Below are 57,671 nucleotides of genomic sequence, written 5' to 3' on the forward strand. Positions count from 1 at the left end.
AATTTACCAATCATAAAATAAGCGATAAAGTAGGTTGCCACCGCAAACACGACACAAGTCAGCACGAAGTTGATAATGTCCTGTACCAAACCTGCTTTTATAGACAACGGCAATCGGGTCAGCAACTCAATCATACCAAACGAATGTAAACGCAAATGTATAATGTCTGCCATTCCGAACGCAATCCCGGTAAGAATAGCATAAACGACATACAGCAAAGGCGCCACAAACATAAACATAAATTCCAGCGGCTCTGTTACCCCGGTCAAAAAGACAGCTGCGGCGGCTGAAAAAATCATCGACTTGTATTTTCCACGCTTATCTTTGTCTACACGACGATACATAGCCACCGCCAGTCCCATGAGAATTCCCGCTCCGCCGATCATCTGCCCCACCTTAAAGCGAGCAGGTGTCACGCCTTCCAGCAATTTATTATAAGCTGCCGGATCGGTGCCATGAAGCACACTCAGGTCACTGGCCCAAGCCAGCCATAGAGGGTCTTGCCCGGCAACAACGCTTCCCGCTCCGGAACCCGTGAGTGTCGTGTAAACGCCACCAAGTTGAGTATAGTTAATAGGAACAGTCAGCATATGATGAAGTCCAAAGGGAATTAACAGTCTTTCCAGTGTACCATAGACAAATGGAGCTACAAAAGGAGCCGACTCTCCCGAAGTCGCCAGCCAAACGCCGAACTGGTTAATTCCCCCCTGAACAAATGGCCAAATGGCAGACATGATCAAGCTAACGATGACAGACCATAAAATCACGACAAAAGGAACAAAACGCTTGCCGTTAAAAAAGGCTAAAGCGTCCGGCAGCTTGCGGTAATTGTAGTACTTGTTAAATACCACTGCCCCGATGAATCCGGAAATGATACCAACAAACACGCCCATATTCAGTGCAGGTGCGCCCAAAATAGACGTGAAATAACCACTGACCGGAATGGTTGCACCAAAGAGAGTCTGGGTGGTTGCCCCCTCCTGTGTCAGCATCTTCGAGGACACGCCCAAAATCGTCCCTGTTGAAATATTGATGAGGATAAAAGCAATCAAGGCAGCAAAAGCCCCACCTGCCCGTTCCTTAGCCCAAGAGCCACCAATCGCCACAGCAAACAGAATGTGCAAATTATTAATAATACCCCAACCCAGATTCTCCATGACTCCGCCGACAGTTAACCAGAAATGGATATCGCCAGCCAACATCGCCACTACTTTACCCAGCGAAATCATAATCCCCGCTGCTGGCATGACGGCGACAACCACAAGCAGTGCTTTCCCAAGCTTTTGCCAAAAATCAAATGATAGAAGTTTTTTCATGCTCCTTCAATCTCCATCCCTTATAGTATGTACAGCGTTGTTCGTACCCTATATACATTATGCAATCGGTTGCACGATTATTATAATGATATCGCTTTCTATTGGCAATACCCTAATTTGTAAATATCTTCGCTAATGGCGACATGTTACTCGGAAAAAGTCGCGAATTTGTTGATTTTCGAGCAATATCGTATGATAGAACATAATATTTCCTGCTTGAGATAGCAAAAGGAGACGAAGACGATGGCAGTAACCATCAAAGATGTCGCAAAGCGTGCCAATGTTGCTACTTCCACCGTATCCCGTGTCATTCAAGACAGCCCAAAAATTAGCGAGGCCACCAAGGCACGTGTCCGCAGGGAAATGAAGGCGCTTGGCTATGAGCCCAATTATTCAGCCCAAAGCCTGGCAAATCGTGTCACACAGTCGATTGGCATTATTATGCCTGAATCGGATGTGGCGATCTTTCAAAATCCGTTCTTTCCGGAGAGCCTTCGCGGTATTAGCGAATGGGTAAATGAGCACAACTATACACTGTCGATTGTCACTGGGAAAACAAGCGATGAATTGCTATCCCGCGTAAAGCTGATGACGCGGACAGGACGTGTTGACGGCTACATTGTCCTGTACTCCAAGCAAGAAGATAGCATCGTGGAGTATTTTCATAAAGAAAAAATACCTTATACCGTCATCGGCAAGCCTCAGCAATTTGTCAGTGAAACCACCCATGTAGACAATGATAATTACCAGGCTGCCAAGGATGTGGTCACTTATTTGACGGGACTGAATCATCGGCACATCGCCTATGTTGGCGGAGATCATGAGCGTATCGTAAATATCGAAAGACTCCGAGGCTATCAGGATGCGCTGCGAGAGGCAAGCTTGCCTCTACCGGACGAATATGTGGTTAGGGAGCCCTTTAGTCTGGAGGATATGCGGGCATTATTGCAGGTTTCGCCGCCGCCCACCGCCATGATCGTGAACGACGACCTGGTAGCCATGGCAGTACAGAAAATGCTTTCTCAGCTCGGCGTGTCCATGCCGGAGCAGCTATCCATGGTGAGCTTTAATAATTTGATGCTGGCTGAGCTGATGAGCCCCTCACTTACTTCAGTGGATATTGACATCTTCACTTTGGGTTATCAGGCTGCCAAAAACCTGATCGAGAAAATCGAGGACCCCAAGGAATTGACCAAACACATTATTGTTCCCCACCGAATCGTAGAACGCGAATCGTGCCGCGTACTGCTATCCTCCGAGGAATAAACCAAAGCTGATTTTATGGACATCCATAAAATCAGTTTTTTTGCGTTGACAGGGCAAACGGTTGCACTATATACTGAACTCGCTCATATATTGGTTTCGTTAAAACAACGATCTCATTTCCGAGAGGGGTACGCAATCATGGTTTATAACCGATTATTTGACGTAGATAACTGGAAGCTGACAACTCACACTCTACATACCACACACATGCGATTACAGGAAAGCATAATGTCCATAGGCAACGGATACATGGGCATGCGCGGCAATTTTGAAGAGGCTTATTCAGGTGATCATCATCAGGGGACTTACATCTCCGGTGTCTGGTTCCCCGACAAGACCAAGGTCGGATGGTGGAAAAATGGCTACCCTGAATATTTTGGCAAGGTCATCAATGCGATGAATTTTATCGGCATCGGTCTGATCGTGGGCCAGCAGGAGGTAGATTTATTTACCGCGCACGTCAGTGATTTTGTGCAGGAGCTGGACATGAAGCAGGGTATCCTGCGGCGGGCCTGTACCGTGAACGGTCAGGTTCGTATCACTACAGAGCGTTTTCTAAGCATTACCACTCGCGAGCTATGCCTGATTGATTACCAAGCAGCGAATATAAGTGAACAACCTCTAACGATTGAGCTTGTCCCCTATCTGGACGGCAATACGAAAAATGAGGACACCAACTATGGTGAGGTTTTCTGGCTGGAGGAGGCGCGCGAGGTTCAAGAGGAATTCATCAGCCTCTCCACAACAACGATAGACAATCCCTTTGGTGTTCCGCGCTTTACCGTAAACGCTACCATGGGCATTGTGACCGAGGGACAGGAGATGCAAACGACAGAGGAGGGCTTTTTGTATGCGGCACGGCACTATCAATATATCGTCGCTCCCGGTGACAGCATCCAGCTGCAAAAGATTGTGGCCGTTACCACCTCACGTGACATGGAGAAGGACGCACTGATCCCACAAGCTGAACGCATTGCCGTGGAAGCTGTGAACAAGGGCTACGCAGCACTCAAGCAAGAGCATATCGCAGCTTGGGATAGACGTTGGGATAAAGCAGATGTTGAAATCGAGGGAGACGCGGAGGCTCAGCAAGGAATACGCTTCAACATTTTCCAGCTATTCTCTACGTACTACGGTGAAGATTCACGTCTGAATATCGGGCCGAAGGGCTTTACGGGTGAAAAATATGGCGGTGCCACCTATTGGGACACGGAAGCATACGCCGTACCTATGTACCTGGCGCTTGCCGATCCCGGCGTGACCCGAAATCTGCTGCTGTACCGCTATCATCAACTGGAGGGCGCGAAGCATAACGCGGCCCAGCAAGGGCTTCGGGGGGCATTGTATCCCATGGTCACCTTTACGGGTGTGGAATGCCATAACGAATGGGAAATTACCTTTGAGGAAATTCACCGTAACGGGGCCATTGCCTATGCCATTTACAATTACACCAACTATACGGGCGACTCGTCCTATCTTCACCAGTACGGCATAGATGTACTGGTCGAAATTAGCCGCTTCTGGGCTGACCGGGTTCATTTTTCCAAAAGCCGTCAGCAGTATATGATCCACGGGGTTACCGGGCCGAACGAATATGAAAATAACGTCAATAACAACTGGTATACCAATACGTTGGCTGCATGGGTTCTAAAATATACGTTATCCGTCTTGCCTCAGATTTCGACAGAGAAGCTGAAGCATCTGGCGGTTACAACGGATGAGCTTGGGCATTGGCAGGATATCATCGACCGCATGTATTATCCCTATGATGAGGAACGAGGGGTCTTCGTACAGCACGATACCTTTTTGGATAAGGATTTGCAGCCTGTATCCTCCCTTGATCCCAGCAACCTGCCACTCAATCAGAAATGGTCATGGGATAAAATCCTGCGTTCCTGCTTCATTAAGCAGGCAGATGTGCTGCAAGGGCTGTACTTCTTCGGCGACCAGTTCACACTGGAGGAAAAAGCACGCAATTTTGCATTTTATGAGCCGATGACCGTCCATGAATCCAGTCTGTCTCCATCCATTCATGCCGTGCTGGCCGCTGAGCTCAAAATGGAGGAAAAAGCGGTCGAGATGTACAAACGGACGGCACGTCTGGACCTCGATAACTATAACAACGATACCGAAGACGGACTTCATATCACTTCGATGACAGGAAGCTGGCTGGCGATTGTGCAGGGCTTTGCCGGAATGAGAACGTATCGTGAAACGCTGAGCTTTTCCCCTTTCCTGCCGCAGGGCTGGAGCAAATATACGTTTAAAATCAATTATCGCGGTCGCTTGCTAAGTATTCTCGTACAGGAAAATGAAGTAATCATTACATTGCTGGACGGAGAACCCTTGACGCTGGAGCTGTATGGACAGCCGACACACATAACCAATGGACAGCCGTTAATGACGAACAGTGTTTCATAATCTGGGCAGATAGGGGGAAAAGCAAATGAAGGCAGTGATTTTTGACTTGGACGGCGTGATTACAGATACCGCCGAATATCATTTTCAGGCATGGGAAAGCTTGGCGGCGGCGTTAGGCATTCCTTTTGATCGGGAATTTAATGAGCAGCTAAAAGGAATTAGCCGTACAGAATCGCTCGACAAAATACTGGCGCGCGGCAATCTGTCCGATGCGTATTCAGACGAAGATAAGCGAGAGCTGGCCACACGAAAAAATACGGAGTACCAGCGGCTCATCTCGGCTTTAACTCCCTCGGACGTTCTTCCAGGCATTAAAGCACTTCTGGCAGAGCTCCAGGACGCGCGGATCGGCATAGCGCTGGCCTCTGCAAGCAAAAATGCAGCGTTTATACTGGAGCGGCTGGAGCTGACGCGCTATTTTGACAGCGTTGTGGATGTCACCGCCATCCGGCATGGCAAACCAGACCCGGAAATTTTCCTCACCGGAGCCGCCAATCTGGGCGTTCAGCCTGCCAACTGTATCGGCATAGAGGACGCACAGGCGGGCATTCAGGCAATCAAGGGTGCCGGAATGTTCGCGGTTGGTGTAGGGACACCCTCGCAAATGCAGGGTGCGGATGTTGTGGTGGCCACTACAGCCGAGCTGTCCTTAAACATGCTGGAGGATCATTTTTACGAGTTCAAAAAATGACTCCACTCCTCACCTTCCTATGTATTACCAGCGACGAACACCATTTGGTGTTCGTTTTTGCTTGTCTATACTCAAATGAGGAAATAAGTCCATAGACTTTTACATTATCCCATGGATATTTATCATGTTTTTACACATATTACATGTATGCATATTTAAGCTTTTGAAGGAGGTCAATCATGGAAAGATCATTCGAGGCGAAATTAGATCATCTAAAAAAGACCCTGGATCATCTTCCTGATGTCGTCTTCAAAAAAATGAATGTGGGACAAACGGGAATTCATGTAGCTATGGTCTATCTCTCCGGCATTGCGGATACACGTATGCTTAACGAACAAATCGTTAAGCCGCTCATTTCAACTGGAATCCGTGAAGGCCGCCCCCAGGTTAATCTGGAAACACTGAGAGAAGAATTGGTACAGCAGACGGCTTTTACAATAAATGCGAAAGAAGGAACAGATCTTGAGGCGTGCGTGATTGAAGTGTTATCAGGAAATACTTGTCTGCTGATCGAAGGAAACGATGAGATTTTTGTTACTTACACAGGCAGATTCCCTTCGCGAAGTGTTGAGGAACCAAGCACCGAGACTTTGGTGAGAGGGCCGAGAGAAGGCTTTATCGAGGATTTGGAAAGCAACCTGGCAATGATAAGACGGCACATCAAAGATCCCACTTTCAAAATTGATAAATTAAGGATAGGAAGAAGATCCTCTCGAAAATTAGCGATCTTGTACATATCGGATATCGCAAATCCGGAGCTGGTTCAGGAAGTTAAAGGAAGAATCGAAACGATTGATGTGGACGATGCTTCCGACACCGGAATTATTGAGCAATGGATCGAGGAAAATCCATGGACTTCGGCATAAGGGGGAATCCAGATGGGAAGCAGTAAGTTTCCTGTTCAAGCAAGGGCAAGCTCCCTCCTCAATAAAGCATAAGATAATAAGATGTACTCAAGCCTTCTTACGTTATAGCGTAAGGGGCTTTTTACTTTAAATCCCCTGCTTCCTCCATCTCAATTTACATTCGTGAACTGTTATAATGGAAGAGTTAAGCTAAACTACCATCGAAACGACTATTTCTCTCTTAGGAGACTAATGCATATGAAACCAACCTATCTTATGGATGATATACAATGGCAACAGCTTATCCAAAACGTAGCTGACCATTTTAATGATGTAACGATCAAACGAGGCTTTCAATATTTTAAGCAAGGAAGGGTAAAAGAATTCGTGATGCCTGATGCTGATCATATCGCAGCTGTCGTGGATGGAAGCGAGCTCTACGAAGTGGATCTCCACTTGAGCGCTTTTGCTGCCAGCGGATGCACGTGCCCAGTTCACACCAACTGCAAGCATATGATCGCCGCACTGCTGAATTACGCGAATGAACAGGAACGTTCCGTACATGCGTTGGTGAACGCCCGTTCAGCGGGCTTTACCCGGTTGGCTGCAAAAGCTGACACACGCACCACAGCTCCTTCCCGGTCAAGCCTGTCACCCGATCGCAAGGAAGCAACCAGGAACGTACTCAGTAAAACAGCCAGCCGGATACCGGATATGCCCATTTCAGAGTGGCATGATCTGTTCGATCAGTGCATCGCACTCAATCCTGTGAATACACAGAATTCTCAATATGTCCAAAGCGCCCTAGCCTCAATCTATGCCGTGAAGCCACCGCTTTCACCCGACATGCAGCAGTTATATGGACTGCACGCTCATCTGCGTGTGCTGGAAAAGCTGGTGCCTCAATCCCCGATGGCGGGCTACCCCACCCATTCCTATATGGGGTATTACACGCAAATCGCCGCAGATGAGCTAAAAGAAGCGATCGAGCGTGATTTTGAGAGCCCGCTTGCACTAACCGGCGAACCGAAGCAAGAAGCCCGTATGTCAGAGACCTTGGCCTATTTGCGTCAAAAAATGCTGACAGAATCGCGTAACGGTACTTACTTTTCTGACGCGTATTATTGGTTTTGGCTACGCTGGATGCGCCCCGAACGGCCAAACTCCAGCATATATGCAGAGGAATTACAGCATTTACAGGCGGCTGAAGAGGAACTAGGTACAACTTTGGCACGGCTTCCCTGGATGCTGGCCCAAAGCTGGATGCACGTGTACCAGTCACAGGATACTGCGGCTTGGACGATGCTCCAAGCGGCTGAACAGGCTTTTCCATTGAAAATCGCTTCGAACCAGCTGCTTTTATTCTTACACGCGCTCCGTGAAGCTGAAGATTGGTCTCGGCTCAAGGATGGACTGCGGCATATCGGTCCCTTGCTTCATAGTCATCGGGACGATCATTTGCAAGATTATATGCATGATTGGAATCAGGTATTGCAGCACCTTCCAGAAGCCGAACCGGAAATGTGGGACACGCTAGTCGGCATGCTTCCTTTTGCCGGTGGGATATATGAGGAAACCCTGCTTGCCCATGAAAAATGGCGGCAATGGATCGATTATCAGCTGAGCATACGCAGCGAGCCGTTGAGTTTTCGCGTCAGCGTTTTGCAGCCCATTGAAAAGAACGCGCCGGAGCTGCTGCTCCCCTTCTACCATCAAGCGGTAGAGCGATATGTACTGGAAAAAAACAGAGCCAGCTATAAAGCGGCGGTCAAGCTATTGAAGCGGCTGTCCAAGCTATACAAGAAAATAAAGCAAGAGCCACGCTGGGAGCTATTTTTCACCAACTTCACCGGCCGCCATAGCCGCCTTCGGGCGCTGCAGGAGGAATTGCGGAAAGGGAAATTGTTATCATGAGCCAATATACCGAAACGATCACGATACACATCCGATTAACTACTTATGGAGACGCCCTGATCTATGGCGATTCTTCCATGAACTATAGCATTTCCGGCCAAATCCTAAAGCAGCGTTTGTTCGCTTGGCATGAGGCTTCCTTTTATGGTACCGAGTTGGAGGTTCAACACGTTCAGGACACCGATATTATCCTCCTCCCCTCGGAGCAAGTGATTCCCTTTTTGGCGGAGCGCGAGCTGCTGGAGCATATCGAATGGATCTGGGATGAGGTCCATGCCCCTTGGCTTCGGTCCATCCCTCTGCTTGCCCATTGCATTGAGGCGAAAGCCTACGTGCCCAGCTTCACGGCATTTCAGGCAGGGAAGCTGCAATGGATTTGGGATGCGGAATCGCTGGAATCGGTGGGAGCATTGGGCGTACCAGAGGCTTCGGCAGTCGAATTAACGCCGGAGAGCGCCCAACTAGCAGAGCTTGCCCAGCTTCTCAGCAGCTTGGAAATAGACGAGCGCGAAGGAGTGGCAGCGGCGTTCTCAGCCGCCGTGTTCCAGCGCTGGTACGGCACCGAAGCGGAAGCCGCCGACTTGCGAAGAGAGTATCCAATCCTCTTCGCTCCCAGCCGCTCGGTGGCTGCGGGTCTGGATGCACGGGCATGGCTGATTGCCATCGGCTGGAAAGCCGATAGCGCGCCATTTCGGCCGCTTCTGCAACTGCTGGAGCCGGCACCCGAGAACGACGAATCGTCCTGGCAGCTCAAGCTTGTGTTGCAGGACAAGCAGGACACGACGCTGCTGGTGCCTGTACAGCTTGCCCACGATGGGTACGCATCCGGCTCATGGCCCGATGCGTGGACGCCGCATGTGCGTGAGCGCTCAGCCGGATGGCTGGAACGCCTAACCGCCATTTTGCCTGCCGGGCAACGTGCCGGCAGCCGCCATGATGTGCTGGATCACCCGCTCACCGATGAAGCGGCGTGGCAATTCCTGACGACCGACAGCCAGCGTCTGCTGGAGGGCGGCTGGCAGGTGCTGTTGCCGGCTTGGTGGGAGGCAGCCACCCGCAAGAAGCCGAAGCTGCGGGCCAAGGTTCGCCCAGGCGAAGGCGCGGGACCGGGCGCCAAGGGTAGTTCGCTGTTCGGACTGGACTCGATTGTCCAGTTCGACTGGCGTGTTGCCATTGGCGATGCCGATCTAAGCGAGTCCGAGTTCGCCGAGCTCGTGGCCCGCAACGAGCGCTTGGTGCGCTTCCGGGGGCAGTGGATCGCGCTCGACCCCGCGCTGCTTGCGCAGATTCGCCGGGCGATGGCCGGGATCGACAGCACTCAGGGATTGTCCTTTCAGGACATCCTGCAGCTGCACCTGCTCGGCAATGCCGAAGAGCCTGAAGGCGACGCCTCAGGCGAGCAGCCAGAAGACGCAGCACGCTTCCGGCTGGAGGTCGAGCTGAACGCGCATCTGCTGAAGCTGATCAGCCAGCTTGGACGGCAGTCGGAGTGGCCTGCACTCGACGCGCCGGACGGGCTGCAAGCCGAGCTGCGAACCTATCAGCGGGACGGCTACGCGTGGCTTGCCTTTTTGCGGCGCTTTGGACTGGGCGCCTGCTTGGCGGATGACATGGGACTAGGCAAAACAGTGCAGTTTATCGCCTATTTGCTGCATTTGCAGGAGATTGCCATAGAGACGGGCGTCCGCTCTAGTTCCCTTCTGATTTGCCCGACTTCGGTACTAGGCAACTGGCAGAAGGAGCTCAGCCGATTCGCCCCTTCCTTGAAGGTCCTGCTGCACTATGGAAGCAAGCGGGATCAGGGAGAGTTGTTCCGCGAAGAAGCCCGGCAAGCCGATGTTGTCTTGACTTCCTTTGCGACCGCAACCCTCGATCAGGAGCTGCTCCAAGGCATGACCTGGGATTCGATTTGCCTGGATGAAGCGCAAAACATTAAAAATGCACAAACCAAGCAATCCACAGCCGTTCGCAGCTTCCCTGCACGTCATCGTATAGCACTGACCGGGACACCTATTGAGAATCGGCTGTCTGAGCTGTGGTCCATTTATGATTTTATCAATCCCGGCTATCTGGGTAGCTCACGCGCCTTTAGCAATCGGTTCATGAATGCTATTGAGAAAGAACATAACGAGCAGCGAACGATGGATTTGCAAAAGCTGGTTCAGCCTTTCATGCTGCGGCGCAAGAAAAAGGACCCGGCTATACAGCTTGATTTGCCTGACAAAAATGAGATGAAAACCTACATTCACCTCACCTCCGAGCAGGGAGCGCTCTATGACCAGATTGTCAAAGAGCTGATGGAACGGATGCAGAAGCTGGAGGGCATTGAGCGAAAAGGAGCCATTTTATCCGCTCTTACCCAGCTAAAGCAGCTTTGTGATCACCCTGTCCTTTTGACCAAGGAAGCGGCTCTGAATGTCGCTACCTCCGGGTATAGCCCGTCCGAGCTTGAAGTGCTTATCAGTCGTTCATCCAAGCTTGAGCGTATTCTGTCCATGGTTAAAGAGCTGCGGGCAGAAGGGGAGCGCTGCCTGATTTTCACGCAATATATTGGCATGGGACGGATGCTCCAGCAGGTACTCGCTCAAGAATTGCAAGAGCCGGTGCTCTACCTGAACGGCAGCACGTCCAAAACCGCGCGCGACCGGATGATTGAGCAATTCCAATCTCATACGCTGCCGCCTGAAGAGCAGCCATCTGTATTTATTTTGTCACTCAAGGCTGGCGGTGTGGGGCTGAATCTGACAGCGGCCAACCACGTCTTTCACTTCGACCGCTGGTGGAATCCGGCAGTCGAAAATCAGGCCACAGACCGCGCCTACCGGATGGGACAAACGAAGGACGTACAGGTGCACAAATTCATCTCGCTGGGTACGCTGGAGGAACGTATTGACGAAATGCTGGAGAGCAAGCAGCAGCTTAGCGACCAGATCATTTCCAGCACCGAGGGCTGGATTACCGAGCTGTCGACAGACGCATTAAAAGAACTCTTCACGCTGCGGCGCGATTGGGCATGATGAGGTCCCCAGTCGAACTATAATCTACATGGAGTGCCACTGCGCAGGCGTATGGTGCTTCCCATCGCTTGTCCAGCACCATTCCACCTGCTCCGTTTTCATGCATTTTGAGTTCGATATACACCTATTTTTTAATAAGTAGTTTATAGCACATTCCAAAACTCCTTTGTATGCATCTACTATCTCATCACAACAAAGGAGTTGATTTGAAGTGGCCATTCGTCCTCCACAAACGCTGAAATCTACGGGCAGAAAGGTTCCTGCTTCGAGATATCGCAATGTGAGTCCTACGCAAACCTTCCGTCGATTTACGGTTATCTGGGCTAACAATAATGGTGTCCCTTTTAACACGAGCGGATTTTTTGCTACACTCCGGCGTCTAGATGGAAGCTTTGTGCAAGCTGCAGGTTTCGACAGTTTTGGTACTGCCCGATTCAGCAGAGTCCGCACACCTACGAACCAGCCTTATATTCTGCGCACCTTTAGAGACGATGGAACGTTATTCCGGGTTAGATCGGTACCTGCTGGCGTATCCTCGTTTGTTGTTATCGGTTAAGAATGTACCGAACGCAGCCTAAATGGAGCTAACCCAAAAACAGCCAGGAACAGAGTATATCTGTCCTGGCTGCTTCTTCGTGAATCAGGATTTTGCAAAATCCTCAAATACTTATTCGGAATCATCTACCACTTGGGCATCTTTCGAAACGGCTGTTTTGTAAACTGTTTTGAGCCAATTATCATTCGACCAGTTCAGCTTGCCTGCACCCGCTCCATCCTTGGCCTGCAATTGGGCAACCAGGTTTTCAGGATCATCGGCTGTGTAGCTGTATGGCAATGTTGTGAATCCATTCCAAGAGAAGGCCTTGGCCTTCGCAGGATACGGAGCTAACGGGCTATTCGCATCGTCACTGCCTCCTCTGAACACGGTGCCGTTATCCGAGAGGATGACGTCCTCTGCTTTAATTTTGCCTGTGTAATCGGCTTTGTCTGCATCCTTTTGGTTATTACGAACAGGAGAAAATACATCAATTAAATACGATTTTTCAAGCAGTACCGCGCCATTTTCCGTTGAAATTGCACCGTTACCTACTACGTCAAAATGGTATCCTTTTGCAGCAATTGCTTTGGCCATGTCAGGTGTAATTCTTTTTTTGGCTCTGGCCAATCCGGCATCATCCATAACGATGTTATATACATGAGCATTACCACCACGCAGACGAGGCATACGATCCTGAATATCCAGGTAGTAATTATGATGCAGCGTTACTTCCAAATCTGCATTGTCGCCAGCCATTTCCGTAGCACCAATCAAATGCGCTTTCTTTTGTCCTGCTGCAATATCAATGATATCTTCTTTACTCATGCCTACTGCACTGCTTCTCAGATAAGCGTACATAGGATAGGAAGATTTGTCTGCTTCCATGGCGTTGACCTGTTGGGTCACCCAGCTGTTGGAGCTGCGGTCGTCTCCTTTGAACAAAGACCAGGAAATCGTAACTCCGTTACTGCCTTTTTTCACATCTACCAAACCATCATAGGCTTTGTTAAATGTACAATGGTCGATCCACACCTTGGAGCTTGCACCTTCGACGGTAATATAATCCCAGTCGTTCTTGTCATAGTTGCCTTTGGTTGCTTCATCCCACTCCCAAAGCTCGTCAAATTCGAGGTTGCGGAAAATCAAATTGGAGCTTCTTTTGATAACAAAGCCAGCATGTTTGATTTTAGCGCCGTTTGCCGAGAAAATCGTGATTCCATTCAAGTTTTCAAGATAGACTTTGCTCACACCTGTCTTCTTTAGGACAGGGTGTGTCTGTACAGGGTTGTTGGCACTAAAAGGCATTACCTTGGCAGCACTAGGAATTTCATTCCAGCCGAGGTCGAGATCGTTCATAATCTCAATAACCTTGACTTTGGTTCCTTTCTTCAGTGCTTCGTTGAGATCTACAGCGTTGTAGACCTTTTTGTAATTAGCATCGGTTTCCGCAATGTTTCCACCGCCTGTATTACCATACGAGAAGCCGGCCAAATTATAGTTGTTTTTGGAGGTTGCGTTGTTATCCACACCAGGAGTTGGCTGATCTTTGCCTGGTACCGGGTTCACAGGTGATGTACCTGTATCCCCTTCCGAGGAGGCACCGGAAACGATCACATTATCGAATTGAGCAGTTGTCTTGGAGGTTACCAAACCAATAGCTCCCGCAGTAAGGCTGGAATCTGTTGCGGACAACTCCGGTTTATCATTGACGTACATCTTTATTTCCGAACCGGACAGTTCCAGCTTTACTCTGTACCAGGTATGGGTGTCCAGTTTGTAATTCTTGTTAGTAGCCAGTGTCTTCATGGAACCGTTTACCTTTTTACGAATTTCGAGAGCTCCGCCCTTCTTGTTGTACAACGAAGCCGCATAGAAGTTATCGGCATCTGTGTATCTGCCTGCGATATATACCCGGTTGGAGCCATTAAAATCATCTACATACACATCTGCTTGCACACTATAATTCGTCCATGAGGCATTACCTTTAACGGAGTGGCTTTCACTTCGACTAGATTGTTGGTATGTAAAGCCATTTCCATCCTTGACAACAGACCAATTCCCCGAGCCTACTGTCCAGCCTTGAGCCTCACCTTGTTCAAAATTATCACTCACCTGTAAATTACCATCTGCATACGCATGACCTAGTAACGGCAACGATAAAGACAGCGCCAACGAACCGCTCAACATTACACTTGCACATTTTTTCAACAAACCTGGCTTCATGTAACAGCCTCCTTTTTTAAATAAATTAATGAATACCTAAACAACTGTAGCACCATCCATGCCACATCATGACATGTCCAAGCACTACCTCCAATAATTATAGACATATAATAAAATATTAAAATATGCCTAATTAATTATCTTTTGTCTTAAATTCTCTATTAATTTTCGTTCTTTTTCGCGAACACACCAAATGCTCTTTCATAAAATCACAAAAATCGCTATTTTTTTATTTTCGAATAAGACATAAGGTTGTCATATTGAGAGTGGTACATATAAAAAGGTGAGTATCATAAATACAATGTAAAGGAGCGATCAGATGTCCAGCTACCAGTACGTTTCCAAAACGGAGTTAAAAGAAGCCATCCATACCTCCTACTTGTTGTTAGACAGTGAATTCGAGGAGATAGACGAGGATCAAAAGGATATTCGGATTCCCGAGGTAGATAAAACCCCCGCAGAAATGATTGCCTACCAGCTCGGATGGCTTCAGCTTGTCATGTCATGGGACAGAGACGAAAAGGAAGGAAACACTGTCATCATGCCTGCACCAAATTATAAATGGAATAGACTAGGCGAGCTTTACCAATCCTTTTACAAAACCTACTCCCACCATTCTTTACGTGAATTGCGCCAGCTATTTAAGCTAACCGAACAAAGGTGGCTGGATTGGATTGACACACTCGGTCATGAAGAACTCTTCATACAGGGCGTTCACAAGTGGACTGGCAGTAATCCGAACTGGCCCGTGGCCAGATGGATTCATATCAACTCTGTGGCACCTTTTAAAACATTCAGGGCCAAGATACGAAAATGGAAGAAATACAAAGCTCAACATTGATGAAAAAAAGTGTGCATTGTGCTACAATACTTGAGTTGTATCGGGATACATTTAGGGAAGGGTAAGTGAAACGCCATGCTTATTATTGGTATTGCCGGCGGTACAGGTTCCGGTAAATCGACGGTAGCACGCGCTGTCGTTGAACGTCTGGGATCTAATAAAGTGACTTTTATATCTCAGGATAACTACTATAAAGACCATTCACATCTGAGCTATGACGAACGTGCTTTGGTCAATTATGATCATCCGTTTGCCTTTGACAACGACTTGCTTATCGAGCATCTGCAATGTCTAAAAAAAGGACAAGCGACGCAAGCGCCAGTGTATGACTTTTCGGTTCATGCCCGTTCCACTAACGAAACAGTAGAGCTTCTGCCGAATCATATCGTTATGCTGGAGGGTCTGCACGTGCTGTCTGACGAAAAGCTCCGTAGCCTGCTCGACATTAAGGTATTTGTGGATACTGACCCTGATGTGCGTATTCTTCGTCGGGTTCTTCGAGATATTGAGGAGCGCGGCCGCACCATCCATTCGATCCACGATCACTATTTGACTACGGTTAAGCCTATGCACGAGGCATTTATTGAGCCTTCCAAGAAATACGCGGACCTGATCCTTCCTGAGGGAGGACATAATGAGGTTGGTATTCAACTGCTATCTATTTTGACGGAAAAATATTTGGCAGGGGATCGGACATGGGGTACGGTTTAGGGTAATCCCGGTTTGTTCAGGCTGTCGAGATCTTCTCGATGGCCTTTTTGTCGTTTTATATGCCATTGGAACTAATTTTTTTTGGATTCCCGTGTGGTTTATGTTAGCATGTAAAGATTAAATGCTTTATATTTGAATTAAGTTGGAAGCGTTGCCAATCGTATGCCTCAAATGATATAACATCCGCGTTAATGCGGTCTTTTTTGAATAGGTATAATTACGGAGAGTGCTGCCATGAATGAGCTATGCAACATTTTGATTGTAGATGATGAGATTTTGGTCCGGCAAGGAATCAAGCACCATTTATCGTGGGAAAAATACGGATTTCGGATTGTAGGCGAAGCCTCCAACGGGAAAGAAGCGCTGGAGCTGATTGAATCCTTGCGTCCTCATATTGTCGTCACGGATATCGTGATGCCGATCATGGACGGTGAGGAGCTGACCCGAATAGTCAAACAGAACTATCCGGATATCGAGGTTATTGTGCTCAGCAGCTACGGCGAGTTTAATTACGTACGATCCACCTTTCAGCAAGGGGTTGCTGATTATATTTTAAAGCCCAAGCTGGACACGGATGAGCTGCTGCAAGTGCTCCAGCGGACAGCTCACAAAATCCCAACCATTCAATATCAGGCAGATGCTGGAGATAATCAAATTACGATGGATCATGTGATCGAAAAGCTCATTTCCGGCTATAGCATAGAATATGACGCTGAATTGCTAAAGCAGGCATTTCCATATGCCCGTTTTGCGCTTATAGGTATAGAGCAACCAGCTCAACAGGGTACAGGCCGCTCCTACTCTGCCTCAGACCTATTTTCCAGGCTTACGGATCGAGTGACATCTGCCTGTGAACAAATTGTACTCCGACCCTTACCGTCTGATGCTCATACGGCCGTTTTTTTAGCCAATCTTGATCCGCGGGAGGCAGACTCCTGGATGACTGCGGTCAGGGAAGTGGCCCAGGAGACGAAGCAAGTCGATCCACAGATAGGTTGGGCGGTCAGCCACCTGTTTGATGATTTTAATCGATTTAGCGAGGTTTATCAGGATGAGCTGCCGAAGCTGCTCAGCTGTCGCTTTTATTTCCCGGAAACAGCGCTGCTGATGGAAGACGAGCTCCCCCAGCCTGTACAAGTGGACAGCACATTTAACTTGAAGCAATTCACGGAGGAGATGAAGCGCGAGCATTTTGATACGGCTTTTCGGGATTTGAGATCCTATGTAGCAGCCATGTCCCGCAACTATAACTCTACCGCTTTTGAGTTTAAATCGCTGCTCGGGAACATCGTATTCAACATTACGATTTTACTTGGGAATCAGGGGTATGATATGAAAGAGCTAGATGCAGCAAAATATTCCTACTTCAAAATGATTAACGACGCGTCTCACGTACATGAAGCAGTACGATTGCTGGAGACCTTTTTAGAGGAAGCGAACAGGCAGATCATGGCCAAAACGCAGCAAGGCAGCAGCGCAAGCATGAAAAAACTGCTGGCATATATTGAGGAACACCATGCTGAAACGCTCAATTTGACGACACTTGGACAATATTTTCATTTTAATCCGTCCTATTTGTCCAGTTATTTTACAACCCATCATACAGAGGGTTTCAGTGAGTATCTGAACAAGATTCGAGTGGAGAAAGCCGCTGAGCTGCTGCGGTCGGGTACCATGCCCATTTCCGATATTAGCAGCACTGTCGGCTATTCGGACCCTAGCTATTTTACCAAAGTGTTCAAAAAAGTGACGGGGTACTCACCCAGTCAATACCGCCGGGAGTATCTCCATTAGAGAGCAAGCGCATATCTGCAGCAGAAAAGAGCTTAAATATGAAAAGGTATATTCATAAAATCAAATATCAGGGTCTGTTCTTCAAAATATTTGTCGTTATGGTGGTCAGCATCACTGCGGTGTCGTTGCTGACCTCTTTGGTGACGATACGAATGTCTGAACGACTCTTTGCCGAGACATTCAGTATTACGAATGCCAAGGTACTCAGTCAGATTCAGTCCAGCTTTGAGTCCTTCAATGACTCAATTGTGAATGCCGTAACCCATGCCTCGGAAAACGGAACGGTCAAAAGCTACCTGACTGGCGGCCAATCCGACTCCATTAACTCGGCACGCATCTACTTTGGTATGGCACAGCAGATGAAGCAGATTAAATCAAATGTCGACGCCTATGATGTCAGTGTAGCCGTAACCGGTATGAATGGCCGCAGCTTTTATTCTGACTCGTCCTACTGGCCGGTAACTGCGGAGGAGCTCAAAAACAGTTTCATTACAGCCCGAAGCGCGGCACAGCCGACACAGCTTATGTATCAATTGGATACGGATCTATTGCGTCAGCAAATGAATAATAATACCGGACAGAAACCGACACCTTATATTATCGCCTCGAAGGCATTTATGGAGCGAACCAGCGGCACTTTATATGGCATGATCTACATTGCCATTCGCGAGCCGGAATTTCGCCGCTTCTATAACAACTTCACAAGCAACGGCAATGATGTGCTTATTTTGGACAAGTCTGGGCTCATCGTGTCGAGCAACCGTCAGGACTTAATCGGACAACACTCCCGTGAGCTGCTGGGCTATGCGACAACAATCAATGAGCAAGGGCTAAATTACATGAATGCGAACGTGATGAACAAGGATAGTATCCTCCTTTCCAACTATATCCCTTCGTATGATTTTTATCTGGTTAACATGATCGACAGACAAACTGCGATTGGGCAGATTATTGACGTCAAATCCGTTGTATTCATCTGCATTGCTATCGTGTTGATCGCTTTGCTGATTGTTTTTCTGATTTCCCGTCGCCTGGTTCGTTCACTGACTCGGCTGGTCAAGCAAATGTCGACGGTCCGCGAGAAAAATTTTGATAACTATCTCCCGGTGACGGGCAGCTATGAGGTCAGACAGTTGAGTCATGCCTACAATTACATGCTGGATGAGCTGAATGACTATATTCGCAAGCTGCTGGAGACGCAAAAAGAACAACGAAACGCAGAGCTTGCTGCGCTACAACGGCAGATCAATCCGCATTTTCTGTACAACACACTGGCTTCGATCAAAATGCTGGTGCTCAAAGGAAACAAGGAAACCGCCGCCGAGACGATCAACGCACTCATTTCCCTACTGCAAAATACAATCAGTAACGTAAGCGAGACGATCACGATTGAGCAGGAAATGGCCAACATGCAAAACTATGTGTTCATTAATCATGTGCGATATGGGCAGCGGGTACAGGTGAATTATTTTGTATCACCGGATTGTCTGGAATACCATGTGCCCAAGCTGATTATTCAGCCTTTTATCGAAAATTCTTTTTTCCATGCGTTTAATGAGAAAAATGCAGGTCACATCTATATATTGGTGTCCAAAACAGAGGATACATTGATCTGCGAGGTGGTAGACGATGGAGACGGTATGGATTTGGACGGGCATACGGCAAAGGACGGACTGCCCAATCCTAAGAGCAAGCGCCAATTGTTCACTGGCATCGGCATCCAGAATGTACACAACCGCATTACCCTTCTGTATGGAGAAGAGTATGGCGTGACCATCTCCAGCAAAAAAGGCGAAGGCACCAAAGTGAAAATGACACTGCCATTGATCGTAAAACCCGCCCCTCCTATCTTATAAAAAATATAGGCTGAACTTAAGACAAAGAAGGTGGAACAAGAACGGAGTGGGCGGAATGGTGCTGTACAAGCGTAGCGGTCGCCTTTGTATCCAGATTTCAACCTTATATAATTTGAATAAAGAAATCTGGATACAACAGCGATGCGAAGCACCATCCGACCGCGTAGTGGCGCTTCGTGTATAACTTTAGTTCAACCTAAAAAAAGTACCTAAATCCAAGGAAAGTGCAAATGTAAGCGGTGCCTTTTTTGATAAATGATAATAATAAGACAAATCCGTATAAAGATATTCCTAACTGCGAGCAAAGCAAGGATGATACACTAGATTCACAAACAAGGTAACCGCTTTCAATAAGTTTTAAATGATTAGCACGTATAAAAAAAGAGTAGGGGTTGAACAAAATGAAAAAAGTGTCTTTCCTTTTGCTGATCGCAAGCTTGATCTTGCTGTCTGCGTGTTCCAGCAATTCTGAGAAAGCAGCTACGACCACAGATTCAGGCAAAAAAGAAATTACCGTCTGGGCTTGGGACCCGAACTTCAATATCGCGGCCCTGAAACTGGCAAAAGATCGCTATGTTGCCAAACATCCTGATGTAAACGTAAACATTGTTGAATATGCTCAAAATGATATCGTACAAAAAATGAATGCCGGTCTTAACTCCGGTTCTACCAAAGGATTGCCTAACGTGGTCCTGATCGAGGATTACCGGGCACAAAACTTCCTGCAAGCTTATCCGGATTCTTTCCATGATATGAGCAGCTCGATCAAGGCATCCGACTTTGCTGATTATAAAATCGGACCAACCAGCTACAATGGCAAGCAGTATGGTGTTCCATTCGACTCCGGTGTTATGGGTTTGTATGTAAGAACAGACTATCTGGAGCAAGCTGGCTACAAAGTAGCTGACCTGACCAATATTGATTGGGACAAATTCATTGAAATTGGTAAAGCCGTAAAACAAAAAACAGGTAAAGAAATGCTTACTCAAGATCCGAACGACCTCGGTCTAATCCGTGGTATGATCCAATCCGCAGGTTCATGGTACCTGAAAGAAGACGGTAAAACACCAAACCTGGCAGGTAATCCTGCTCTGAAAGAAGCGCTCTTGACGTACAAATCCTTGTTCGACGCAAATATTGTTAAAATGAATGCCGACTGGAGTCAATTCCTGGCAGCCTTCAATAGCGGTGCAGTTGCTTCCGTACCTACGGGTAACTGGATTACGCCTTCGATCAAAGCAGAAGCTTCACAATCAGGTAAATGGGCCGTTGTTCCTTTCCCTAAATTAAAAAATGTACCTGAATCCGTGAATGCTTCCAGCCTCGGCGGCAGCTCCTGGTATGTCCTCAACTCGGACGGTCAAGATACAGCTGCTGATTTCCTGAAAGAAACCTTCGGCTCAGACCAAGAGCTGTATCAAGATATGCTAAGCAAAATCGGAATTGTCGGTTCATTAAATGCAGCTTCCAGCGGTAAAGCTTATGACGTGGCAGATCCATACTTCGGTGGCGACAAAGTCTTCAAGAAATTCGCAGACTGGACCAAACAAGTTCCAAAAGTCAATTATGGCCTGCACACTTATGCCATTGAGGATATCATGACCGTTGAAATTCAAAACTATCTGAACGGCAAAGATGTAGACGCAGTTCTGAAAGATGCTCAAGGACAAGCAGAAGCACAGCTTAAATAAGACAGTCCATCTAGCCAAGGCTAAACAATAAAACGATAAGCACTTAAAACCTTGGGCTTGCGAGTTCAAGGTTTTAATGCTGCATAGGGAGTTGATATGGTTATGAAGACAGCCGCACCTAAAATGACTACAACACGTCTCAAAGCAGGTATGACAGGATGGTTGTTCATATCCATCGCAGTGATCATGATTGCAGCCTTTTATTTCTACCCGATGATTCAGGCACTTATCTTGTCCTTCAAGACAGGTACAGGTTCTAATCTCACCTTCAACGGCATTGATAACTACAAGCGTCTGTTCACCGATAAAATGTTTATAACTGCTGTGAAGAATACATTTATCTATTTAATTTTCCAGGTACCTTTGATGGTTATTCTGGCACTGTTCATTTCGGTATTGCTGAATGATAAAAATCTGAAATTCAAGGGCTTTTTCCGCACAGCCATCTTCTTGCCTTGTATTACATCACTGGTAGCCTATTCCGTTGTGTTCAAATATCTGTTCTCGGCTGACGGTCTGGTAAATTCCTTATTGCTGAATCTGCACGTGATTGGCACGCCGATCCAATGGATTACAGACCCCTTCTGGGCCAAAGTCACGATTATTATCGCGATCACATGGCGCTGGACTGGCTACAATATGATCTTTTACCTGTCCGGTCTCCAGAATATTGACAGCTCCATCTATGAAGCAGCCCGAATTGACGGTGCTTCTCCGATCCGGCAGTTTTTCAGCATTACCGTTCCACTGCTTAAACCGATTATCCTGTTCACCTCGATTACATCGACCATAGGCACACTCCAGCTCTTTGATGAAATTATGAATATTACCAAGGGTGGACCGGGTAACGCGACATCTTCTATTTCGCAATATATTTACAACCTGTCCTTCAAGTATTCATCCGACTTTGGTTATGCGGCGACCGTATCCTACTCCATCGTCATTATGATCATTACCTTGTCGATTATCCAGTTCAAAGTGGCAGGTGAGAAAAAATGATGAAAACGAAAAGATTGTTTACGTATGCGTTTCTGATCATTGTGTCATTCGTTTCCATTTTCCCGTTCCTGTGGATGCTATCCAGCTCCACCAACCTGTCGGTCGATGTGACGAAAGGCAAGCTTCTGCCCGGCTCTCATCTAATGGATAACATGCACAGCCTGCTAGAAAAGGTGGATATCGTGACGGCGCTAAGTAATTCGGCCAAAATCTCCATTTCTACTACACTGCTGGCTATGCTGATTGCATCCCTGGCCGGCTATGGTTTTGAAATTTACAGAAGTAAAGCGAAAGACGTTGTCTTCAATATCCTGCTGATGTCGATGATGATTCCGTTTGCGGCAATCATGATTCCGCTCTACCGGATGTTCGGCAGTGTTTCTAATGTCATTCCCTGGATCGGTATTGATACCCTTTCATCTGTCGTCATCCCAACCGTAACTACGGCGTTCCTGATCTTCTTTTTCCGTCAAAGCACCAAGATGTTTCCGAAGGATCTGCTGGAAGCAGGTCGTATGGATGGATTGTCCGAGCTGGGTCTGTTCTTCCGAGTATACATGCCTACGATGAAAACAACCTATGCCGCTGCCGCAATCATCACGTTCATGTCGAGCTGGAACAACTACCTTTGGCCTCTGATCGTGCTGCAAACGCCGGAGAACCAAACCATCCCGCTGTTGATCTCGAATCTGGGTTCCAGTTATTCACCTGATTACGGTGTAATCATGATCGCTATCGTCCTGTCCACATTGCCGACTGCACTGGTATTCTTCTTGATGCAGAAGCATTTTGTCGCAGGTATGGTGGGCTCGGTCAAATAACGGGTTGCTGGAAAATATCTTCATTTCATTTTAAAAATAAGGAGTGTTCGCCTTGACCATCCATACCCCTAGTCTGGACTGGCTCACCGATGTGACCAAGTTCGCGGTAAATCGGCTGCCAGCCTATTCCGATCATAAATATTACGCCACACTTCAGGAAGCGGAGCACCAGGCCGATATGGCCTGGCGCCATAGCCTGACTGGAAGCTGGAAGTTCAACTATGCAGCAAATCCAGCCAGTCGGCCGGTGGAATTCTATGCTCCCGAGTTTGAGTATGGCGGCTGGAGCGATATTCAGGTACCGGGTCACATTCAGACACAAGGCTTCGGCCAAATGCAGTACGTGAATACGATGTATCCGTGGGATGGACATTCGGACGTTCGCCCACCGCATATTCCTGAGGATCACAACCCGGTAGGGAGCTATATTAAAAGCTTTGTTTTGCCGGAAAATTTGGCTTTCGACGCGCAGCCTGTGTTTATTTCTTTTCAGGGTGTCGAGTCGGCTTTTTATGTATGGTTAAACGGTCATTTTGTCGGCTACAGCGAGGATAGCTTTACACCGTCTGATTTTGAACTGACCCCGTTCCTGCAAGCCGGCGAAAACAAGCTGGCGGTAGAGGTATATCAAAGAAGTACAGGAGCGTGGCTGGAGGATCAGGACTTCTGGCGTTTTTCTGGCATTTTCAGAGACGTATATCTGTACACGATCCCTCGTGTTCACGTACGTGACCTGCATGTGAAGGCCGATTTGGATGCCTCCTACACCCAGGGCCTGCTGGAGCTGGAGCTGACCTTGGAAAAAGCAGTAGCAGCCTATGCAGCCGTCGATGTCAAAGATGCTGCGGGCCAAATTGTAGCTTCTTTGAAGGCGGATTTTACAGATGGCAAGGCTTCTCTGTCGGCAACACTGGATCAAGTCCAGTGCTGGAGCGCGGAAAAACCTTATTTGTACACGGTGTTCATCCAAATTTATGAGGCTAATGGATCGCTCGTAGAGGTCATTCCGCAAAAGATCGGCTTCCGCAGATTCGAGATGATCAACAAGGTCATGCATCTGAACGGCAAACGGATCGTCTTCAAGGGTGTGAACCGACATGAATTTAACGCCCGCACCGGGCGTGCGATTTCTCGTGAAGATATGCTGTGGGATATCCGAACGCTCAAGCAGAACAATATGAACGCGGTCCGTACCTCTCATTATCCGAATCAGACCCTGTGGTATGAGCTGTGTGATGAGTACGGGGTATATGTGATTGACGAAATGAATCTGGAGACACATGGCTCCTGGCAGAAACTTGGCGCAGTTGAGCCTTCCTGGAATATCCCCGCCAATCTGCCCGAGTGGCAGGATATCGTCATGGATCGTGCCATTTCCATGCTGGAACGGGATAAAAACCATCCGTCCATTCTGATCTGGTCCTGCGGCAATGAATCGTATGCTGGTGAAGTGCTGCGCAATGTAGCCAACTATTTCCGAGCTGCCGACCCAAGCCGTCTGGTGCACTACGAAGGCGTGTTCCACAACCGCACGTACGATGATACCAGCGATATGGAGAGCCGAATGTACGCCAAGCCCGCAGATATCGAGCAGTATCTGAACAACAATCCGCAAAAGCCGTATATCAGCTGCGAGTATATGCACGCGATGGGTAATTCCGTAGGCGGTATGCACAAATATACCGAGCTGGAGCACAAATACGAGCTGTATCAGGGCGGTTTTATTTGGGATTACATTGATCAGGCGGTCATGAAAAAAGATCGCTACGGACGCGAGTACCTCGCGATCGGCGGCGACTTTGACGACCGGGCAACAGACTATGGCTTCTGTACGGACGGAATTGTCTATGCGGACCGGAAGGTTTCACCGAAGATGCAGGAGGTCAAATTCCTGTACCAGAATCTAAAGCTCACTCCTGATCGGGGCGGCGTGGCCATTCGCAACGAGAACCTGTTTGAGGGAACGAGCGACTACGAGCTTGTATACTGTCTGCTGCATGAAGGCCGGGAAATCGCACGAAATGCCATTCATGTGGATGTAGCGGCTCAGACAGAAGCCTATATTCCACTGACGTTCCCGAGTACGGACGGGAAGCCCGGGGAATATGTCATTCACACGGCGCTTGTTTTGAAGGAAGCTACGCTTTGGGCTGAGGCCGGGCATGAAGTAGCCTTCGGACAGCATATTTTCATCGTGGAAGATCCAAATCCACTGAAAGCCCCTATAGGCGGAACCCTGCGATTGGTGCATGGCGATGTGAACATCGGCGTTCACGGCACAGATTTCAGTATCATGTTCTCCAAAGGAGCAGGCAGCCTGACCTCGCTGCGTTACGCCGGGCGTGAGATGATCGCTATGCCTCCGGCTCCATTGTTCTGGCGTGCAACTACAGACAATGATCGGGGAACCGCACTGGGCTTTGAAGCTGGTGGCTGGTTTGCTGCCAGCCTGACGCGTAGATGTGTAGGCATCGAAGTCACGGAAGAACAAACAGACCGTGTGACCGTTACATTCCGCTACACGCTAAGCATTCATGCAGACGTACAGATAACGGTAGCCTATACCGTCTTTGGCGATGGCAGTCTGAACGTAAAATCCACCTATGAAGGCGTATCAGGACTACCTAATCTGCCGATCTTTGCCCTTTCGTTCAAGGTTCCGGCGGATTACCGCCATCTGGACTGGTACGCAATGGGACCGGATGAGAATTACATCGACCGTGCCTTCGGCGCAAGACTCGGCATATTCCGCAACGAAGCTGCGGATAACGTATCCGGGTATGTCGTGCCACAGGAATCCGGTAACCGTACAGGCGTACGCCGTGTCGATATTACCGACGATTCTCAGCGAGGCATTCGCATTACTGCACCGGCAACCGCGCCTGTGGAATGCAACATTTCACCGTATACGGCATTTGAACTGGAAAGTGCATACCATCAGTATGAGCTGCCAAACGTCTACTACACCGTCGTCACCGTAGCCGGCAAGCAAATGGGCGTAGGTGGCGACGACAGCTGGGGGGCCCCCGTACATGAGGAATACCAAATTTCAGCCGCTCAAAAGCTGGAGTTTGAATTTACTGTGCAACGGGTGTAAATAAGCTCACCGTATATATATTCAAGATAAGCCTGATGCAACAAGCTAAGCCCTCCCGATGCTTCTCATGAGAGAAGCATCGGGAGGGCTTTATACATTCGATTAGCTGGTAGCCAGATTGACATACGTTCGCGTGAAATCAAGGTTTTGCAAATCTTTTTTATCCATGAAAAATTCCAAATATCCTGCGTCCCACCAGCACATGCCGACCTCGTCCAAAGAAGAAACGGAGAGCAGAACGTGCCAATCTTCTGAAGCCTTGTCGTGCTTTTCCCGGTTCGTCTGGTATTCTTGCAGCTGAGGCAGCACTTCAGATCGTAAATGCTCCGCGTACTCTGTACTTCCCCTGTGCATGGCCTGCTCGACTTCCTTATGGATCTGGCTCTCACTCTTATGCCAGTTAAACAGAAGACCCTCCAGCCCGTTTCGGCACAGATAGGCATCCCGCCGGGTGTTCCCGGCAAAAGACTGATGCTGCCCCCACACCGTATCACTATGCTCGCATAAAAGCTCATAAAGCTCCTCATGCTCATCTAATAGAATATCTGCCGTCTCACTCTCCGACGGCACCGTCAAGATCGGCTGAAAAGAAATTGCACAAGATGTGAAATCCCTGTCCTCGGCACATACTTCAACCTTCCCAGTCGGTGGCAAGGTTTTCTTCAAAGCGCTGCTGTCACCGTTATAGTAAAAGATTTTATGGTCAATATCATAGGCGGGCTCATCCACTCCAAGGAAAAAATAAAGGATTCCCTGCTCGGGCAACCCCTTGAATGGAGAAAAAGGCATTTCGCCCAAATTGATTTGAGCAATAAACGTATAATATTCCCCGTCTGAATCACACGGCCACTCGATCGAGGGTGGCAAATCCGGGTAGCCAGCGATTCGGCTATTGCCAATACGCTCATAGTTCTCTTCATGTTCGATATGAAATTGTATTGCAGCCCCAGCCTCTCGATAGATCACTTCTTTTAATTGCTCATCCAGTGCATGGTCTTCCAATATTCGAGTCAGTTCATTCTTTAGTGGTGGTTGTAGCATCTCGCTTGCCCCTTTTTATCAGTGTATTATGTATTGATTGCTCTCATTTAATCTCTTAAATCAGATTATCAAATTACAGTCTGATAAGCCATGCCTCCCGTGAAGCGGAATAGACTAAACATTGTTCATAAATGTTTGATGATAGGCATTCCGGTACTGCGAAGGAGTCATATGGACTCTCTTTTTGAACAAGCGCATAAAATACTTCTCATCCGTGTATCCCGCTTCTTCCGCAACCTGCTTAATGCTCATATCTGTACGGGAAATCAACTCCTTGGCTTTGTTAATCCGAATACTGTGAATGAACTCCAAGGGACGCATGCCTGTGTTTTGCTTGAACAAACGAGATATATAATCCTTGTTGTAATTGAATTTCCTGGCTAAATCCGTCACTGTCAGCGGTTCTTCGGCATGAATCCGGGTCCACTCGATAATCTTGTTAAAACTCACATTCCCCCTGTGGGCTGACAGGACTATTGATCAGACGACCAAGAGCCAGCTCAGATATTTCAATCAACAACAAGGTCAACAAATAATTCGCACTGTGATACGTGAGATAATGTGAGTTGGCTACATGCAAAATTTGATTGACGATAATCTGAATCCGATCCCCGTTGTCTACCTGTACACATTGTGGTAAATAGATATCCCGCACCATGCCATGACGCTGCAAAAGCCCCTCCATAGCCTGGATTTCCTGCTTCATTTCCTCGTTAGATAATACATTCGAGGTTGCAGGAACGTCGAAATGAAACCAATAAAATTTAACCCCCGGCAACGATTCCCGGTATCCTCCATGGGTACGTCCAGGATAAAGCAGTACAATATCGCCTTCCCCGATCTCAAAATGCTCCTGATCCTCTCGTATATATACTTTCTCATGGACACCAAGGATCAGCTCAAAGTTCTCGATAGAACGGTTCATATGCTTCCAGGGCACCTCGGAAATAAACTCGCCTGCTGAGATAAACTGAAGGGGGGCGTCCACATTTACTTTCAGATAAGTCATGTTATCGCCTCTTTAGGTTCATGTTCGGATTTGTCCACCTATTGTATGGTTAAGCTACTGACATACCGCGATTGCAATGCTAATGTAGTGGAGAAATATACACCTTTATCTTAGCTAAGGAGCGATGACTTTGAAAGCAAAAGCTTTTGACTTGCATAAAGTAAGCATTGATTCCGGTCCACCTTACCATGCGATGGAACTGAATGCGGCCTATCTGCTCAGTTTGGAACCTGACCGCCTATTATCGCGGTTTCGTGAATATGCGGGACTAGAGCCCAAAGCGCCTCATTATGAGGGCTGGGAAGCACGCGGTATCAGCGGACATACGCTCGGTCACTACCTGTCCGGCTGCTCGCTGATGTTTGCCTCCACAGGCGACGAAAGACTGCTTGAACGAGTAAACTATGTCATCGACGAGTTGGAAATATGCCAAAATAGTCATGGAAACGGATACATTTCCGGTATTCCACGCGGGAAAGAGCTGTTCGAGGAAGTAAAGGCTGGAGATATACGCTCTCAAGGCTTTGATCTGAACGGAGGTTGGGTGCCGCTATATACCATGCATAAACTGTTTGCGGGCTTGCGCGATGCCCATCTGCTGGCGCATCACCCCAAGGCTCTACCCATGGAAATCAAACTCGGCGACTGGCTGGAGGACATATTCCGAGGGCTGGATGATGAGCAGATGCAGCGGGTTCTGCATTGCGAATTTGGCGGCATGAACGAGGTGCTGACCGACCTAGCGGAGCATTCCGGGGAAGAGCGCTTCTTGAAGCTGGCGGAACGCTTTTATCATGGAGAGGTGCTGAATGACCTCGCAGACAGCCGGGATACGCTGGCAGGACGGCATGCCAATACACAGATTCCCAAAATTATTGGCGCTGCACGGCAATATGAAATGACAGGCAAACCGCACTATGCAGACCTTTCCCGCTTTTTCTGGAATCGGGTTGTTCACAAGCATTCCTACGTGATCGGCGGCAACAGCTATAATGAGCATTTTGGTGAACCGGGTAAGCTGAATGACCGTTTGGGTGAAGGCACCTGCGAGACCTGCAACACCTACAACATGCTGAAATTAACGAGACATATGTTCGAATGGGACGCATACGCAGCCTATGCCGACTACTATGAACGAGCGATGTTCAATCATATTTTGGCTTCACAGCAGCCTGTCGATGGCCGTGTGTGCTATTTTGTATCACTGGAAATGGGTGGACACAAGTCCTTCAATTCTCAATATGAGGATTTCACATGCTGTGTCGGGTCCGGGATGGAAAGCCACTCCATGTACGGCACTGCCATCTATTTTCACACGCCACAAACAATCTATGTCAACCAGTATGTTGCTTCTACCGTAACGTGGGACGACATGGATGTACAGCTCAAGCAAGAAACTCTCTTTCCGCAAACTGGACGGGGAACGCTGCGCGTCATCAGCAAGCAGCCCAAGTCCTTCACATTGAAGCTGAGATGCCCGTATTGGGCGGAACAAGGCATGATGATTAAAATCAACGGGGAAGCGTTCACCGCCGAGGCTTGTCCCACCAGCTACGTGGTGATCGAACGGGAATGGAAGGACGGAGATACGATCGAGTATGACATCCCTATGACCGTGAGAGTCGAGGAAATGCCGGATAATCCGCGCCGGGTTGCTTTTATGTACGGCCCACTTGTGCTGGCTGGAGACCTTGGCCCTGTCGCGCAGGAGTCCAACGCGGAGCGCCTGCTGGCGTCTGTTCTGATCGGATCGGCAGGTTCGTTGACCTCGAAGCTGGTTCCTGACGAGAATGAACCTAATGTATTCCGTATGGACGACTTAGGCTACGTCGGTGACCTACAGCTTCGTCCGTTTTATCAAATATATGATCGTTCCTACACCGTCTATTGGGATCTCTTTTCCAAGGAAGAATGGGCGTCAACAGAAGCGGAATACCGTACCGCATTGGCGTACCAGCTGGAGCTGGAACGACGTACTGTGGATGCTGTGCAGCCTGCAGAAATGCAGCCTGAACGGGATCATTCCTTTACGGGGGAACATGTAAGTCTGGGGTCCATCTATAACCGCAAATATCGCGATACATGGCCTGGGGGCTGGTTCTCTTTTGTGTTGAAGGTCCTCCCGGATGAGACAGTCCAATTAGCGGTGACTTATCTGAAGGACTCGAGCCGCTCCAACAGCTCTCATCACGACTTTGACATCACCGCAGATGGTCAGATGTTAGGAGAAGGCAAGCTGGAGTCGGAGGAAATGAATAAATTTGAAACGTTCGTCTATGAGCTTCCTCAGTCCGTGACGAGCCAAAAGAATGAAGCTACGATTCGATTTACAGCTCACCCGCAAGGCAAGGTGGCGAAAGTCGCCGGATTGCGAGTGATCAGACGTTGAAATAAACGCTGAGATTATCGTTGCTGGACCTGACGCTTAAAACATTGAGGCTGCCAGCCAATCCAGGCAGCCTCCTAATCGTTCAGTAAATGGATCATTTTCTGCACCGTATCATTCTCTTCCAGAGGGCGATAAACGGTTAGCCTCAGTTCGGGGGCATCGTAAACTCGGAAAGTGATATGTTCCATAACCAAGGTTCCAACGCGCGGATGATTGATCTTTTTCTTGCCGGTTGGCGTACCCAAAATATCATAGCGCGGCCACCATTGTCTGAAATCAAGACTGATCTCCATTAACTCAGCGACCAGATCCTTAAACCAGCCTTCCCCTACAAAAGGAGTGCTGGTTAACCGGAATTGCGCCAAAAGCCGTTTTGCATGGCTTTCCCAATCCCCGATTAGGTTCCGGTAAGCGGGCGAAGCAAAACATCGCCAAATCGCGTTTCGCTCTTTTTTATCCATCTTTTCAAAATCCCCAAATACTCGCTCACCCGCTTTATTCCAAAGCAATATATCCCACCGCTGATCCGTCACATAAGCCGGACATCTCTCATATTCATTTATGAAGTTTTGCACGATCGGAATAAGGCTTGCCTCGATTGAAGCCGTTTGTTCTACCGGCAGCTGCCCGAGAGCCAGCTTGTACAAATGGTTCCTTTCTTCGGCATTAAGCTGCATGACCGTTACGAGACGTTCAAGCACCTGGGTAGAAGCTTGTATATTTTTCCCTTGCTCCAGCCATGTATACCAGGTAAGACCGATGCCTGCAATCTGCGCCAACTCTTCTCTGCGCAGGCCTTTGACTTTCCGTCTAGCCCCTATGGGCAATCCGAATAGTTCGGGAGTAAGTTTGGAACGCCTCGATTTTAAAAACTTCCCTAACTCCTTGCGTTTCTCTTCCTGATCGCTCATGTCAACTTCCTTTCGTTAAAACCATTACTTTTAATACTATGATAAGCACGATTCTATTCATAGTATGGTATCTGTATTAATCTTACAACTGTAGCCGATTTGAAGTAAAGGAGTGATTGTTTTGAAAAGTAACGTCAGACCCGGGCTTACCAGAGGTCTAATTGCGCTCATGGCGGCAGCCTGCGGATTTGCCGTAGCGAACGTCTATTTGAACCAGACGCTTCTGGTCGATATAACCGAAACATTCGGGGCGACTGAAGCCGCGGTGGCGATCGTGACGACACTCACCCAGGTTGGTTATGCCCTAGGGAACCTTATACTCGTGCCGCTGGGAGACATTTTTGAAAGACGTCGATTGATTCTTGCCTTGTTAGGTGTGACAAGCCTGTCACTGGTGTCAGCGGCTCTCTCCGGCTCAATTACATGGTTGATTGTCAGTAATTTCTGTCTTGGCTTTACCACGGTGATTCCACAAATTATCGTTCCTTTGGCCGCAGAAATGGCGGATGAACGTAATCGCGGAAAAGTGCTAGGGACGGTAGCCATCGGATTGGTCTGCGGCATACTAGGAGCCAGATTTGTCAGTGGCCTGGTAGATAGCTTCTGGGGATGGAGAAGCATGTACTGGATTTCGTTCGGATGCACTCTTCTGCTCGCCTTACTGATTCGACTTCGCTTTCCAGTAAGCAAAGGAACGACCTCGTTGCCTTATCGCGGACTTCTTCTTTCCCTGGGACCTCTATTTATTAAAGAAGGTGTGCTTCGGCGTGCTTGTTTAAGTCAGGGAATGATTTTTGGATCCTTTAGCGTTTTTTTTACGACAATAGGATTTATGCTGCAAGCGCCCCCTCACTCTTATAGCAGCGCTGTCGTCGGTCTGGTCGGTCTGGTAGGAGTCGGCGGTGCGATCGCTACACCCTTAATCGGAAGGGTCATCGATAAGAAGGGGGCCTCTTTCGCCAACAAAATGTGTATGCTTGTAGTTCTGATCTCCTTCCTGATCGCTGTGCCAGCGGGACACTGGCTACCAGCTTTGATCTTGGCCGCATTTTTGTTGACAGTCGGTACACAGGCAAACCAGGTGGCCTGTCAGGCCAACATCTTCAACCTCTCCGCTTCCGCGCGAAGCCGATTGAACGGGCTTTATATGGTTTGCACCTTCCTGGGGGGAGCATTAGGATCCTATTTGGGGGTATGGGCTTGGAGCCGTTGGCACTGGATGGGTGTGTGCATTTGCGGCATGGTTATGATTTCGGTCGGATTGAGCACTGCTCTGGGAAACAAAAAATGGCGGGAACAACCGCAAACGATAAGTTCATAAAGAAGGGGATGGAACTATCATGACATTTGTTGATGAAAACTACAAAAAAGGAATGGAGGTTTTGTCCAAAATCGATGGCGAAAATTACAAGGCCATCGTGGACAGCTTCCAGGATTCCGTAGCGCCGGATCTGGGGAGATTGGCCGTAGAATTTAACTATGGGCAAATTTTTTCCCGCCCTGGCCTGGATTTGAAATCACGCCTTCTTGCCACCGTGGCTGGCCTTACAGCCATGGGAAATACGCAGCAGCTGAAATTTTACATCAACGGCGCGTTAAATGTAGGGTGGAGCGAGGATGAGATCATCGAATGCATGATGCAAATGATCATCTACGCGGGTTTTCCAGCAGGTTTAAACACGATACTTACCGTCGCAGCAGAAGTATTTGAAGAAAGAAAACTCAAGTCGGAATAACCCGTTAAGCAGACGCTCCTTTTGAGCTGTCTGCTTTTTCCGCTTACCGCCTGTATAACTTCGAATCATCGTTGCTACTTCATGTTCACTTCACATCATGTTCATTTCACGGAAGCTGTCTCTAATCTTGCGCAGCTCTTGCTGTGCCCGGCCGTATCGGGAAGCGTACGTCCAAGCAAGCACTTGATGATAGTGTGAAGGTGTTTCAATCGTGGTCACGTTATACATAATTGGAGTGTCTTCCACTTCTCCTTTAAGGGTAAATTCGATGGCAGGATATCCATTCACCACGATGTCAGAAGCCCTCCCCGATTCCGGGTTGGTAAGCTCCGATTCTATATGATCTTGAATGATCTGTTTATACTCTTGAAGAGTCATACTGCTGTCAAAATCGTCTTTCGGTTCAGACAATACAATCAAATATCTTTCGGAAAATTCATTTTTAATGGAAATATCTGCGTCCTCATTAATCGTATCATCTCGTGACCAGCTCAACGGGGCTGTAACCGCAAACTGATTATCCTTACTGACAAATACCTCGGGCTTCACGATTTGTGTAATGAGCGAAGAAATAAAGAATGCAGCATAGATAACCGAAATGATCGTCATTAGGATGATTGCCCCTGTGAAAATACCTGTTTTCTGTCTGTTCACTGCTCTCAAATCCTGCACCTTAACCACATATGTATTCGCAGCCATATCGCCAAGCCGCTGTTTTTTGGGTGTTGCCAGCACACATACACCGGCAGGCAAGCCCAAGAAAAAAAGCGGATTCGTATCTACCAGCTGTATGAGGGTGCGGATCAACGATTTAACCAGACCCGGCGATCTTCCTTCTCCATTCACAACTTGAATACGAAGTACAAACTTGCCCAGCGTATAGCCTGTGAGTCCTTCCAGCAATAAATAATAGCAGAAGGAGCCAATCAGGAAGATACCCAATACCATGCCCATATTGGGGGTTTCCGCATCAGCTACCTTTTTTACCACAAAAAAAACCAGTCCTTCATATCCGAAAACGATAAGGATAAAGTCAATTATCCAGGCTGCCCATCTTCTAAAAAAGATAGAGGCCCCATATGTTCCCGATAATACTGCCATCTTATCCGGTTCTGGTCGACGATAGCTGCCATGAGTCGCATACTCTCCCGGAACGACTGTAGATTGATTTTTCGTTAAATCCTGTTCCTCCAAATGATACACCCCTGATGTCAATTTAAAATCCCAGTTAAATTTAACCATTGCCATCATTTTCTTGTCAAACTCATTTCAGAAAAAAATCCACTACTACAAAATGCTTCACCCAGAAGTCAATTTTATAGTAGTGGACCTATTCAGTCGATCAAACGATGCTGTACCCATTTGCTCCCTCGGAAGCGCCACAGGAACACGAGTCCCCGCACGCCCCATTCAATATCCATTGCCAGCCAAACACCGACAATCCCCAAATTGAAGACGATGCCCAACATATACCCAAGCACCACCCGGCACAACCACATGGACAGCATCGAGGTGATGGACGTAAACTTCGAATCACCTGCTGCTCTAAGCGCAGAGGGTGTAATAAAGGCAATAGACCACAGCGGGATTTGGGCCAACGTATTAATCAGCATGACGATGAAGATGTCATCTACGATTTCAGCAGGCGGATGGAATAGACCTACCATCGGTTTAAACAAAGGCATCAGAATGAGACCCATGACAATAAAAGAAAAAGACGACAGCCAAATAAACGATTTGGTAAACTTGCGAGCATCCTCAACATTCCGACGACCCATGCATTGCCCGACCACCGTCACAATGGTAAGCGCCAGCGCATTCGCAGGGATTTGGAACACGTTAGCCAATGATGAGCAGATGGCGTTCGTTGCCAGCGCATACGTCCCCAGGTTCACAATGAAAATCTGGGTTAAAATTTTACCCCCATTAAAAAACATCTGTTCCGCTGCGAACGGAAGTCCGATGAACAGAATTTTTTTGAGCATCGCTATATTAAAATAAAACATATCTCTGATTTGAACACGCAGATCATCATCTACCCTGACCAAATAGATCAACGCGCAGACGGCTGCCGCATATCTGGACACATTCACCGCAATGGTCATGCCCAGCACACCCATGTGCAAAAGATTGATAAATACTACATTTAAGACCACATACGAAAGGTTCATAATGAGAGAAAGTGCCAAAGATGCCCGCGTCTTCCCTATTCCCCTCAGTGCCCCACATACCGCCTCAACCACCGCAATTCCAACGAAAGATACACAGCTTCCCAGCAGATATACCTTGCCGTTGGCCAATACATCCGGCGAGGCAGAGCCGAACAGAACACCTAAAATCGGATTGTACAACGCAATCATAAACAAACTGATGCATAAGGCCAGCAAGGAAACGGAGGAAATGGTGCCGGATGCGGCCTTGGAGACCATCAGGTCGTTGCCGCTCCCCCTATACTGCGCAACGACAACCGTCCCCCCGGTTGACACCGCGACAAACACATTAATCAGAAAAATATTCAGGGAATCAATCATATTTACCGCACTGACCGCCGCCATCCCTGATGAGCTAATCATGGCGGTGTTCACCAAATTAAGCCCCACAATAAAGGCCTGATCAATCAGAAGCGGGATAAACAGAGCAATAATCTGTCGATAATCAATAGATTCTCCCGTAAAATGCTTGTTCAGAAAGCCATGCGTTCTCATTCTTACACTCAGTTGGCTCATATCATCACATTCTTTTTATCAAATTGAAAAAAACCCTTCACCAGAAGAGCTTTCATTGCGAAAAAATGTATAAAGTTGCAAGGCTAGGCATGCCTAGTTCTTGATTCCGTACACTTTTCTCTACATAGAAAGTATCACTCCAAAAGAAAATCCTGTCAATAGTTTTGCTCACATTTTAAATAGAAAAAAACAAAAACCTGCTCAACTTAGTGAACAGGCCTTCGGGCAGGAATACAATGTTTTATAATATCATTAACATCTTGTTATAGGAATTAATTAGATCCTCTTGCAATTAAATCTTGTTGAATGGAGGCTTCATTCTTTTCGAATTTTTTATAAAAGAACATAGGAATGATGCCGATCAGGAAGATGATAAACGGTAGCCAGATAAAGCTAAACTGAATTCCGGACAATGCAGTAGGCGTTTGGACCTTCCCGGCGATATAGCCTGTGCTGCCCATAACCCATGCTGGCAATAATCCACCGATCCCACTGCCTGCTTTAATACAAAATGCGCTGCCAATCGAGGTCAGGAACCCACTTGCCCGAATTCCATTTTTCCATTCCCCATAATCCACTGTATCTGACAGCATTGCAAATGGCATCGAACATGCGAAGCCTGAACCTAACGCACCAATAATCCAACCGGCAACAATGAGGGTTAAGTTGGCGCTTCCCAATAAAATCACAACCTGCCCCAATGCAGCCAGTATCAATCCGATAATCATGATTGAATTTTTACTTAATTTTCTGGCGAACATCGGAATTAGAACCATCGAGATTAATTGTATAGAGGTCAGTCCATTGATTAAAGGAACCAAGTCCTTGCTGTCCAGATTGTATTGCAGATAAAAGATGAGCGTGGATGAACGGATGTTCAAGCCAATCCAATAACACAAGTTAGCAGCTACAACAAGCATCCAGGGCCAGTTTCGTTTGATGGCTGCAAAGCTCTTGGCAATCGGAATCGACTTGGTTTTAACGGCTGTATTTTCTCGCAAATCGGCGAACGCGATTAAAAACATGATAACCGCCATGATTCCGAATAAAATGAGCGTTAAAGAAAAACCTTTTTGATCATTCCCCTGTCCAAAGAAAGTCACCAGCGGTAGCGTAAACGTCGTGGCGATGAAGAAGCCCACATTCCCCCCGACCATACGGAAGGAGTTTAGCACGACGCGCTCATTTGAGTTGGTACTCAGGTTAGGTAGAATGGAGGTTATTGGTGTACTAATCCCTGTATACAGGATGCCAGCTATGATATAAGTAATGGCAGCGTATGCAATTTTTCCAGACTCACTCCAGTTGGGTGTCGTAAACGTAAGCACCATGAACACGGCAAACGGAATAGATAGCCATAGAAAATAAGGGCGGCTCTGCCCATATTTGGATTTGGTCCGGTCAATCAGGATTCCCCAGATCGGGGCATCAATGGCGTCGATAAAGCGGGTGATAAAAAGCAGCGTCCCGGCAATCCCAATAGAAAGACCAAATACATCCGTATAAAAATATAATAGATAGCTGGAAATGACACAGTATAAAAGATTGCCAGCTGTATCCGTTAATGAATAGCTGATTTTACGATGAAAAGGAACGGTACTGGCTGCTTTCTCAGGTGGTTCCGTACTCACAATTCTCGTGCTCATGATCTCTTCTCTCCTCATGCGAATGAATTATGATTCATAAACCCATACACGCATTTCCCCTTTGGCCCGATTGCACCAAGCATAGTAAGGAATAGCGGTGATTTGTTGCGGAACAAGTTCAGGCGGCTCCGAGCTATATAATGCAGTCGAGCTTTTCACCCGATAACCTTCTGCGGTCAGCTTTACAATGCCACCCAGCAGGCTTTCGCTAAATTCTTCCGTAATGAGGCTGTTCTTCGGCAATCGTAACCCTGCCAGGTTGGACCCATTATCTACTTCTTCCAGACAAAATACGACGGGGCCACGTTGCAGAGCAATTTGCTGCTGGTTCATGGAAACAAGCGGATTGCTCCGAACGCGTTCAACCGGCATGGCCAAATGTAAGGAAACTACATCACCGTCATTCCAGAGGCGCTCAATCTCAACATACCCTTTTTCCAGATAGTCTAATGAAATGGCTTCTCCATTCACCTGTACCTCTGCTTGTTTGCACCAGCCCGGAATCCGCAGCGCCCATGTAAATGAGGCGGGCTCTGTTACATGAATCGAAAAGCTCAAATCCGCGTCCCATGGATAACGATGAGTTTGTGTGATTTCAACCTCTTGACCGGATAAAGTCAGGTTCACCTTGCCTGCAATATACAGATGTGTATACAACGTATCCTCGGTTTGGGTGTACATATTGTCCTCGACCGATGCGATCATGCGGGCCAAATTGGGCGGACAGCACGCACAGAAGAACCATTTTTGCCGTTCTGTTTTTACATGTCCCTGATCCTTTCTGGATTTTTGATACGGATTAACTTCCAGTGGATTCACGTAGAAAAACCGTTTACCATCCAGATCCATCCCACTGATCGTTCCATTGTATAACGCACGTTCCAGTACATCGGCATATTTCTGGTCTGGCGACAAGCGCAGCATACGATTGGCCCAGAAGGCCAGCCCTACCGAGGCACAGGTTTCGCAGTACATGCTGTCATTGGGCAGATCATGCTGGCAAGTGAATGCTTCCCCATTGACAGCAGATCCGATCCCGGCAGTGATGTACATTTTGTGGTTCGTTACATCCTCCCACAGCGTTTCACAGGTTTTTAACAGGGAAGCATCTCCCGTTTTTGCAGCCAAATCCGCCATTGCAATATACAGATACATCGCTCTTACTGCATGACCGACAGCTTCTTTTTGCTCACGCACAGGCTGGTGTGCCTGCTGGTATTCGAAGCCTAAGCCAAAATTAACGTTGTTATCATCGTTCCAGGTAGGCTCTGTTTGAATGTGTTTCCTGTTGCCTTGCTCCTCCACAAAATAAATCGGATGCTGCCCCCGCTGCTCGATAAAATATTGCGCTAATTTGAGATATTGATCCTTGGCAGTTACGTCGTATAATTTGATCAGGGCCAGTTCAATTTCTTCATGCCCCGGGTAACCTTTCTTTTTCCCTTCTTCCATACCAAAGATTTGCTGAATCAGGTCTACGTATTTCTCCATGATGTGAAGAAACTTCGTTTTGCCCGTCGTTTCATAATAAGCAACGGCCGCTTCTATAAAATGTCCCGCACAATATAGCTCATGATTATCTCTCAAGTTTGTCCAGCGATTATCGGGTTCCTTTAGCAAATAATACGTATTCAGATATCCATCTTCAGCTTGAGCTCTTCCCAACAGCGCAATCACTTCATCCGCTCGCTCTTCAAGCGCAGGATTCGGATGATCCCTTAAGCTAAAGGCAACCGTTTCTAGCCATTTGGCCAGATCACTGTCCTGGAAAACGGTTCCATAATATTCCCCACTGGATTCCCCAGCCGCAATTTTAAAGTTTTCAATCGCATGACTGGGTTCTGTATCTGGTAATTCATCATTTAATGCTTTCCACTGATAAGGAATGACCTCTTCCGCTACAACTTGCTTATACTTTTTCCAAAATAAATCATCCACGATGACATGCTTCACTGGCTTTGCCGTTTTCATTGGATAAACATCCCTTCCTGAAAATAGAACGCTTTCATTTTTGAAAAAATAAAGATAAAGTAATGATTATACCGACCAGGCTAACCTGAGCTTCCCTTGCTACAGTCCTTATTTTATCAACCTGAATTTATAAAAAAAATCGCGATCTTTAACTAAAAGTTATACGATTTCACACACAAAGGAGCTGACTTCCATGAGCAAAACAGACTTTCTATCTTTCCTTGTCCCTCCATTGCCTTATTTCATTGAGGGGAATTTTACTACATACCAAAAAGGGGACTGGCACCCGAATCGTTATAACTTGGGCTATTTTGACGTTATTATCATCAAAGAAGGGCTGCTGCACATTGGTGAAGAGGATGATGCGTGGAAGGCAACTGAAAATTACGCCCTCATTCTTGAACCGGATAAACACCATTTTCCCATTGAGGCATGTACAGAACAAACCTCCTTTTATTGGTTCCATTTCCAAACGAATAGTACGTGGCGCGCGCAATCCTCGCCCAACCTGATCACACCTAGCTCACCCATTCCCGAGTTGCATTTTCATTCCGAGCATACAACAATCCACTTACCCAAATTCCAAAAAATAATTAATCCCAATGAGCTGTTTTTCAAATTGGACTACTTGTTAGCCTCTACCTTAAAGCCTAGAAAGCTGGCGCTATGGGAGACCCAACAGACGTTTGTGAATATTTTTCAGAGCTTGGAATATGATGAGAATTACAAGAGCAGTTCCTCCAAGTTAGCAGAACAGATCGAAATATACTTAAAACAAAATTACAAAAATACAATCACCAACAAAGACTTGGAGGCTCATTTTCACGTCCATCAAAACTATCTCGCCAGATGCATGAAGGTCGCCTTCCAGCGCACGCCGCTTGAATATTTAATGGATTACCGACTGGATCAGGGGCGCAGTCTATTGCTGCAAACCGACTGGTCTGTGCAACAAATTACGGAGGAAACGGGATTCTCCCAAGCAAGCTATTTCTCCAAATGCTTTAAAGAAAAGTTCGGGATGTCCCCCAAAAATTATAGACAACAATACTGGAAGCCAGCTAATTGAACAGATTACATCTCCTTTACATTCTCACCGTACTCTTCTGATATTGTCCCTTTATACTAAATCAGTTATTTGATCCTGCTTCATGAAAAGGGGTATACATATGAAGGCAACTAGATTAGCGTTATTAACCATTTTGATAGGAACTCTCATTGCACCTGGAATGACCCATGCGGCAGAGGCGCAACCCTCCGGGTATGCACCACTACGAACACTGGCAGATACCATGGGTGCTACAATTACCTGGGATAGTGACGACAAGTCTGCTTTGGTAAAGCTGAAAAACGGTATCGTCGGAACCTTTACTGTCGGTGAGAAGCAATATCGCCTGGCCGGTCAAACCGGGGAAGCGGACCACGAAATTAAGATGGTCGGGGGGGATATATATCTTCCTGCCAAGCTTCTTACCACGCTTAAGGCAGAAAACAGCAAATATGCTGATCCTAAAGACGCTGTTCCTACCTATAAAGTGACTCCATCTGCCGAAACAGAAGCAGTGGAGGATGGAGACGACACAGCCGACGATCCTGCGATTTGGCTCAATCCGGTCAATCCGGAAAACAGCAGAATTCTGGCCACCAATAAAGGCGGCGGGATTCTGGTCTATGATCTGGAAGGCAAGCAGCTGCAGAACTTTAAAGTCGGAAAAATGAACAACGTGGATATCCGTTACGGGTTTACACTGGGCGGTAAAAAAATTGATATTGCAGGGGCGACCAATCGCACCAACAACACTGTAGATATTTTTGCTATTGACGGGGTATCCGGAACGCTAACAAACGTGGTTAACAAGCCTATTAAATCATCTATGAAAGAAGTGTACGGCTTCAGCTTGTACCATAGCCTTAAGACAGATAAGTTTTACGCACTCGTTTTGGGCAAAGAGGGTGAATTTGAACAATATGAGCTAACTGACAACGGAAGCGGCAAAATTGACGGCAAGCTTGTCCGCCAGTTCAAGCTCGCTACGCAATCCGAGGGCATGGTGGCTGATGATGAATATGGTACAGTCTATATCGCTGAAGAGGATCACGCCATTTGGAAATATGAGGCCGAGCCAGACAGTTCTTCTGAGCCGCTACGACGTGTTGATATTGCAGATGGGCGCAGACTTCAAGACGATATAGAGGGGCTTACATTGTATTACGGCAAAGACGGCAAGGGATACCTCATGGCCTCCAGTCAAGGAAACAGCAGCTATGCAATCTATGAACGGCAAGGCGACAATGCTTATATAAGCAACTTTACGATCAGCGCCAGCCCTACAGTCGACGGTACCTCTGTTACAGACGGTATTGATGTTCTTGGCTATGGACTGGGCAAGAATTTCCCGCACGGTATCTTCGTTGCACAAGATGATGAAAATCTACAAAACGACAAAAAGTTGAATCAGAACTTTAAACTGGTGCCTTGGGAGCGAATCGCTACGGGAGCGCCTACCCCGCTCACAATAGACGATGGCATCAACCCACGTGAATTGGTTAACAGAAGCACGCGATAATACCCGTCAAAAAGTTACGTTCAACATCAAAGCTCCATCCATAGAAAATATGGGGTGTCCCAAAAGCCATAAAACGGCTGCTTGGGACACCCCATATTGTTTTTAAGCAGGAAAAGGTTTTACCACCATTACCCTAACCATCTCGTACTCTACGCTTTAAGATCCAACACCAGCACATTCACCGAATTAGCGGGTAATTGCAGAAGAATCGCGTTATTACTGAGCGAAACCTGCTGCTCAGTAGGCACAACCTTCTCATCATTCTTTTTATTCACGTTCGGTACATGAACCAGAGAAGCACCGCCGGTTAATGTAATCAGCTTGGCGATGGAATCCACACTCACATCTTGAAGGTTCAACTGCGTGGCCTTATCCACGTTGTCAGCATTTACGAGCTTCACATATACATGCTCAGCATCTTTGGTCACCGAGTTGAACACATCACCGTTGTAAGCCTCCAGCTTGTAGTCCAGCTCTTTGCTGTTTGTCTCCCCATCGGTATAAGAGCAGATCAAGCTGCTGCCCGTTTCACCGCCGTAGTTCACCGTGATGGTGTAGTCCGTGTTGTCAGCAAGCTCTTCATAGCTGGCCGCTCTCAGGTTGCCTGCCGCCGTACTGGAAGAGTAGTCACCCATGGTATAGCCTTCTACACCTTGCTTGTAGACTTTCACGCCGGTTGCCTTGCCGCCGTAGCCGATCGCGTATTCAACAACCGTCTTTTTCTCGACGGAAATATCCGTGAGACCTGCCCCCACATAAAAACCATCGGTGCCGGAAATGCGTGAAGCGACCACTTCCACCTTGTAATTCGTCCAGTGGTCGTTCAAGATATACAAGCCGTTCAGACCGCTATCTTGGGCTTTGAGGACAAGCCCCTTGCCTTCCTCCACCGTAGATCCCACGGAGCCGGGAATGACTTGCCAAGCTGAATTCAATTCCTTGGTAAAATCTTGATCCAACAGCACGCTGCCATCCCTGTTGGAAGTAACGGTCACACGTTTAATCACAACCTCGGCGTTGCCTGTCGCAATCTCAATTCCACCCCGGGGAACAAGCTCTATCGGCTTGCCGTTTTTATAGGTAGAGAAAGAGGTAGCCAATACTTTATTGCCCAAATATTTAGCAAACATTTGTTGCACATAGTAGTTCGGCGTAAACCATACGGTTTCGTCATCGAACCAAATACAATCCGGGGTCCATCTGTAGGTTCCGTCCGTCAGTACTTTGTTAAACAGCGGTGCATAGGCAGCCAGCAAAACGACATCAGCATTATTTTCAAAGCCAGTCATCACCGCTGCCTCGGCTACTGCACCTGCCAATGTATTTTTATCCGTTGAGGCGTACTCACCAACGAAAACCTTTGACGTTTCCTTCCAGTTGATACTGCCGTCCGCGTTATAAGCTCTATAGTAGTAGTTATAGCGGTCCACATTATTCAGCAAATACTCGTTAGAACGGTAGTAGTGCTCATCCGCAATGGTGTCCATGTAATCCTTCTGCTTCTCATACCAGGTCACGACCTCCTCTGTCACTTGGTTACCATCTGCAAAGGCAACCTTGGCCGATCCCGTAATATTGCCACTCAGGAATTTCCAGCCCTGCTGATATGCATCGTCGTCTGCTTGAGCGCCAACCGTGGAGATGATATGCAGCTCATAGCCCGGATAGTTTTTCACCATATACTCGTCAATGGACGTCTTGAACACTTCAAAGTTGGCGAAAAATTCTGTACCCCAATTTTCGTTCCCTACTCCCAAGTAATGCAGATCGAACGGAGCTTCATGGCCCATTTTTTCACGCATGGCAGCCCATTCATTATGCTCAAAATCCACGCTAATCGCAAAGTCGATCAGATCCGTAAAATTCTTAATATAATACTCTCTTAATGCGCCTCCAGCCGGATGTGCGTAATCGGAACGGGCTTGGCAGAGCACGCCGCAGGCCATAACCGGAAGCGGGGCCGCATTCAGGTCTTCTGCCAATTGGAAATACTCCATATAACCAAGGCCCATGGTCATCATATAGCCCCATACATTAAAATTCTCCTTGCGCAGCTCGATATCGCCAATGGATTCCTTCCAGTCGTATACGTTCTCCCATATAAACGAACCCTCGGAGATACAACCGCCTGGAAAACGCAAAAACTTCGGATGCATGCCGACCAGCGCGTTCACCAGATCTTTTCTCAGCCTGTAATTAGGATTACCCTGAAAGTTAGCGTGTGCCGATGGAGATTGCTTTTCCTCTCCTGCGCCCCACACATCCTGTGGAAACAAGGATACCATATCGATTGAAATGTCCCCTGCAAACGTAAGCGCCAGTTGCCCCAGGACCGTAGCTGAGCCTGTCAGCACCAGCTTGGAATCAATGCCATACTTCTTCCACGTGTTGCCGCCCTCTACCTGTACGGTTACCGAATTACTAATGGCCTGTTCATCTGAATCTTGCAGTTGCAATGTAATGGTGCCCGCCGAATCGGCCTTCGCCCAGATGGTGAAATCATATTTGGCTCCCTCCTGGATGGACATGGCACAATACTGGTTAGAATCGGCAAAGCCTTTGTTCCGAATGGTTGCACCATCCACTACCGTCACATAATAAGCGTTCACTTCTTTATCCTTTACGCCCAAAAACTCATTTAAACCGCCGCTGTGCTGCGGAGTCATCTTATCCGTATCACCAGACCAGGCAAACAGCGGGTTACGGTTCCGTCCTGTAGAGCAGCCGCATTCGCCGGAAGCATGGGAATACGTATCGAACTCAAAGGATTCAAAGGAGCGGTTCTGAACAAGCTCCGCATAAATCCCGCCATCAGCCGCATTATTGATATCTTCGTAGAACAAGCCGTACATCACTTCGCTGATATCCAGTACTTCCTTGTCCCCATGAATGTTCAACGTGTACGGAGGCAGTTGTTCCGGAAGAACCGATACTTCAAAGCTTTCTTCAATCCGGCTTGAGCCTCTCGTTAATGTCGCTGTAACGGTCACACCCTGTGCGGAAGCAATAGCCTGAACCTGACCATCGTCAGAAAGTATATCCGGTCGGCTCGATTTCCAGGTCACTTTTACCCGTTCACCCATCAGAACCGTTGGCAAAGACAAGTCCTTGGTGACAATCGTCGTCGGAAAGGACAAATACTTATCGCGGGCAAGCTTCACAACCTCTTCATCTGTCAACGAATCGCACATCACCTCAATGACTTCGTCCGCGGACAAGCCTGCTTTATAAATCCGGAAGTCCGAAACGGAGCCTGCAAAGTCTACATCCGCTGCGTGCTGGGAACGACCGATAAAATTGTTATTATAGTTGGACGTATCCGCAAACGTTTCAAACCATTTACGCAGCTTGGCATAGTTGCCGCTGGAGGTTTGGCTGATAGAGCCGTCCGCTGCCACCTCACCATTAACATATACAATCGGGCCTGCGCTGCTTAATGTGCCACCCTCCGTGCCGATTACAGACATGGCGATGTGCATCCACTCATCCCTGACAAAACCTCTTCCCGGGTCCACGGACAAGTCTGCCTCGGCGAACAGCGTTCCGCGCAGGTTCCGTGTCATGAATATATAGGGTCCGGTATGAGCTTTGCCAAAGTCAAACACACGCTCCCACATATCCGTGAATCTGCCAAAGTTGACCCAAGCAGTCACCGTGACACCTGTGTTATCGCTTACATCTTTAAACAGATCAGAAGGCAGCTGGATATAAGATGTACCGTTGGGGCCTCCCGCGAGCGTCAAAGCTGCTCTTCCGCTAACATTGGCAATCGTAGGTGTATCCGTGCCGGAAGCTACCCCGTCATTGCCTTGTCCTGAGCTATCCTTGCCGACGTCCCCTGCATCATCAAACTTATACCGTGCAATGATTTGATCTTGGAATTTGGTCATCTTCGTACTCCTATACATATAGTTTATTAATGAAGTAACTAATTAATTAATATAAATACATACTATATAACTATAGTACCCTATCCTGCGCATATTTTTCAATCCTATAAATCAGCCTTAGGAAGAAAACTCTTGAAGGAACCACAATAAAAAAAGCAGTCATCACAGAGCATACTCTGCAACAACTGCTTTTTGACTTTTAGACATTATCAGCCGACACTTTCTCCAAAGAAAGGCATTTAACGGTAGCTATGGCTACACGCTCAATTTCTGCCCACAATTTGGACAGAAGTTAGCCCCTTCGTTCTTTGTACCGCAATTCGGACAAAAATTAGGCTTTTTATGGTCGCCAGAAGGATTGGGGGCATCAGATACAGGCCCAGTCTCAGCCGGAGGCTGCTGGATTGGGTTCAAATTTCTCATCATTTCGTTCGCTATATTCATCCCCATCATCATACTCGCCATATCCGAAGCAGCTCCGCCGCCTTTTACGTTGCCAGATGCAATCCCATCCGTCATCGTCACCTGTTGGTACTTTTGTAGATTACCGATCATTTCATGAGAAGCTGTCTTTGTAATCATATCCTGTATTTCTTGAGGATAATTGAAGCTCATCACATGGAAGCCGGTAATTGTCATGCCATTGTCCATCACTTGCATATCCAGGTCTTCTTGAATACCTTTCGAAATATCAGAAGCATTCGCCTGCAGGTTAAACATATCCTTCCCTTCTCTGCTGATCCACTTCATCAACAGCTGATCCAACACAGAAGTAATGCGGATTTTAACATCCTCAACCAGATAGCTATCCTTCATCCCGGCGATCTTATCGATAAGCGTAACATAATCGTTCACTTTAAAATTAAATGTGCCATTGGCACGAATAGGCATACCGCCCGGAAGCTGGGGAGTCGGGATCAACACTGGATTCTGCGTCCCCCATTTGACGGTAAACTCCTTCGTATTGACGAATAAAACCTCCACCCTCATGCCGCTGTTAAAGCCAAACTTGAACCCTTTTAACGTAGACAGGAACGGGATAATGTCAGAATCAATGCTATACGACCCTTCATTCTCAAAAATGCCTTCGATCTTGCCGTTATTTACAAAAATCGCATCTTGACCGGAGCGAATAACTAGCTTGCTGCCTTTTTTAATCTCGCGGTTGCTCCACTTCCAAAAAATCATGTCATCTCTGAATTCTTCCCACTCTACCACATTCGCAAATTGATTTCTAAAGAACCCCATGCTGCACCCATCCCTTCAGTTAAAATGATCCTCTGCTGCCGCTATGCGAATGGCCGCCGCTGGTGGTTCCGCCTCCGCCCGAGCTGCTGCTACTGCTGCTCTTTTCAATCTTCCGTTTCGTTGTCGTTGTGTGAAGGTACTCGTCCCGATGCTCCAGGACCCCTGAAGTGCTTGCATCCTCGTACGTCTGCCGATTTACCGTAACCCGACCGCCGGAGTTGGAAACCATCTTGCCGACGATAATGGCCGCTAGTCCCAGGGAAAACGCCAAGTGAAGCCAGCCTTTGAATAATATATTATCCGGATTCACCCCTGGACGGATTCCCAAATATCTGTGTGCGCTCAGAATATACTTTTGAAATGCAAGCCCGTAGTTGCCGTTCGTCAGATCCGGGCTAATCTCATGACGTATTTTATCCAGTCTGTCGTCATCCAGGTACCGCTCTGCCTTATAAAATCCGGCCAGATATACCTCTCTATTTCTCATGTCCAATGTCAAAATGACCGCATTCCCATGAGACCTGTCATACCCCGGGCCATGATCATCATAAAAATCCTGCGTCATTTTCATAACATCCCTATTGTCGGGATTCATGGTAGTAACAATAATAATATCTGTTTCTCTTTCGGCTCCGTATTGATTAGCCATAGTATTCAACACATCATATTCTTCCTGATTAAGCAGTCCTGCTTCATCATAAATCAGTGGCTTCATTTCTGTCGTAGCTGCTTCGCCCTTCATTTCCAGCGGAACAGCTAGAAAAACAGCGAAGAACAACAAAACGGCCATAATCGCTTTATGTCTTTTCACTGAAAGTCCCCTCCCATCAACAACCAAGTAATTAGCCTCAATGAAAAGAGAGAAATACCGAAAATACCTGCAAACCAGGCCGTTACCTTGAACTTGCTAATCGGCGGCTTACCGACTACTTTCCCCGTCTGACCGTTCATGGCAAACGTATGCTCCAATTGGTTGTAATCATAGTGTACGACCCATACCGGAAGCAGGACATAATCCGCTTGTTTTAATGTAGTATCAATTTGCTTTTCTGTGTAGTTCACGGCCGTGTACTCTGACACCGTAGAATGAATGTAAGAATCAATATATTCCTTCACTTTTTCTTTAACTCGCGGGAAAAGCTCTTCTTCGTTATAACTGTACTTCTCCGCAATATAGCCCGCCAGATATGGCGTTTTAAAAGGTTTTAGCTGATCGTAAGGAAACGGCTCCAATTTATCCATCAGCTCGTCATTCATTTTCTCCGCGGCATCAATCGGAACCTTCACATAATTCAGGCGGATTTTCCGATATACATCAAAATGCTGCGTTTCCGTATATTCGTAATCCCCACTCGTATAGGTTCGTACTTTGGTACCCTCACCATAAGCCTCAATTTTGTTATGTAAATCATATAACCAGAACGGCACATACATCCCGGTGATGCCCTTAATCCGATCCGCTGTCATGAATCGGTTCGGTGTTAGACGACCATTCTTGCACCATTTTTTGAATGCTTGTATGGCTTCTTCCTTGCTGATCGAAAAAGGAATGACTAGCGCCGGAGCCAGCTTCCCGGTCAGTCGATCACCGAGAACCACGGCTGAACCGCAAAAGCTGCACACCGTTGCACTCGTCTCCATTTCAGTCATAATGACTGCCCCACAGTTATTGCAATGATACTCCTGAACCTCATTTTCTGAAAAAATACGATTTGTCGTTAGAGGATCAGGAATAGATTCGATATTGTCCTCTCTTCCACAACTATGACAGGATAACATCCCTGTCCCACCATCAAAGACCATGCCACTACCGCAGTTGGGGCATTTGTATTCGATAACCGGCATCTGCTCACCTCTATCATGTAGAAACTGTTATGATTCCTTATTGTTTATTTGCTCTTTGATTGCAGCCAGTTCATCTTCTGCATTCGTACTCTTCTCATATTGTGCGAATAAATCATTCAGGTTGGCCTTTGTTCCTACCCGGAGCTCGGCTATCGCCATCGCTTCATCATATGCCCTGTTTACCTTCTCTTCCAAAGCTTCGAAAACGGAGTCCCTGTTGCCCATAGAATTCAAGGTTTGCTGCGCTTTGGCAACCGCCATCTTCCCTTTAAGTGCGGCTCGCCGCGCTTCCAGTTGCTCCATATCGGACACCAATTTATCCTGTATTTGTTTCATATTTACGGCGTTTGCCGAAGCTAAGTCATAGGAGGTTTGTAATTGTTCCAGCTTCTCAGCCTGCGAACCTTTTCTCTCCAGAAACTTTCGAGCTTCCTCTTCGTTTCCAGCTTCCACGGACTTACTGGCATAATGCTGGAGCTTTTTGATCTCGGCTCTGCATTCATCCAGTACTCTTTTTGCCCTTCTCTCATCAGCCAATACTGAAGCGGTTTCCGCTTTCACCTTACCCAGATCACTGTTCAAGCTCCGCATATAATCGTCAATGGTTTTCTCCGGATCTTCCACCTTATCCAATATGGCGTTAACATTCACCTTCATAATATCCGTAAACCTCAACAAAATCCCCATGATAACCCCCTTCGAAAAGACTATATCCTACCATATAATACATCATATCTGGTACAAAGTGATCATTATGGCTAGATTCCAATAGCTAATCCCATTTTTAATTATAGATCTTCATACGACTTGGGATCTTGCCTCCATATCCGTCCATCCTCCCTGCGTGGTGAATTAAAAAAGTGCCTGATCCCCGTCGAAATCGTACGTTCAGGCACGGGGTCAAGCACTTCGCATTGCAGTCACAAATCATGTATTCGTCTTCAGGTTTCGTGTTATCTCAAGCTTTTCCATACCCAATTCTCTACTTCTGGTAAGTCAATGCCTTCTTCACGAATGTATTGATTATGTTTCTTAACCATAGCATCCATTTCGTCCACAATGCTTGTGTACTTGTCAGCATCAGGTAAGTTGATAACAGCTTCCTTCACCAAATCAAAACGGTCCATTTGATTCAAAACACGCATATCAAATGGTGTCGTGATATCTCCATTTTCACGATAACCATGCACATGTAAGTTATGATTGTGACGTTCAAAGAACAAATCCTTGATCAGACCTTCGTAACCATGGAAAGCGAAAACAACTGGCTTGTCCTTTGTGAAAAAATGATCAAACTCGGCGTCAGTTAATCCACGTGGGTCTATTTTTTGACTTCTCAGTTTCAATAAATCTACCACGTTGATGAACCGAATCTTCAGCTCAGGCAATTTTTCATGCAGGATAGAGATCGCAGCCAAACTTTCAATGGTTGGTTCTGTACCGGCAGAAGCAATGACAACATCAGGCTCACCGCCTTGATCTGTACTTGCCCAGTCAATGATCTTCAACCCTTGATCCACTAATTCTTTTGCTTCCTCAGCAGTGAACCATTGTGGACGTGGGTGTTTAGACGAGACAACCAAATTGATCTTTTGACGGTCGTTTAAAATAGTGTCAAAAACAACCAACAAGGAATTGGCATCGGCTGGCAGATACTCACGAATGAATTCTGGTTTTTTATCAGCCAAATGCCCCAACAAACCTGGGTCCTGATGTGTATAACCATTATGATCCTGCTGGAACACCGTTGAAGTTGCTACAACGTTCAATGACGGGATATCTGCACGCCATCCTTGATCCGTTGCTTTACGCAGCCATTTGAAGTGTTGGGTGATCATCGAATCAACCACACGCAGGAAGGCTTCGTAACTTGCAAAGAAACCATGACGACCAGTCAATACGTAACCTTCCAGCAAGCCCTCTGCTTGGTGTTCGGATAATTGAGAATCAATAACACGACCATACGATGATAAAAATTCATCATTAGGCTCAATAATTTGGTCCATCCATTGCCGTTTGGTTACTTCAAAAACAGGAGCTAAGCGGTTAGACATCGTTTCATCAGGTCCGAAAATTCTGAAATTACGTTTCTCTTCATTGAGAAGAACGACATCTTTAACGTATTTACCTAAAACCGACATATCCTGCGCCACCACTTTACCAGGCACGGAGGTATCCAGCGTGTATTTACGGAAGTCTGGCAGCTTCAAGTCTTTAATAAGGTTACCCGCATTCGTGACAGGGTTCATTCCCATTCGTTTATCGCCTGTAGGTAGAATTTCAGCGATTTCAGAGTTTAAACGACCATTTTCGTCGAACAATTCTTCTGGTCTATAGCTATTTAGCCATTCCAACAAAGCAGGTGCATGCTGCATATTTTTTTGGTCGACTGGAATTGGAACCTGATGGGCACGGAATGAATTTTCATTCGGCACGCCGTCCCATTCTTTTGGACCTGTCCAGCCCTTAGGTGTACGGAAGACAAGCATCGGCCATGCCGGGCGAGTGAGGTCATTGTTTTCACGTGCATTCTTTTGGATCGCTTCAATTTTTTCGATGATGGTATCCAACACCTTCACCATTTCTGGATGCATATGATTAGGATCTTCACCTTCGACAAAAAATGGCTCCCAGCCCAAGCCTTTAAAGTATGAGGTTAACTCTTCTTTGGATTGACGAGACATAATCGTTGGGTTACTAATTTTGAAACCGTTTAAGTGCAAAATTGGCAGTACGGCACCGTCAGTGATTGGGTTAATAAATCGGTTAGAGAACCACGAAGCGGCTAATGGTCCGGTTTCAGCTTCTCCATCACCAATAACTACAGCCGAAATGAGATTCGGATTGTCTAAAATGGCTCCCACACCATGAGCAAGGGAATAGCCTAATTCGCCACCTTCATGGATAGATCCGGGTGTTTCAGGAGCAGCATGTGAAGCAACGCCGCCTGGGAACGAGAATTGTTTGAACAATTTTTTCATACCCGTGATATCCTGCGTGATTTGCGGATAGATCTCAGTGTAGCTGCCATCGAGATATGAATTAGAAACCATGACCTGACCGCCGTGACCAGGGCCTTCAATGTAGAGCATGCTCAGATCATATTTATTAATCACACGATTCAGATGTGCATAAATAAAGTTTTGACCAGGAATGGTGCCCCAATGTCCAATCGGTTTAATCTTTACGTCCGAATCTTTTAAGGGCTCTCTTAACAAAGGGTTGTCTTTCAAATAAAGCTGTCCTACTGAAATATAGTTGGTTGCACGCCAATAGGCATCGAGCTTATCTAAATAGGTTTTTGAAGAGTAATCTGCTAACACGGGTGATAATGACATGTTGTCCACTCCCTAGTCATGTTGTTTTAATCTTGTTTGTAATATATTTCCGGAAATTTATCTACAAGTACATCATACCGCTGCATCGGTAAAATTCAACCTTTTCGATAAATGATACGGTCCAATTTTGTGAAATTTTGAACATAGTATGAAATATAAATTAAAAAGACAGTAAAAAAGCTCTTACATTAAAACAAATAGAATAATTAGCCAGAATATTCGAGAGAATAAACCCACATTATGGTCAGATTTTTTTTAAAAGCACAAAAAAAAGACCGGAAATTTTTCCAGTCTCTTCGCATTAATGAACCGACACAAAGGTATTAAATTTCAAATATTTGTAATGAAATCGCATATGGGAAAATTCAAATGGTGTGCCGTTATCCAAAAAGAAGACACCTTCCATAATACCTACAGGCTCATTTTCATTTAAATGCAGCAGCTCTTGATCATTTTCTTGGGAGGGCTCTGCAAAGATCGATAAAAAGGATTTGGTCACAGCCAAGTTCCGCGAGTCCTCCAAATAATTAAAAATCGACCCCTCGATAATCGTCTGATTTAAATTTTGGACAATTTTAATCGGGATGTAGCCCGTCTCAATCATAAAAGGATCATCATCAAACAGCCGTAAGCGAACGATTTTATAAACAAAATCATGGGTTTCCAAAAACAAATCGCGCTGTAATTCTTCTGTTGGCGGTATAACCTCAAAACTCAGCACTTTGATTTTAGGCTTTTTACCATGCATTTGGAAGTTATCCGTAACCCCCAGATTAGAGCCCTCGTAATTAAAGATAGATTCATTTCTTATGTATAATGGATTAATAAACGTCCCTGAACCTCGTTTTTTGAAAATAATGCCGACATTCTCCATTTTAGTCAGAGCACGTTTAATGGAACTACGACTCACCTGGTACGTCTCGCTAAGACTACGTTCATCCGGCAATCTCATATCTGCAAACTTTCCAGCAAAAATTTTCATTTTAAGATCGTCAATAATTTGCTTATAGACAAATTGTGTCATATAGTACTCCTCTTTCAGGTCTTCTATAACTTCATCTAGTTTACCATAACTTGTTCATTCTATCTCATGTTTGTTTTCGCGTGCAGAGTGAGCTTTCATCTAATAGAGAACGCCCTCGCTTTTACTTTACATCTCTATGCGTAATACCATGCTTACACATCACACCACTGAACACACCTGCAACAAAACCAAGCCTGTTTCGTGCCTTGAGGGGTGTTTGACCAGACCACGCTAAAGTCCATGAATACATTGTTATTATTCATCATGTTCAAATGTTTATAAACTAAATGGTGGAGGGGGAGATCACATTGGCTATCCGCTACAGCGTCATCATCCCAACCTATAACCGAGCCCAGCAGTTGTTGCTCACACTCACTTCATTTGAAGCACAAACCTATCCGAAACACCTATTCGAAGTGATTGTAGCTGATGACGGCTCTACAGACGGAACGAAAGAAATGGTCGAAGGCTTCAAAGCATCCTATCCTCTTATCTATGTATCCCATCCGGAACAACGCGGTCGGTCTGCCGTACGAAATTTGGGGCTGCGCCATGCGAAAGGGCTATACATTATCTTCTGCGACGCTGACTTTCTGGTCTTACCTGATTTCATTAGAATCGTGAGCCGTTATCACCGCAAATATCCCAAGGCCGTGCTATCAGGCATTCCTCACTCGTGGGACGATGCTTTTACCCATTATTACCCTGACTTTTCTCCTGAAGAAAAAGAACATTGTCGAAGCATACTTACACAATCGGGCTTATGGAATCCAGATTTGGAAGCAGCGAATGAAATTGTCCCGATCATAACGCCAGAAGATATCCTTCATCAAACGGGTGTTTTGTCTAAAGTAGTTAGCCCCACAAGAGTTCCCCCCAATACCAAAAAGCAATTTGCCTCAACGGATGTAGCCCCCTGGATGTTACTGGTTACTCGTTGTGTAGCCATCAGACGCAGCCACTTGATTCGTATTGGAGGTTTTAATGAGCGGTTTGTACTCTATGGACTCGAGGACTGGGACATTGGCTATAGGCTACATCGGTTGAGGGTCCCTTTTTATTGTATTAAAGAGGTTGTCGGATATCATCAGGAGCACCCCACCTACCTCAGAGGGAACGTTTTAAATACGGAAAATCTGAGAATCATGTTCGAAACCTACGGATTCAATGACTCCTCCTTAAATTTATTCGCCCTCATACCTCCATCCGAGGATTTTGAGACCTACAAAAATACGCTGCGGGTATTGCATAGAGGAATCCGCTCCAAGTTAACACGCTCATCCGCCCTGTTGTTAAGACGAACGCTACGCATTGCAGCCAAACAGTTCTATTATCAAAACCATACTCATGCATACAAAAAATCGTTACACTCGATAAAAAAGAAAGCCGAGAACCGGAAAAGCCGAGTCGCTCACGTGTTACGAGAAATGCTGCTAAAGTCTGAAAAGCTGGTGGAAAAATAGTTACTCATTTACAGCGTACAAAGTATGTATTGCATGCATCCTCCTTACGGGGATAAAAAGACTCCTCCATAAAGGTGCGAGCCCAACTTGGCAAGCAGCTTTATGGAGGGGGAGTCGGGGCCCTGTCCGAAGATAACGACAAAAGTTGTCGCTACTAGTTTACTATTCCTCTTGATAGCCCAGCATACTTTATGATTATTCATTACATATGAGTTTTACCAGCCGCTAAGAACTCAATATTTTAATGCTATCATCGCACCAGCGAATTAAACTGCTGAACTGGCTTTTACCATAGTTTATGGTTATCATCCAATACTTATGATTATGATCTTTATGCTCTACGTTGCTAAGCCAACGTTCAAGCTCTTCGAAAATATGCAAGCTTTCTATTAGCTTTTCTTTATGCTCCTGTATGTGCTTCATAATCGTTTCAGGCGAAGAATTGCCACCGAAAAACACCCTTAACAGCAGCTCATTTTTTTTAAGCATCACCACATGCTCCATGGGCTGAGAAAGCCAGTCTGACAACGTCTGCCTTCCCTGATCGGTAATGCTATAGAGTTTCTTGTCAGGCTTTCCTTTCTGGCGAATGACCTCGACTGCAATGTCTTTTCGATCCAGTAGCTCTGCCAGGCTGGGATAGATTTGGCCATAGTTCTCATTCCAAAAGTAACTAGTGCTCTGCTCCATATGTTGTTTTATATCATAACCGGTATGAGGACCCAAACTCAGAATGCCTAATACCGCAAACATTGTATTGGTTTTCCCTGACTGTCTCGCCATTATTTATTGTGCCTCCTAGTACCTTTAGCAAATCTCCGCGGTATATCATGCTTTCATTAGACTAGACATAATTATAGCCCATTTGAACTAGCTCCACATCCAATCTATATATTATAAAAATATATATTATTATAATAATTATAATTGACAAGGGTTTTTAGCCATTTTATATTAACGATATCAACAAAATATCAATGAGCTTGCCGGGATGAAGCCTTGGATACACATATCATAAAGAATTCCAAGACATCGCTTGGTTAAACCTCAATAAGGAGATATCAGACCATGACCATGATCAATGTAAATTATCCAGCAGGCCGTATAACGCTTGAACAGCGTCGTCTTTTGGCAGAAGGTTTGACGGATGCAGTGCTCGTTCCAGAGGTAGGTCAATATTGTCCCCCAGCAAGAGAAGGGTTCCAGGTCCATTTCACCGAACGTCCAACAGATTACATGGCAATTGGTGGGCAATTGCTGTCCGATCAGCCAGAACGTGATGTAATTACTGTCAATGTTCTGGTGATGGATGGTGACTGGCCTAACGACGTCCGCAAAAAAGTGCTTGAGAATATTCTTGGCAGTTTGACTAAAATACTTGGTGTACCGGAACCCTCCCCGACTTGGTGGGTATCTTTCCAGGTCATTGAAGAAGGCAGTTGGGGTTCCCGCGGCGGTGTGCTCTCCATTCTGGACTTGCTGGACTCAGGAGTCTTTACTGAGGAGAAAATGAAGGCTATCAAGCAAAATATTATACGGTAATGCGTGGAACTTGGCATAATAAAGATAGGAGGAGCATTAATATCTTGTCGATAGCTAAGGCAATTTACAAAGCGGCAACTGACGACTCAAACCGTCTGCGGTATCCAGTAGGAGAACCTTCCAAAAGGTTATATCTTTAGCATTGACAAGCTTATAACTTACAGTGTAGTATGTCCAAGCGAAAAAACACCCATAAGGGTGTTCTTCATTTTACTGTTAGTGGATGCGAGGGGGATTCGAGCCCCCTCCGAAGATAATGATACATAAACTTCTACGGGTGTAGTGACAGATTCAGAAGATTTTCCAAAGAAACATCCTTCAGTTTACGTAATCTTAATGGCTAGCCAAATCATGCTCCAAAGCTTGAAGAGAAAGGCTATTCCTCGTACTGCCTCCCTCTCCCGGTCTCATATCAAAAATACGATCGACAAATCGATTGACATCCAGCAGCATTGCCTTTCGTTCTTCCAATCCCTCCCCGTGTTGAATACTCGCTAACAGCTCACGGGGCAAATTTCGTCCCCATATTGCGCAGTATGTATGATTGGGGGGAGATTCATCTGGAGCACCCGAAAATTAGATACGTGGAAAAATAGTGAATTATCAGAAGTTCTACAGTTAATCTGCAGTGAACAGAGAAGGACATTGGCAATGTTTAAATAAGCGATTGGCTCAGCATGTAGGAGCGAAGTAACGGATAACTTTTCTGTCAATAACATTGTAGTTTAGTCCATCTCAAGGACAGTTCAGGGTAATGAGCAACCATAGTTGGCATGCGCAATAGATGCAAGTATACATCCCTTCCTGCCCAGCGTGATCAGACTTTCATCTCTATGTTATAGTCCATACCAAGGTGCATAATGAAAACCCACAATGACCAATTTTGTCAAAGTGGATCATCTTGTCATCTTCATATTCTTCTACAAACTGTATGTTTTCATTCCCAATGCGAAGGCAGTCATGTACCGGTTTTCTAAACCTGGCAGCCCATCACCGTGACTTCAACTTTTCCTCAGAGGCAAAACAGCAGCCTTTTCGTTTACTTTTATTTTCCCGTTAATGTTCTTACTTCAATAGGAAGCAGGTTCGCCTCAATTTGAGCCCGCTGCGGTTCAAACCACTCTGGGAGCATTAATTTCTGCCCCAAAGATTCCGCAGGTTCATCGTTAGCAAATCCCGGTGGATCTGTAGCAATTTCAAATAGTATGCCGCCCGCTTCTCTGAAATATATAGCATTAAAATATTGGCGGTCTATGATTGGAGTCGGCTGATAGCCATAATTCT

44 protein-coding genes (2 of these 44 running past the window's edge) are annotated in these 57,671 nt (G+C 46.6%); 23 read left to right on the plus strand and 21 right to left on the minus strand.

Going from position 1 to position 57,671, the window contains the following annotated elements:
- Positions 1 to 1,316, minus strand: partial view of a PTS transporter subunit IIBC gene (locus LCF57_RS08920; protein ID WP_226000371.1) — the 5' portion only. The gene continues 376 nt to the left of window position 1, outside the view; the window shows 1,316 of its 1,692 coding nt (coding positions 1-1,316); the start codon lies at positions 1,314 to 1,316; its stop codon lies beyond the left edge, outside the window.
- A gap of 243 nt (positions 1,317 to 1,559) precedes the next feature.
- Between LCF57_RS08920 and LCF57_RS08925 the strand changes: the two genes are divergently transcribed.
- The 6 genes from LCF57_RS08925 (at position 1,560) to LCF57_RS08950 (ending at position 11,470) form a co-directional block, all read left to right on the plus strand.
- Entirely contained in the window at positions 1,560 to 2,582 is a 1,023-nt protein-coding gene (locus LCF57_RS08925; protein WP_226000372.1) for a LacI family DNA-binding transcriptional regulator, read from the plus strand.
- Between the two features lie 138 nt (positions 2,583 to 2,720).
- Positions 2,721 to 5,003 carry a glycoside hydrolase family 65 protein gene (locus LCF57_RS08930; protein ID WP_226000373.1) on the plus strand — a complete coding sequence of 761 codons (2,283 nt, stop codon included), beginning with the start codon at positions 2,721 to 2,723 and terminating at the stop codon, positions 5,001 to 5,003.
- A 25-nt stretch (positions 5,004 to 5,028) separates the two neighbouring features.
- A complete protein-coding gene (gene pgmB, locus LCF57_RS08935) occupies positions 5,029 to 5,694 on the plus strand; it encodes a beta-phosphoglucomutase (protein WP_226000374.1) in 666 nt (221 codons plus the stop codon).
- Between the two features lie 179 nt (positions 5,695 to 5,873).
- Entirely contained in the window at positions 5,874 to 6,560 is a 687-nt protein-coding gene (locus LCF57_RS08940; protein WP_226000375.1) for a spore germination protein, read from the plus strand.
- A gap of 237 nt (positions 6,561 to 6,797) precedes the next feature.
- The gene (locus tag LCF57_RS08945; protein WP_226000376.1) at positions 6,798 to 8,453 is read left to right on the plus strand and encodes an SWIM zinc finger family protein; all 1,656 of its coding nucleotides are present in this window, start codon (positions 6,798 to 6,800) and stop codon (positions 8,451 to 8,453) included.
- Entirely contained in the window at positions 8,450 to 11,470 is a 3,021-nt protein-coding gene (locus LCF57_RS08950) for a DEAD/DEAH box helicase (protein ID WP_226000377.1), read from the plus strand. Before LCF57_RS08945 ends, LCF57_RS08950 begins: the two co-directional genes overlap by 4 nt.
- Here the strand turns inward: LCF57_RS08950 and LCF57_RS27540 are convergent.
- A complete protein-coding gene (locus LCF57_RS27540; protein ID WP_264083552.1) occupies positions 11,445 to 11,576 on the minus strand; it encodes a hypothetical protein in 132 nt (43 codons plus the stop codon). The two genes, LCF57_RS08950 and LCF57_RS27540, sit on opposite strands and share 26 nt — an antisense overlap.
- A gap of 105 nt (positions 11,577 to 11,681) precedes the next feature.
- Between LCF57_RS27540 and LCF57_RS08955 the strand changes: the two genes are divergently transcribed.
- A complete protein-coding gene (locus tag LCF57_RS08955; RefSeq protein ID WP_226000378.1) occupies positions 11,682 to 12,026 on the plus strand; it encodes a hypothetical protein in 345 nt (114 codons plus the stop codon).
- Between the two features lie 111 nt (positions 12,027 to 12,137).
- Here the strand turns inward: LCF57_RS08955 and LCF57_RS08960 are convergent, their stop codons facing one another.
- Complete coding sequence (locus LCF57_RS08960; protein ID WP_226000379.1) at positions 12,138 to 14,231, minus strand: family 16 glycoside hydrolase; 2,094 nt, start codon at positions 14,229 to 14,231, stop codon at positions 12,138 to 12,140.
- A 319-nt stretch (positions 14,232 to 14,550) separates the two neighbouring features.
- On the opposite strand from LCF57_RS08960, the gene LCF57_RS08965 reads away from it, so the two are divergent.
- The 8 genes from LCF57_RS08965 (at position 14,551) to LCF57_RS09000 (ending at position 26,041) form a co-directional block, all read left to right on the plus strand.
- A complete protein-coding gene (locus tag LCF57_RS08965; RefSeq protein ID WP_226000380.1) occupies positions 14,551 to 15,072 on the plus strand; it encodes a ClbS/DfsB family four-helix bundle protein in 522 nt (173 codons plus the stop codon).
- Positions 15,073 to 15,147: 75 nt separating this feature from the next.
- Positions 15,148 to 15,783, plus strand: a complete 636-nt coding sequence (gene udk / locus LCF57_RS08970; RefSeq protein ID WP_226000381.1) for a uridine kinase — start codon at positions 15,148 to 15,150, stop codon at positions 15,781 to 15,783.
- 234 nt (positions 15,784 to 16,017) lie between these two features.
- Positions 16,018 to 17,577 (plus strand): response regulator transcription factor, encoded by a 1,560-nt coding sequence (locus LCF57_RS08975; protein ID WP_226000382.1) that lies wholly within the window; start codon positions 16,018 to 16,020, stop codon positions 17,575 to 17,577.
- Between the two features lie 38 nt (positions 17,578 to 17,615).
- Positions 17,616 to 19,433: a sensor histidine kinase gene (locus LCF57_RS08980; RefSeq protein WP_226000383.1), complete on the plus strand. Its 1,818-nt coding sequence runs from the start codon at positions 17,616 to 17,618 to the stop codon at positions 19,431 to 19,433.
- A gap of 401 nt (positions 19,434 to 19,834) precedes the next feature.
- Positions 19,835 to 21,124 (plus strand): ABC transporter substrate-binding protein, encoded by a 1,290-nt coding sequence (locus tag LCF57_RS08985; protein WP_226000384.1) that lies wholly within the window; start codon positions 19,835 to 19,837, stop codon positions 21,122 to 21,124.
- Positions 21,125 to 21,226: 102 nt separating this feature from the next.
- Positions 21,227 to 22,123, plus strand: a complete 897-nt coding sequence (locus LCF57_RS08990; protein WP_226000385.1) for a carbohydrate ABC transporter permease — start codon at positions 21,227 to 21,229, stop codon at positions 22,121 to 22,123.
- Complete coding sequence (locus LCF57_RS08995; RefSeq protein ID WP_226000386.1) at positions 22,120 to 22,944, plus strand: carbohydrate ABC transporter permease; 825 nt, start codon at positions 22,120 to 22,122, stop codon at positions 22,942 to 22,944. Before LCF57_RS08990 ends, LCF57_RS08995 begins: the two co-directional genes overlap by 4 nt.
- Before the next feature lie 52 nt (positions 22,945 to 22,996).
- Positions 22,997 to 26,041, plus strand: a complete 3,045-nt coding sequence (locus LCF57_RS09000; RefSeq protein WP_226000387.1) for a glycoside hydrolase family 2 TIM barrel-domain containing protein — start codon at positions 22,997 to 22,999, stop codon at positions 26,039 to 26,041.
- 102 nt (positions 26,042 to 26,143) lie between these two features.
- On the opposite strand, the gene LCF57_RS09005 is transcribed toward LCF57_RS09000, so the two are convergent.
- From LCF57_RS09005 to LCF57_RS09015, 3 genes are all read right to left on the minus strand, one after another.
- The gene (locus LCF57_RS09005; protein ID WP_226000388.1) at positions 26,144 to 27,082 is read right to left on the minus strand and encodes a YwqG family protein; all 939 of its coding nucleotides are present in this window, start codon (positions 27,080 to 27,082) and stop codon (positions 26,144 to 26,146) included.
- 114 nt (positions 27,083 to 27,196) lie between these two features.
- Positions 27,197 to 27,532 carry a helix-turn-helix domain-containing protein gene (locus LCF57_RS09010; protein ID WP_226000389.1) on the minus strand — a complete coding sequence of 112 codons (336 nt, stop codon included), beginning with the start codon at positions 27,530 to 27,532 and terminating at the stop codon, positions 27,197 to 27,199.
- On the minus strand, positions 27,522 to 28,091 hold the full coding sequence (locus tag LCF57_RS09015) for an AraC family ligand binding domain-containing protein (protein WP_226000390.1): 570 nt from the start codon (positions 28,089 to 28,091) through the stop codon (positions 27,522 to 27,524). The genes LCF57_RS09010 and LCF57_RS09015 overlap by 11 nt, the downstream gene beginning before the upstream one ends.
- Positions 28,092 to 28,221: 130 nt before the next feature.
- Here LCF57_RS09015 and LCF57_RS09020 point away from each other — a divergent pair, with 130 nt between their 5' ends.
- Positions 28,222 to 30,480 (plus strand): glycoside hydrolase family 127 protein, encoded by a 2,259-nt coding sequence (locus LCF57_RS09020; RefSeq protein ID WP_226000391.1) that lies wholly within the window; start codon positions 28,222 to 28,224, stop codon positions 30,478 to 30,480.
- A gap of 74 nt (positions 30,481 to 30,554) precedes the next feature.
- On the opposite strand, the gene LCF57_RS09025 is transcribed toward LCF57_RS09020, so the two are convergent.
- Positions 30,555 to 31,391, minus strand: coding sequence for a helix-turn-helix transcriptional regulator (locus LCF57_RS09025; protein WP_226000392.1), 837 nt, complete (start codon positions 31,389 to 31,391; stop codon positions 30,555 to 30,557).
- A gap of 115 nt (positions 31,392 to 31,506) precedes the next feature.
- On the opposite strand from LCF57_RS09025, the gene LCF57_RS09030 reads away from it, so the two are divergent.
- Both LCF57_RS09030 and LCF57_RS09035 read left to right on the plus strand, forming a co-directional pair.
- Positions 31,507 to 32,712, plus strand: coding sequence for an MFS transporter (locus LCF57_RS09030; protein WP_413232190.1), 1,206 nt, complete (start codon positions 31,507 to 31,509; stop codon positions 32,710 to 32,712).
- Between the two features lie 19 nt (positions 32,713 to 32,731).
- Positions 32,732 to 33,127, plus strand: a complete 396-nt coding sequence (locus LCF57_RS09035; RefSeq protein ID WP_226000393.1) for a carboxymuconolactone decarboxylase family protein — start codon at positions 32,732 to 32,734, stop codon at positions 33,125 to 33,127.
- A 90-nt stretch (positions 33,128 to 33,217) separates the two neighbouring features.
- Here the strand turns inward: LCF57_RS09035 and LCF57_RS09040 are convergent, their stop codons facing one another.
- From LCF57_RS09040 to LCF57_RS09055, 4 genes are all read right to left on the minus strand, one after another.
- On the minus strand, positions 33,218 to 34,369 hold the full coding sequence (locus tag LCF57_RS09040) for an RDD family protein (protein WP_226000394.1): 1,152 nt from the start codon (positions 34,367 to 34,369) through the stop codon (positions 33,218 to 33,220).
- A gap of 92 nt (positions 34,370 to 34,461) precedes the next feature.
- Positions 34,462 to 35,853, minus strand: a complete 1,392-nt coding sequence (locus tag LCF57_RS09045; RefSeq protein WP_226000395.1) for an MATE family efflux transporter — start codon at positions 35,851 to 35,853, stop codon at positions 34,462 to 34,464.
- Between the two features lie 272 nt (positions 35,854 to 36,125).
- Complete coding sequence (locus tag LCF57_RS09050) at positions 36,126 to 37,499, minus strand: MFS transporter (RefSeq protein WP_226000396.1); 1,374 nt, start codon at positions 37,497 to 37,499, stop codon at positions 36,126 to 36,128.
- A gap of 27 nt (positions 37,500 to 37,526) precedes the next feature.
- Entirely contained in the window at positions 37,527 to 39,470 is a 1,944-nt protein-coding gene (locus LCF57_RS09055; protein ID WP_226000397.1) for a glycoside hydrolase family 127 protein, read from the minus strand.
- Between the two features lie 193 nt (positions 39,471 to 39,663).
- On the opposite strand from LCF57_RS09055, the gene LCF57_RS09060 reads away from it, so the two are divergent.
- Positions 39,664 to 40,539 carry a helix-turn-helix transcriptional regulator gene (locus tag LCF57_RS09060; RefSeq protein WP_226000398.1) on the plus strand — a complete coding sequence of 292 codons (876 nt, stop codon included), beginning with the start codon at positions 39,664 to 39,666 and terminating at the stop codon, positions 40,537 to 40,539.
- A gap of 100 nt (positions 40,540 to 40,639) precedes the next feature.
- Positions 40,640 to 42,037, plus strand: a complete 1,398-nt coding sequence (locus LCF57_RS09065) for a phytase (protein WP_226000399.1) — start codon at positions 40,640 to 40,642, stop codon at positions 42,035 to 42,037.
- Positions 42,038 to 42,186: 149 nt separating this feature from the next.
- On the opposite strand, the gene LCF57_RS09070 is transcribed toward LCF57_RS09065, so the two are convergent.
- The 7 genes from LCF57_RS09070 to LCF57_RS09100 form a co-directional block, all read right to left on the minus strand.
- Complete coding sequence (locus tag LCF57_RS09070; RefSeq protein WP_226000400.1) at positions 42,187 to 45,927, minus strand: alpha-L-arabinofuranosidase C-terminal domain-containing protein; 3,741 nt, start codon at positions 45,925 to 45,927, stop codon at positions 42,187 to 42,189.
- 255 nt (positions 45,928 to 46,182) lie between these two features.
- Positions 46,183 to 47,175, minus strand: a complete 993-nt coding sequence (locus LCF57_RS09075) for an SPFH domain-containing protein (protein ID WP_226000401.1) — start codon at positions 47,173 to 47,175, stop codon at positions 46,183 to 46,185.
- Between the two features lie 19 nt (positions 47,176 to 47,194).
- Positions 47,195 to 47,986, minus strand: coding sequence for a TPM domain-containing protein (locus LCF57_RS09080; protein WP_226000402.1), 792 nt, complete (start codon positions 47,984 to 47,986; stop codon positions 47,195 to 47,197).
- Positions 47,983 to 49,020, minus strand: a complete 1,038-nt coding sequence (locus tag LCF57_RS09085; RefSeq protein ID WP_226000403.1) for a TFIIB-type zinc ribbon-containing protein — start codon at positions 49,018 to 49,020, stop codon at positions 47,983 to 47,985. Before LCF57_RS09085 ends, LCF57_RS09080 begins: the two co-directional genes overlap by 4 nt.
- A 27-nt stretch (positions 49,021 to 49,047) precedes the next feature.
- Positions 49,048 to 49,707, minus strand: coding sequence for a PspA/IM30 family protein (locus LCF57_RS09090; protein ID WP_226000404.1), 660 nt, complete (start codon positions 49,705 to 49,707; stop codon positions 49,048 to 49,050).
- Between the two features lie 266 nt (positions 49,708 to 49,973).
- Positions 49,974 to 52,358 (minus strand): phosphoketolase, encoded by a 2,385-nt coding sequence (locus tag LCF57_RS09095; protein WP_226000405.1) that lies wholly within the window; start codon positions 52,356 to 52,358, stop codon positions 49,974 to 49,976.
- A gap of 301 nt (positions 52,359 to 52,659) precedes the next feature.
- Positions 52,660 to 53,382, minus strand: coding sequence for a GntR family transcriptional regulator (locus LCF57_RS09100; RefSeq protein WP_226000406.1), 723 nt, complete (start codon positions 53,380 to 53,382; stop codon positions 52,660 to 52,662).
- A 308-nt stretch (positions 53,383 to 53,690) separates the two neighbouring features.
- Here LCF57_RS09100 and LCF57_RS09105 point away from each other — a divergent pair, with 308 nt between their 5' ends.
- Complete coding sequence (locus tag LCF57_RS09105) at positions 53,691 to 54,845, plus strand: glycosyltransferase family 2 protein (protein ID WP_226000407.1); 1,155 nt, start codon at positions 53,691 to 53,693, stop codon at positions 54,843 to 54,845.
- 225 nt (positions 54,846 to 55,070) lie between these two features.
- Here the strand turns inward: LCF57_RS09105 and LCF57_RS09110 are convergent, their stop codons facing one another.
- A complete protein-coding gene (locus LCF57_RS09110; protein ID WP_226000408.1) occupies positions 55,071 to 55,628 on the minus strand; it encodes a PadR family transcriptional regulator in 558 nt (185 codons plus the stop codon).
- Between the two features lie 285 nt (positions 55,629 to 55,913).
- On the opposite strand from LCF57_RS09110, the gene LCF57_RS09115 reads away from it, so the two are divergent.
- Positions 55,914 to 56,387, plus strand: a complete 474-nt coding sequence (locus tag LCF57_RS09115; RefSeq protein WP_226000409.1) for a tautomerase family protein — start codon at positions 55,914 to 55,916, stop codon at positions 56,385 to 56,387.
- Between the two features lie 333 nt (positions 56,388 to 56,720).
- Here LCF57_RS09115 and LCF57_RS09120 read toward each other — a convergent pair whose 3' ends face one another.
- Entirely contained in the window at positions 56,721 to 56,858 is a 138-nt protein-coding gene (locus LCF57_RS09120) for a hypothetical protein (protein WP_226000446.1), read from the minus strand.
- Here LCF57_RS09120 and LCF57_RS09125 point away from each other — a divergent pair.
- Positions 56,840 to 56,983, plus strand: coding sequence for a winged helix-turn-helix transcriptional regulator (locus tag LCF57_RS09125; RefSeq protein ID WP_226000410.1), 144 nt, complete (start codon positions 56,840 to 56,842; stop codon positions 56,981 to 56,983). The genes LCF57_RS09120 and LCF57_RS09125 overlap by 19 nt on opposite strands.
- A gap of 449 nt (positions 56,984 to 57,432) precedes the next feature.
- On the opposite strand, the gene LCF57_RS09130 is transcribed toward LCF57_RS09125, so the two are convergent.
- Positions 57,433 to 57,671 carry the 3' end of a ring-cleaving dioxygenase gene (locus LCF57_RS09130; protein WP_226000411.1) on the minus strand. It continues 706 nt past the right edge of the window, so 239 of the gene's 945 nt are visible here — the last part of the coding sequence; its start codon lies beyond the right edge, outside the window; it ends in the stop codon at positions 57,433 to 57,435.

The organism is Paenibacillus sp. BJ-4 (genome assembly GCF_020404765.1).
Taxonomy (GTDB): domain Bacteria; phylum Bacillota; class Bacilli; order Paenibacillales; family Paenibacillaceae; genus Paenibacillus.

What these genes read in the sequence shown, in the direction of transcription:
- LCF57_RS08925 (WP_226000372.1), top strand. Translation starts at nt 1,560, where the DNA reads ATGGCAGTAACCATCAAAGATGTCGCAAAGCGTGCCAATGTTGCTACT.
- LCF57_RS08930 (WP_226000373.1), top strand. Translation starts at nt 2,721, where the DNA reads ATGGTTTATAACCGATTATTTGACGTAGATAACTGGAAGCTGACAACT.
- pgmB (WP_226000374.1), top strand. Translation starts at nt 5,029, where the DNA reads ATGAAGGCAGTGATTTTTGACTTGGACGGCGTGATTACAGATACCGCC.
- LCF57_RS08940 (WP_226000375.1), top strand. Translation starts at nt 5,874, where the DNA reads ATGGAAAGATCATTCGAGGCGAAATTAGATCATCTAAAAAAGACCCTG.
- LCF57_RS08945 (WP_226000376.1), top strand. Translation starts at nt 6,798, where the DNA reads ATGAAACCAACCTATCTTATGGATGATATACAATGGCAACAGCTTATC.
- LCF57_RS08950 (WP_226000377.1), top strand. Translation starts at nt 8,450, where the DNA reads ATGAGCCAATATACCGAAACGATCACGATACACATCCGATTAACTACT.
- LCF57_RS27540 (WP_264083552.1), bottom strand. Translation starts at nt 11,576, where the DNA reads ATGCATGAAAACGGAGCAGGTGGAATGGTGCTGGACAAGCGATGGGAA.
- LCF57_RS08960 (WP_226000379.1), bottom strand. Translation starts at nt 14,231, where the DNA reads ATGAAGCCAGGTTTGTTGAAAAAATGTGCAAGTGTAATGTTGAGCGGT.
- LCF57_RS08965 (WP_226000380.1), top strand. Translation starts at nt 14,551, where the DNA reads ATGTCCAGCTACCAGTACGTTTCCAAAACGGAGTTAAAAGAAGCCATC.
- udk (WP_226000381.1), top strand. Translation starts at nt 15,148, where the DNA reads ATGCTTATTATTGGTATTGCCGGCGGTACAGGTTCCGGTAAATCGACG.
- LCF57_RS08975 (WP_226000382.1), top strand. Translation starts at nt 16,018, where the DNA reads ATGAATGAGCTATGCAACATTTTGATTGTAGATGATGAGATTTTGGTC.
- LCF57_RS08980 (WP_226000383.1), top strand. Translation starts at nt 17,616, where the DNA reads ATGAAAAGGTATATTCATAAAATCAAATATCAGGGTCTGTTCTTCAAA.
- LCF57_RS08985 (WP_226000384.1), top strand. Translation starts at nt 19,835, where the DNA reads ATGAAAAAAGTGTCTTTCCTTTTGCTGATCGCAAGCTTGATCTTGCTG.
- LCF57_RS08990 (WP_226000385.1), top strand. Translation starts at nt 21,227, where the DNA reads ATGAAGACAGCCGCACCTAAAATGACTACAACACGTCTCAAAGCAGGT.
- LCF57_RS08995 (WP_226000386.1), top strand. Translation starts at nt 22,120, where the DNA reads ATGATGAAAACGAAAAGATTGTTTACGTATGCGTTTCTGATCATTGTG.
- LCF57_RS09005 (WP_226000388.1), bottom strand. Translation starts at nt 27,082, where the DNA reads ATGCTACAACCACCACTAAAGAATGAACTGACTCGAATATTGGAAGAC.
- LCF57_RS09015 (WP_226000390.1), bottom strand. Translation starts at nt 28,091, where the DNA reads ATGACTTATCTGAAAGTAAATGTGGACGCCCCCCTTCAGTTTATCTCA.
- LCF57_RS09025 (WP_226000392.1), bottom strand. Translation starts at nt 31,391, where the DNA reads ATGAGCGATCAGGAAGAGAAACGCAAGGAGTTAGGGAAGTTTTTAAAA.
- LCF57_RS09035 (WP_226000393.1), top strand. Translation starts at nt 32,732, where the DNA reads ATGACATTTGTTGATGAAAACTACAAAAAAGGAATGGAGGTTTTGTCC.
- LCF57_RS09040 (WP_226000394.1), bottom strand. Translation starts at nt 34,369, where the DNA reads ATGGTTAAATTTAACTGGGATTTTAAATTGACATCAGGGGTGTATCAT.
- LCF57_RS09045 (WP_226000395.1), bottom strand. Translation starts at nt 35,853, where the DNA reads ATGAGCCAACTGAGTGTAAGAATGAGAACGCATGGCTTTCTGAACAAG.
- LCF57_RS09050 (WP_226000396.1), bottom strand. Translation starts at nt 37,499, where the DNA reads ATGAGCACGAGAATTGTGAGTACGGAACCACCTGAGAAAGCAGCCAGT.
- LCF57_RS09055 (WP_226000397.1), bottom strand. Translation starts at nt 39,470, where the DNA reads ATGAAAACGGCAAAGCCAGTGAAGCATGTCATCGTGGATGATTTATTT.
- LCF57_RS09060 (WP_226000398.1), top strand. Translation starts at nt 39,664, where the DNA reads ATGAGCAAAACAGACTTTCTATCTTTCCTTGTCCCTCCATTGCCTTAT.
- LCF57_RS09065 (WP_226000399.1), top strand. Translation starts at nt 40,640, where the DNA reads ATGAAGGCAACTAGATTAGCGTTATTAACCATTTTGATAGGAACTCTC.
- LCF57_RS09070 (WP_226000400.1), bottom strand. Translation starts at nt 45,927, where the DNA reads ATGACCAAATTCCAAGATCAAATCATTGCACGGTATAAGTTTGATGAT.
- LCF57_RS09075 (WP_226000401.1), bottom strand. Translation starts at nt 47,175, where the DNA reads ATGGGGTTCTTTAGAAATCAATTTGCGAATGTGGTAGAGTGGGAAGAA.
- LCF57_RS09085 (WP_226000403.1), bottom strand. Translation starts at nt 49,020, where the DNA reads ATGCCGGTTATCGAATACAAATGCCCCAACTGCGGTAGTGGCATGGTC.
- LCF57_RS09090 (WP_226000404.1), bottom strand. Translation starts at nt 49,707, where the DNA reads ATGGGGATTTTGTTGAGGTTTACGGATATTATGAAGGTGAATGTTAAC.
- LCF57_RS09095 (WP_226000405.1), bottom strand. Translation starts at nt 52,358, where the DNA reads ATGTCATTATCACCCGTGTTAGCAGATTACTCTTCAAAAACCTATTTA.
- LCF57_RS09100 (WP_226000406.1), bottom strand. Translation starts at nt 53,382, where the DNA reads ATGACACAATTTGTCTATAAGCAAATTATTGACGATCTTAAAATGAAA.
- LCF57_RS09110 (WP_226000408.1), bottom strand. Translation starts at nt 55,628, where the DNA reads ATGGCGAGACAGTCAGGGAAAACCAATACAATGTTTGCGGTATTAGGC.
- LCF57_RS09115 (WP_226000409.1), top strand. Translation starts at nt 55,914, where the DNA reads ATGACCATGATCAATGTAAATTATCCAGCAGGCCGTATAACGCTTGAA.